Origin of the sequence: Streptomyces sp. NPDC002838, from assembly GCF_040295365.1 — a bacterium.
Classification (GTDB): Bacteria; Actinomycetota; Actinomycetes; order Streptomycetales; family Streptomycetaceae; genus Streptomyces.
The window spans coordinates 1-44,798 of sequence record NZ_JBEOVF010000022.1 but is presented as its reverse complement, the minus strand read 5'-3'; the positions used below and the strand labels follow the sequence as shown (position 1 = coordinate 44,798).

General features: G+C 70.3%; 43 protein-coding genes, 1 tRNA gene and 1 pseudogene. 19 read left to right on the top strand and 26 right to left on the bottom strand.

The window, feature by feature from the left end:
• Positions 1-261 precede the first annotated feature (261 nt).
• A complete protein-coding gene (locus ABT063_RS26265; RefSeq protein ID WP_351061003.1) occupies positions 262-1,284 on the top strand; it encodes an ATP-binding cassette domain-containing protein in 1,023 nt (340 codons plus the stop codon).
• Complete coding sequence (locus ABT063_RS26260) at positions 1,281-2,129, top strand: ABC transporter permease (RefSeq protein WP_351061000.1); 849 nt, start codon at positions 1,281-1,283, stop codon at positions 2,127-2,129. Before ABT063_RS26265 ends, ABT063_RS26260 begins: the two co-directional genes overlap by 4 nt.
• A 44-nt stretch (positions 2,130-2,173) precedes the next feature.
• Here ABT063_RS26260 and ABT063_RS26255 read toward each other — a convergent pair whose 3' ends face one another.
• The 6 genes from ABT063_RS26255 to pdhA all read right to left on the bottom strand — a co-directional run bounded on the left by ABT063_RS26255 (position 2,174) and on the right by pdhA (position 9,103).
• Complete coding sequence (locus ABT063_RS26255; protein WP_351060997.1) at positions 2,174-3,271, bottom strand: potassium channel family protein; 1,098 nt, start codon at positions 3,269-3,271, stop codon at positions 2,174-2,176.
• Positions 3,268-4,665, bottom strand: a complete 1,398-nt coding sequence (locus ABT063_RS26250; RefSeq protein WP_351060994.1) for a molybdopterin molybdotransferase MoeA — start codon at positions 4,663-4,665, stop codon at positions 3,268-3,270. The genes ABT063_RS26255 and ABT063_RS26250 overlap by 4 nt, the downstream gene beginning before the upstream one ends.
• On the bottom strand, positions 4,662-5,585 hold the full coding sequence (locus ABT063_RS26245) for an NTP transferase domain-containing protein (RefSeq protein WP_351060991.1): 924 nt from the start codon (positions 5,583-5,585) through the stop codon (positions 4,662-4,664). Before ABT063_RS26245 ends, ABT063_RS26250 begins: the two co-directional genes overlap by 4 nt.
• Before the next feature lie 64 nt (positions 5,586-5,649).
• Positions 5,650-6,969, bottom strand: a complete 1,320-nt coding sequence (locus ABT063_RS26240) for a dihydrolipoamide acetyltransferase family protein (RefSeq protein WP_351060988.1) — start codon at positions 6,967-6,969, stop codon at positions 5,650-5,652.
• Complete coding sequence (locus ABT063_RS26235; protein WP_351060985.1) at positions 6,969-7,973, bottom strand: alpha-ketoacid dehydrogenase subunit beta; 1,005 nt, start codon at positions 7,971-7,973, stop codon at positions 6,969-6,971. The genes ABT063_RS26240 and ABT063_RS26235 overlap by 1 nt, the downstream gene beginning before the upstream one ends.
• Entirely contained in the window at positions 7,970-9,103 is a 1,134-nt protein-coding gene (gene pdhA, locus ABT063_RS26230) for a pyruvate dehydrogenase (acetyl-transferring) E1 component subunit alpha (RefSeq protein ID WP_351060982.1), read from the bottom strand. The genes ABT063_RS26235 and pdhA overlap by 4 nt, the downstream gene beginning before the upstream one ends.
• Before the next feature lie 189 nt (positions 9,104-9,292).
• Here pdhA and ABT063_RS26225 point away from each other — a divergent pair, with 189 nt between their 5' ends.
• Positions 9,293-9,784, top strand: a complete 492-nt coding sequence (locus ABT063_RS26225) for an Lrp/AsnC family transcriptional regulator (protein WP_351061304.1) — start codon at positions 9,293-9,295, stop codon at positions 9,782-9,784.
• Between the two features lie 33 nt (positions 9,785-9,817).
• Here the strand turns inward: ABT063_RS26225 and ABT063_RS26220 are convergent, their stop codons facing one another.
• The gene (locus ABT063_RS26220) at positions 9,818-10,408 is read right to left on the bottom strand and encodes a TetR/AcrR family transcriptional regulator (protein ID WP_351060979.1); all 591 of its coding nucleotides are present in this window, start codon (positions 10,406-10,408) and stop codon (positions 9,818-9,820) included.
• Positions 10,405-11,922, bottom strand: coding sequence for a 3-hydroxyacyl-CoA dehydrogenase (locus ABT063_RS26215; protein WP_351060976.1), 1,518 nt, complete (start codon positions 11,920-11,922; stop codon positions 10,405-10,407). Before ABT063_RS26215 ends, ABT063_RS26220 begins: the two co-directional genes overlap by 4 nt.
• Positions 11,923-12,082: 160 nt before the next feature.
• On the opposite strand from ABT063_RS26215, the gene paaN reads away from it, so the two are divergent.
• Positions 12,083-13,774: a phenylacetic acid degradation protein PaaN gene (gene paaN / locus ABT063_RS26210; protein WP_351060973.1), complete on the top strand. Its 1,692-nt coding sequence runs from the start codon at positions 12,083-12,085 to the stop codon at positions 13,772-13,774.
• Between the two features lie 3 nt (positions 13,775-13,777).
• Here the strand turns inward: paaN and ABT063_RS26205 are convergent, their stop codons facing one another.
• From ABT063_RS26205 to ABT063_RS26195, 3 genes are read right to left on the bottom strand one after another with little or no spacing between them, the layout of a single operon-like run.
• Positions 13,778-14,533, bottom strand: a complete 756-nt coding sequence (locus ABT063_RS26205; RefSeq protein ID WP_351060970.1) for a TrmH family RNA methyltransferase — start codon at positions 14,531-14,533, stop codon at positions 13,778-13,780.
• The gene (locus ABT063_RS26200) at positions 14,530-15,744 is read right to left on the bottom strand and encodes an HTTM domain-containing protein (protein ID WP_351060967.1); all 1,215 of its coding nucleotides are present in this window, start codon (positions 15,742-15,744) and stop codon (positions 14,530-14,532) included. Before ABT063_RS26200 ends, ABT063_RS26205 begins: the two co-directional genes overlap by 4 nt.
• Positions 15,741-16,505, bottom strand: coding sequence for a DUF5819 family protein (locus tag ABT063_RS26195; protein WP_351060964.1), 765 nt, complete (start codon positions 16,503-16,505; stop codon positions 15,741-15,743). The genes ABT063_RS26200 and ABT063_RS26195 overlap by 4 nt, the downstream gene beginning before the upstream one ends.
• 336 nt (positions 16,506-16,841) lie before the next feature.
• On the opposite strand from ABT063_RS26195, the gene paaA reads away from it, so the two are divergent.
• From paaA to ABT063_RS26165, 6 genes are all read left to right on the top strand, one after another.
• Positions 16,842-17,873, top strand: coding sequence for a 1,2-phenylacetyl-CoA epoxidase subunit PaaA (gene paaA / locus ABT063_RS26190; protein ID WP_351060961.1), 1,032 nt, complete (start codon positions 16,842-16,844; stop codon positions 17,871-17,873).
• Positions 17,870-18,157, top strand: coding sequence for a 1,2-phenylacetyl-CoA epoxidase subunit PaaB (gene paaB / locus ABT063_RS26185; RefSeq protein WP_057606276.1), 288 nt, complete (start codon positions 17,870-17,872; stop codon positions 18,155-18,157). Before paaA ends, paaB begins: the two co-directional genes overlap by 4 nt.
• Positions 18,154-18,876: a 1,2-phenylacetyl-CoA epoxidase subunit PaaC gene (gene paaC, locus ABT063_RS26180; protein ID WP_351060957.1), complete on the top strand. Its 723-nt coding sequence runs from the start codon at positions 18,154-18,156 to the stop codon at positions 18,874-18,876. Before paaB ends, paaC begins: the two co-directional genes overlap by 4 nt.
• Positions 18,870-19,403 carry a 1,2-phenylacetyl-CoA epoxidase subunit PaaD gene (gene paaD, locus ABT063_RS26175; protein ID WP_351060954.1) on the top strand — a complete coding sequence of 178 codons (534 nt, stop codon included), beginning with the start codon at positions 18,870-18,872 and terminating at the stop codon, positions 19,401-19,403. Before paaC ends, paaD begins: the two co-directional genes overlap by 7 nt.
• Entirely contained in the window at positions 19,403-20,464 is a 1,062-nt protein-coding gene (locus ABT063_RS26170; RefSeq protein ID WP_351060951.1) for a 2Fe-2S iron-sulfur cluster-binding protein, read from the top strand. Before paaD ends, ABT063_RS26170 begins: the two co-directional genes overlap by 1 nt.
• 92 nt (positions 20,465-20,556) lie before the next feature.
• A complete protein-coding gene (locus ABT063_RS26165; protein WP_351060948.1) occupies positions 20,557-21,690 on the top strand; it encodes an acyl-CoA dehydrogenase family protein in 1,134 nt (377 codons plus the stop codon).
• Positions 21,691-21,737: 47 nt separating this feature from the next.
• Here ABT063_RS26165 and ABT063_RS26160 read toward each other — a convergent pair whose 3' ends face one another.
• The 6 genes from ABT063_RS26160 to ABT063_RS26135 form a co-directional block, all read right to left on the bottom strand.
• Positions 21,738-22,067, bottom strand: coding sequence for a rhodanese-like domain-containing protein (locus tag ABT063_RS26160; protein WP_351061302.1), 330 nt, complete (start codon positions 22,065-22,067; stop codon positions 21,738-21,740).
• A gap of 74 nt (positions 22,068-22,141) precedes the next feature.
• Positions 22,142-22,984: a J domain-containing protein gene (locus ABT063_RS26155; protein ID WP_502990890.1), complete on the bottom strand. Its 843-nt coding sequence runs from the start codon at positions 22,982-22,984 to the stop codon at positions 22,142-22,144.
• Positions 22,985-23,088: 104 nt separating this feature from the next.
• Entirely contained in the window at positions 23,089-24,528 is a 1,440-nt protein-coding gene (locus ABT063_RS26150; RefSeq protein WP_351060945.1) for a DUF2252 domain-containing protein, read from the bottom strand.
• A 158-nt stretch (positions 24,529-24,686) separates the two neighbouring features.
• A complete protein-coding gene (locus tag ABT063_RS26145; RefSeq protein ID WP_351060942.1) occupies positions 24,687-25,520 on the bottom strand; it encodes a TrmH family RNA methyltransferase in 834 nt (277 codons plus the stop codon).
• 78 nt (positions 25,521-25,598) lie between these two features.
• The gene (locus tag ABT063_RS26140) at positions 25,599-26,342 is read right to left on the bottom strand and encodes an rRNA methyltransferase (RefSeq protein ID WP_351060939.1); all 744 of its coding nucleotides are present in this window, start codon (positions 26,340-26,342) and stop codon (positions 25,599-25,601) included.
• A gap of 139 nt (positions 26,343-26,481) precedes the next feature.
• A tRNA-Leu gene (locus ABT063_RS26135) sits at positions 26,482-26,568 on the bottom strand.
• A gap of 522 nt (positions 26,569-27,090) precedes the next feature.
• On the opposite strand from ABT063_RS26135, the gene ABT063_RS26130 reads away from it, so the two are divergent.
• The 6 genes from ABT063_RS26130 to pknB all read left to right on the top strand — a co-directional run bounded on the left by ABT063_RS26130 (position 27,091) and on the right by pknB (position 35,268).
• Positions 27,091-27,975 carry an FHA domain-containing protein gene (locus ABT063_RS26130; protein ID WP_351060936.1) on the top strand — a complete coding sequence of 295 codons (885 nt, stop codon included), beginning with the start codon at positions 27,091-27,093 and terminating at the stop codon, positions 27,973-27,975.
• 10 nt (positions 27,976-27,985) lie between these two features.
• Positions 27,986-28,498: an FHA domain-containing protein FhaB/FipA gene (locus ABT063_RS26125; protein ID WP_351060933.1), complete on the top strand. Its 513-nt coding sequence runs from the start codon at positions 27,986-27,988 to the stop codon at positions 28,496-28,498.
• Positions 28,499-28,588: 90 nt separating this feature from the next.
• Positions 28,589-30,148 carry a Stp1/IreP family PP2C-type Ser/Thr phosphatase gene (locus ABT063_RS26120; protein ID WP_351061298.1) on the top strand — a complete coding sequence of 520 codons (1,560 nt, stop codon included), beginning with the start codon at positions 28,589-28,591 and terminating at the stop codon, positions 30,146-30,148.
• Positions 30,149-30,175: 27 nt separating this feature from the next.
• On the top strand, positions 30,176-31,612 hold the full coding sequence (locus ABT063_RS26115) for an FtsW/RodA/SpoVE family cell cycle protein (RefSeq protein ID WP_351060930.1): 1,437 nt from the start codon (positions 30,176-30,178) through the stop codon (positions 31,610-31,612).
• Positions 31,609-33,087 carry a peptidoglycan D,D-transpeptidase FtsI family protein gene (locus ABT063_RS26110; RefSeq protein ID WP_351060927.1) on the top strand — a complete coding sequence of 493 codons (1,479 nt, stop codon included), beginning with the start codon at positions 31,609-31,611 and terminating at the stop codon, positions 33,085-33,087. Before ABT063_RS26115 ends, ABT063_RS26110 begins: the two co-directional genes overlap by 4 nt.
• A 171-nt stretch (positions 33,088-33,258) precedes the next feature.
• Positions 33,259-35,268, top strand: a complete 2,010-nt coding sequence (gene pknB / locus ABT063_RS26105) for a Stk1 family PASTA domain-containing Ser/Thr kinase (protein ID WP_351060924.1) — start codon at positions 33,259-33,261, stop codon at positions 35,266-35,268.
• Between the two features lie 401 nt (positions 35,269-35,669).
• Here the strand turns inward: pknB and ABT063_RS26100 are convergent.
• A pseudogene (locus ABT063_RS26100) lies at positions 35,670-35,912 on the bottom strand (sortase domain-containing protein); the annotation flags it as partial.
• 241 nt (positions 35,913-36,153) lie between these two features.
• On the opposite strand from ABT063_RS26100, the gene ABT063_RS26095 reads away from it, so the two are divergent.
• Positions 36,154-36,393: a hypothetical protein gene (locus ABT063_RS26095; RefSeq protein ID WP_351060921.1), complete on the top strand. Its 240-nt coding sequence runs from the start codon at positions 36,154-36,156 to the stop codon at positions 36,391-36,393.
• 707 nt (positions 36,394-37,100) lie between these two features.
• Here ABT063_RS26095 and ABT063_RS26090 read toward each other — a convergent pair.
• Genes ABT063_RS26090 through ABT063_RS26065 form a run of 6 tightly spaced genes read right to left on the bottom strand, consistent with a single transcriptional unit; the run spans position 37,101 to position 41,352 of the window.
• Positions 37,101-37,847 (bottom strand): class E sortase, encoded by a 747-nt coding sequence (locus tag ABT063_RS26090; protein WP_351060918.1) that lies wholly within the window; start codon positions 37,845-37,847, stop codon positions 37,101-37,103.
• A 13-nt stretch (positions 37,848-37,860) separates the two neighbouring features.
• Positions 37,861-39,003: a class E sortase gene (locus ABT063_RS26085; RefSeq protein WP_351060915.1), complete on the bottom strand. Its 1,143-nt coding sequence runs from the start codon at positions 39,001-39,003 to the stop codon at positions 37,861-37,863.
• The gene (locus ABT063_RS26080) at positions 39,000-39,638 is read right to left on the bottom strand and encodes an aminodeoxychorismate/anthranilate synthase component II (RefSeq protein WP_351060912.1); all 639 of its coding nucleotides are present in this window, start codon (positions 39,636-39,638) and stop codon (positions 39,000-39,002) included. Before ABT063_RS26080 ends, ABT063_RS26085 begins: the two co-directional genes overlap by 4 nt.
• Positions 39,635-39,796: a hypothetical protein gene (locus ABT063_RS26075; RefSeq protein WP_172629235.1), complete on the bottom strand. Its 162-nt coding sequence runs from the start codon at positions 39,794-39,796 to the stop codon at positions 39,635-39,637. Before ABT063_RS26075 ends, ABT063_RS26080 begins: the two co-directional genes overlap by 4 nt.
• A gap of 52 nt (positions 39,797-39,848) precedes the next feature.
• Positions 39,849-40,553: a class E sortase gene (locus ABT063_RS26070; protein ID WP_351060908.1), complete on the bottom strand. Its 705-nt coding sequence runs from the start codon at positions 40,551-40,553 to the stop codon at positions 39,849-39,851.
• A 19-nt stretch (positions 40,554-40,572) separates the two neighbouring features.
• Positions 40,573-41,352 carry a DUF881 domain-containing protein gene (locus ABT063_RS26065; protein WP_351060905.1) on the bottom strand — a complete coding sequence of 260 codons (780 nt, stop codon included), beginning with the start codon at positions 41,350-41,352 and terminating at the stop codon, positions 40,573-40,575.
• Between the two features lie 142 nt (positions 41,353-41,494).
• Here ABT063_RS26065 and crgA point away from each other — a divergent pair, with 142 nt between their 5' ends.
• On the top strand, positions 41,495-41,749 hold the full coding sequence (gene crgA, locus ABT063_RS26060; protein ID WP_351060902.1) for a cell division protein CrgA: 255 nt from the start codon (positions 41,495-41,497) through the stop codon (positions 41,747-41,749).
• Between the two features lie 277 nt (positions 41,750-42,026).
• Here the strand turns inward: crgA and ABT063_RS26055 are convergent, their stop codons facing one another.
• Both ABT063_RS26055 and ABT063_RS26050 read right to left on the bottom strand, forming a co-directional pair.
• Complete coding sequence (locus tag ABT063_RS26055; RefSeq protein WP_351060899.1) at positions 42,027-42,914, bottom strand: rhomboid family intramembrane serine protease; 888 nt, start codon at positions 42,912-42,914, stop codon at positions 42,027-42,029.
• 129 nt (positions 42,915-43,043) lie between these two features.
• On the bottom strand, positions 43,044-43,577 hold the full coding sequence (locus ABT063_RS26050; RefSeq protein WP_351060896.1) for a peptidylprolyl isomerase: 534 nt from the start codon (positions 43,575-43,577) through the stop codon (positions 43,044-43,046).
• Between the two features lie 363 nt (positions 43,578-43,940).
• Here ABT063_RS26050 and ABT063_RS26045 point away from each other — a divergent pair, with 363 nt between their 5' ends.
• The gene (locus ABT063_RS26045) at positions 43,941-44,654 is read left to right on the top strand and encodes a DUF5324 family protein (RefSeq protein ID WP_351060893.1); all 714 of its coding nucleotides are present in this window, start codon (positions 43,941-43,943) and stop codon (positions 44,652-44,654) included.
• Positions 44,655-44,798: the final 144 nt, after the last annotated feature.

Here is a 44,798-nt window from a genome sequence, read left to right as displayed (position 1 = left end):
GCGTTCGGCTCCCGGCCACCAGACAACTCCCCGCTCGCGCCGGGCGGCCCCCGCCAAGACCGCAAGAGGGTGGTGGGACCTTCTCGGGCTCCGGTCGGGTCCTCCCTCGGTCCCCGGACCGGCTTCCCTCCGCCTCCGGTCCCCCCTCCCCCTCCGCCCTTCGACCGATTCGCCAAGAAATTCCTGTGCGCGACCGATGAGTTTGCGCGACGGTAAAGGTCTCCCCATGCGTAACCCAAGTACGCGGAAGGACAACCCACCATGAGCCAGCACACGTCCGGCCTGGCCATCGAGACCGCGGGGCTGGTGAAGACGTTCGGCGAGACACGGGCCGTCGACGGAGTCGACCTCGCGGTGCCGGCCGGCACGGTCTACGGCGTCCTCGGCCCGAACGGCGCCGGCAAGACGACCACCGTCAAGATGCTCGCCACCCTGCTGCGTCCCGACGGCGGTGAAGCCCACGTCTTCGGCCACGACGTCGTGCGCCAGGCCGACGAGGTCCGCAGCCGGGTCAGCCTCACCGGCCAGTACGCGTCCGTGGACGAGGACCTCACCGGCACCGAGAACCTCGTGCTGCTGGGCCGCCTCCTCGGTCACGGGAAGCACGCCGCGCGCGAGCGTGCCGCGCAGCTCCTGGAGGCCTTCGGGCTGACCGATGCCGCCGGGAAGCAGGTCAAGAACTACTCCGGCGGCATGCGGCGCCGCATCGACATCGCCGCCTCCATCCTCAACACCCCCGATCTGCTCTTCCTGGACGAGCCGACGACCGGGCTCGATCCGCGCAGCCGCAACCAGGTGTGGGACATCGTGCGCGCGGTGGTCGCCCAGGGCACCACCGTGCTGCTGACCACGCAGTACCTGGACGAGGCCGACCAGCTGGCGTCCCGGATCGCCGTCATCGACCAGGGCAAGGTGATCGCCGAAGGGACGAAGGGCGAGCTCAAGGCGTCCGTCGGCGCCGGATCCGTACACCTGCGCCTGCGCGATCCGGCGCAGCGACCGGAGGCCGAGGAGGTACTGCGGCTGGCCCTGGACGCGGACGTGCAGCGGGAGCCGGACCCGGTGGCGCTGACGGCCCGCGTCGGGGCGGGGGCGGCGAACGGGCAGGGCGCGGCCGAGCAAGCCGCCCGCGCGCTCGCCGAGCTGGCCCGCTCCGGCGTCGTCGTCGACAACTTCTCCCTGGGTCAGCCCAGCCTGGACGAGGTCTTCCTCGCCCTCACCGGACACGACACCAAGGCCTCCGAGACGAAGGCCGACGACACGACGAGCGAGGCAGCAGCATGAGCACCGCGACGACCACGGACACCAAGGACCTCGCCCCCGTCAGCGCCGAGTCACTCGCGGCGCTGCTCGTCTCCGGAGAGCGGCCGCCGCGCCCCAGCGCGTGGTCGGCGTCACTGACCTTCGGCTGGCGGGCCATACTCAAGATCAAACACGTGCCGGAGCAGCTCTTCGACGTCACGGCGTTCCCGATCATGATGGTGCTGATGTACACGTACCTGTTCGGGGGCGCCCTGGCCGGCTCCCCGAAGGAGTACATCCAGTTCCTGCTGCCGGGCATCATGGTGATGTCGGTCGTGATGATCACGATGTACACCGGCGTCTCGGTGAACATCGACATCGAGAAGGGCGTCTTCGACCGGTTCCGGACGCTGCCCATCTGGCGGCCCTCGACGATGGTCGGCTATCTGCTCGGCGACGCCCTGCGCTACTCGATCGCGTCGGTCGTGATGCTCACGGTCGGCCTGATCCTGGGCTACCGCCCGGACGGCGGGATCGGCGGCGTGCTCGCCGGGATCGTGCTGCTGGTCGTCTTCTCGTTCGCGTTCTCGTGGATCTGGACGATGTTCGGGCTGCTGCTGCGCACCGAGAAGTCGGTCATGGGCGTCAGCATGATGGTGCTGTTCCCGCTGACCTTCCTGTCGAACATCTTCGTCGACCCGAAGACCATGCCGGGCTGGCTGCAGGCGTTCGTGAACAACAGCCCGATCACCCACCTGGCGTCGGCCGTGCGCGAGCTGATGGCGGGCGACTGGCCGGCCGACGACATCGCCTGGTCGCTGGGCTGGGCGGGCCTTTTCGTGCTGATCTTCGGTCCGGTCACGATGCGGCTGTACAACCGCAAGTGATCAGCGAGTGCCGCCGCAAGTGATCAGCTGTACCACCGCAGTGATCAAGTGTGAGGGAGCGGGCGGATGTCGGGTGCGACCTGCGTACCCGGCGTCACCCGCACGATGGTGATCAGCCGGTCCGTCAACTCCAGCTTCCCGACGGCCGGATCGTCGTATCCCAGCACCCGGTGCCCGCGTACGACGCTCACCACCAGGTCCTCCGTCTCCCGCGGGCTCTTGCCCACCTCGGCCTTTATGACGGGCCGTTCGACTATGTCCAGCCCGCTGCCCTGCTGGATCAGGTCCTCCATCACCATGCCGGCCGCGGGGCTGAGCACCGAGAGGCCGAGCAGCCGGCCGGCCGCGCTGGCGCTGGTGATCACCGCGTCGGCGCCGGACTGTTTCAGCAGCGGCGCGTTCTCCTCCTCGCGCACCGCGGCCACGATCTTGGCGCCCTTGTTGAGCTGCCGGGCCGTCAGCGTCACCAGTACCGCCGTGTCGTCGCGCTGCGTCGCGATGATGATCTTGCGAGCCTTGTGCACCTCGGCCCGCTTCAGGACATCGCTGCGCGTCGCGTCCCCCATGACTCCGGCGTATCCTTCCGCGGTCGCCGCGTCGATCACCTTGGAACTCGGGTCGACCACGACGACCTGCTCCTTCTTCAAGCCCGTCGCACAGACTGTCTGGATCGCCGAGCGCCCCTTGGTACCGAAGCCGACGACGACGACGTGATCACGCAAGGTGGACCTCCAGCGGTTGAGTCGCCATTCCTCACGGGTGCGTTCGGTGAGGACCTCCAGCGTGGTGCCGACCAGGATGATCAGGAACAGCACACGCAGGGGCGTGATGACGAAGATGTTGGTGAGCCGGGCGACGTCAGTGACCGGGGTGATGTCGCCGTAGCCGGTGGTGGAGAGGGTGACGGTCGCGTAGTACCACGTGTCCAGGAAGTCGACGGAGTCGTCGGAGCTGTCGTTGTAGCCGTCGCGATCGGCGTAGACGATCATGGCGGTCGCCGCCAGGACCAGCAGGGCCACGGACAACCGTTTGGCCACCTGCCGGAACGGGTGCTCCACCACTTTCCGCGGGAGTTTCACCCGCTGCATCACGAGGTGTTCGTCCGCCTCGCGGGCGATCACGTCACGGCCCGGAAGTTTCACGTGAAACACACCCCGATTCCGCCTGCCGCCCAGGGCAGGTCGAGAAGTTCCGTCTCCTGACCCGGCCGCGCCCCGCCCGGCGGTACGACGGCCAGTGCGTCGGCCGCCGCGATGCCCCGCAGCATCGCCGGGCCGTTGTAGTGCAGCGGCACGGCACGGTCACCGCGCAGGACGACGGGGACGAGCCGGGTGTCGTACGGATGCCCGTGCGTCTCGTCCGTCAGGGGCAGCGTGTACGGCTCGGGGGCGGGGCGTGCCGCGAGCGTGCGCAGCAGGGGCTCGGCGAGCGTGAGCAGGCCGGAGACGGCCGCGAGGGGGTTGCCGGGCAGGCCGACGAGGTGCTGGTTCTCCTTGGTGCGGGCCAGCAGCATGGGGTGGCCGGGGCGCACCTTGACACCGTTCACCAGGAGTTCGGCGCCGAGGCGCTGGAGGGTGGGGTGGACGTGGTCGACCGGGCCCGCGGCGGTGCCGCCGGTGGTGACGATCAGGTCGGCGTCGGAGGTGGTGATCGCCTTGCGCAGGGCCTTGGCGTCGTCGCCGAGCCTGCGCACGGCGGTGACCTCGGCGCCGAGCGCGCGCAGCCACGGCGGCAGCATCGGGCCGAGCGCGTCGCGGATCAGGCCGTCGTGGGGTGTGCCCTCGGTCAGCAGCTCGTCGCCCAGGACCAGGACTTCGACGCGGGGGCGGGGTACGGCGGTCAGGGTGTCGTATCCGGCGGCCGCTGCGAGGCCGAGCACGGCCGGGGTCACGACGGTGCCGACCGGCAGGAGCTGGTCGCCGCTGCGGCACTCCTGGCCGCGCGGGCGGATGTCCTGACCGTGCACGATCTCGCGGGTCGCGTGCAGATGGCCCTTGTCATCGGTGCGGCCGTGCTCGCTGCGGAGGACGGCGGTGGTGTCCGGGGGGATACGGGCGCCGGTCGCGATCCGGACGGCCTCGCCGTCGGTCAGGGGCTCGGGCTCGGCCTGGCCCGCCAGGACGCCCTCCTCCCGTACGTCCCAGGGGCCGGGTCCGGCGACCGCCCAGCCGTCCATCGCGGAGGTGTCGAAGGAGGGCAGGTCGGTGAGGGCGGTGAGGGGGGCCGCCAGGGTGAGGCCGAGTGCGGCGTCGAGCGGCACGGAGACGGGGGCGCGGCGGGCGCCGGGGGAGGCGGAGCGGGGGGCTCGGGCGGCGATCTCCCGGGCCTGGAGCCAGGGGGTGGCCTGGTGGCGGGCGTCCTGCTTGTGTTCCGGCTTGTGCGGGGTGTCGTGATGGCCGCCTTGCGCCGCGTGTGCGGGCATGTGATCAGCGACCGCGTGGCCGTTGTCTTCCTTCACGAGAGCGAGCACTTCCTCGACGTCGAGGTCCTCGGCGTCCTCGGCATCCTGGCCGGTGCGGATGCCGGGGGCGGTCATCCGGCGTCCGGCCGGGTGTCGGGGGTGGCGTCGGGGGCCACATCGGGCTTGCCGTCGGCCGTGTCCTCGTCGGCCCAGCTCAGGGCCAGCGCCGCGGCCTTGCGGGAGGCCTCGGCCACGGCCTCGGGGCCGCCTCCGGCCTGCGCGGCCGCGTAGCCGACGAGGAAGGTGGTCAGCGGGGCCGCGGGCCGCGCCACGCCGTGGGCGGCGTCGCGGGCGAGGTCCAGCAGGGCGCCGGTGTCGACGTCGAGGTCGATGCCCAGCTCGTCCTTGACTGCGGAAATCCATTCATCCAACACGTGCTCATGCTCCCTGATACGTGCCCTGGCTGTGGCGATGTCGTCCCAGGTGTCGCAGTCGAAGGAGGCGACGGGGTCCAGGACGCGGGTGAGGTCGAGCGCGGCGGTCAGCCGGCGCAGGGGCAGTCCCGTGAGACCGCTGTGCTCTTCGCTGAGTGCGGCCAGCTCGCGGCGCAGTGCGGGTGCACGGTACGCGGCCACGAGCGGCTGGTCGCGGCCGTCGGCGTCGGTGAGCAGCACGCCGTCGGCGCCGCTCGCCCGCAGGGCGGTCAGCAGCCGCCGTACCGTCGCGCCGCCGAGGAACGGCAGGTCGGCGGAGAGTGCGACGACCTCCTCGGCCGTGGTGTGCCGCAGCCCGGCGTCGAGGGCGGCGAGCGGTCCGCCGCCGGGCGGGTCCTCGCGCGCCCAGGTCACGGGCCGCGTGGTGGGCCGGGGATCGGCGACGACCACGGTGGTGCGTGCGTCGGCGCAGGCGGCGAGCACCCGGTCGAGCAGTGCGCGTCCGCCCACGCGCACCCCGGGCTTGTCCGCGCCGCCGAGCCGCCGGGCGGCACCTCCTGCGAGTACGACGGCGTCGTGGACCTCGGGTCCGGGGTCGTCGGGAGCCTCGTACGCGGTCACCCTCCGAGTATGCGTGCCGCCGCGATCACAGGGAACGCAGGGATGCGGCGCAATCCCGGCGCGATCAGAGGGTGCGGAGCAGGACCGCCGGCTGTTCCACACAGTCCGCCACGTACCGCAGGAAGCCGCCCGCCGTGCCGCCGTCGCACACCCGGTGGTCGAAGGTGAGCGAGAGCTGGACGACCTGCCGCACCGCCAGTTCGCCCTCGTGCACCCAGGGCTTGGGGACGATACGGCCGACGCCGAGCATGGCCGCCTCGGGCTGATTGATGATCGGCGTGGAGCCGTCGACGCCGAACACGCCGTAGTTGTTCAGCGTGAAGGTGCCGCCGGTGAGTTCCGCGGGCGTCAGGGTGCCCGCGCGGGCCGCCTCGGTCAGCCGGGCGAACTCCGCGGTCAGCGACTCGGCGTCACGCGCGTGCGCGTCCCGTACGACAGGCACGACGAGCCCCCGCTCGGTCTGCGCGGCGAACCCCAGGTGCACGGCGTCGAGCCGGACGACCTCCCTGGCCTCCATATCGACCGTGGAGTTGAGCTCGGGGAAGCGGGCGAGGGCAGCCGTGCAGACGCGGGCCAGCAGGGCGAGGAGAGAGATCTTCGGTCCACCGGCGGCGTTCATCGCCGTCCGCGCCCGCATGAGCTCCGTCGCGTCCGCGTCCACCCAGCAAGTGGCGTCCGGTATCTCGCGGCGGCTGCGGGAGAGCTTGTCGGCCACGGCGCCGCGGATGCCCTTGAGAGGGATGCGGGTGCCGGTGGGGGTGGTCGCCGGGGCCGGGGCGGGTGCCGTCGTGGTCGGCGTCACGCGCGCGTGCGGCTCGGCAGGGGTCGTCCCGCGTCCCCGCGCTGCGGCCGCCCGCAGCGCGTACTCCACGTCCGCCCGCAGAATCAGTCCGTCGGGCCCGGAACCGGTCAGCTCCCGCAGGTCGAGACCGTTCTCGCGGGCGAGCCGGCGAACCAGCGGCGAGATCACGGGAACGGGACCGTCCACCACCTCCGGAGCCGCGGGCTGCCCGTTCGACTCGGCGCCGACGGGCGCCGACTGTCCCGGCCGTACCCTGCGCCTGCGTGCGGGTGCCTCCGAGGTGCCGTACCCGACCAGCACGTTGCCCGAGCCCTCGGTGTCACCGCCGGAGGCCGGCGCGCCGACGGCCACCGTGATCAGCGGCGCCCCGACGGGAAGCTCCGTGCCCTCCTCGCCGAAACGGGCGGTGACCACGCCGCCGTACGGACAGGGCACCTCGACCATCGCCTTGGCCGTCTCGACCTCCACGACGGGCTGGTCGACGGCGACGACGTCGCCGACCTGGACCAGCCAGCGCACGATCTCCGCCTCGGTGAGCCCCTCCCCGAGGTCCGGGAGCTTGAACTCCAACACCTGTGCCATCAGCTCTCGGCCTCCCACTGCAGACGCCCCACGGCGTCCAGGATCCGGTCCACGCCGGGCAGGTGGTGACGCTCCAGCATCGGCGGCGGGTAGGGGATGTCGAACCCGGCCACGCGCAGCACCGGCGCCTCCAGGTAGTGGAAGCAGCGCTCCGTGACACGGGCCGCGATCTCCCCGCCCGGGCCGCCGAACCCGCCCGACTCCTGTACGACGACCGCTCGCCCGGTCCGCCGTACCGAGGCGCAGACCGTCTCGTCGTCGAACGGCACCAGGGAGCGCAGGTCGACGACTTCGAGGTCCCAGCCCTCGTCCCGTGCCGCCTCGGCGGCTTCGAGGCAGACGGGCACGGACGGTCCGTACGTGATGAGCGTGGCGCTCCGGCCCGAGCGCCGCACCACCGCGCGGCCAATCGGTTCAACGGCCGTCGGCTCGTCCGGGTTCCAGGAGTCCTTCGACCAGTACAGCCGCTTGGGCTCCAGGAAGACGACCGGGTCGTCGGAGGCGATGGCGGCGCGCAGCAGGCCGTAGGCGTCGGCGACGGTCGCGGGCGTGACGACATGGAGCCCCGGAGTCGCCATGTAGTACGCCTCGGACGAGTCGCTGTGGTGCTCGACGCCGCCGATGCCGCCGCCGTAGGGCACGCGGATGGTGATCGGGAGCGGCATCGCGCCGCGCGTGCGGTTCCGCATCCGCGAGACGTGGCTGATCAGCTGTTCGAACGCGGGGTACGCGAAGGCGTCGAACTGCATCTCCACGACCGGCCTGAGGCCGTACATCGCCATGCCGACGGCCGTGCCGAGGATGCCCGCCTCGGCCAGCGGCGTGTCCGTGCAGCGGTCCTCGCCGAACTCCTTGGCGAGGCCGTCGGTGACCCGGAAGACCCCGCCGAGGGTGCCGACGTCCTCGCCCATGACGTGCACGGTCGGGTCGGCGGCCATGGCGTCCCGCAACGCGCGCGTGAGCGCCTGCGCCATGGTGGCCGGCTTGAGGGCGACGGTGGTCATCGGTGCCCCTCCCGCTCGGCCTCGATCTCGGCCCGCAACCGGTCCTGCTGCTCGCGCAGTTGCGGAGTGGGCTCGTCGTACACGTGCGCGAACAGGTCCATGGGGTCGAGCACCGGGTCCTGGTTCATGCGCTCGCGCAGGTCGGCGGCCATGGCCTCGGCGGCGTCCCGAGCAGCTTGTTGTGCGTCCTCGTCGAGCAGGCCGCGCTCGGTCAGCTCGTGCTCCAGGAGCGCGATCGGGTCGTGTTCCCGCCAGGTCTCGACTTCGGCGTCCTGGCGGTAGCGGGTCGCGTCGTCGGCGTTGGTGTGGGCGTCGACGCGGTACGTGATCGCCTCGATCAGGGTGGGGCCGCCGCCCGCGCGCGCGTGGCGTACGGCGTCGGTGAGGACCTCGTGGACGGCGGCGGCGTCGTTGCCGTCGACCAGGCGGCCGGGCATGCCGTAGCCGACGGCCTTGTGGGCCAGCGACGGGGCCGCGGTCTGCTTGGCGAGCGGGACGGAGATCGCGAAGCCGTTGTTCTGGACCAGGAAGACGACCGGGGCCTGCCAGACGGCGGCGAAGTTCAGCGCCTCGTGGAAGTCGCCCTCACTGGAGCCGCCGTCACCGACCATCGCCAGCGCGACCACGTCGTCGCCCTTGAGGCGGGCGGCGTGCGCGAGACCGACGGCGTGCGGGAGCTGGGTGGCGAGCGGGGTGCACAGGGGGGCCACGCGGTGCTCGCGCGGGTCGTAGCCGGTGTGCCAGTCGCCGCGCAGGAGGGTGAGGGCCTGCACGGGGTCCACGCCGCGGGCCACGGCGGCGAGGGTGTCGCGGTAGCTGGGGAAGAGCCAGTCGCGCTCCTCCAGAGCGAGCGCGGCGGCGACCTCGCAGGCCTCCTGGCCGGTGCTGGAGGGGTAGACGGCCAGTCGGCCCTGTTTGGTAAGCGCGGTGGCCTGCGTGTTGTACCGACGGCCGCGCACCAGCTCGGCATACAGGCGGCGCAGCAGGCCGGGGTCGGCCTCGGCGGCCGCCTCCGTGCCGCAGACGCGGTACGGCTCCGCGTCGGGCAGCAGCGGCGCGGGGTCGGTACGGGGCTGCCAGGCGGGCGGCGGCGACGGCCGATACGCGCCCCGCTGCTCCATGACCGTCATGACGGCACCTCCTCGTGGGAGCGGCTTCCGGCGCACCACGGGTGTGATGCGCCTCACCTACCGATTGTTCGGTCGCCGGCACATTTTGGCTACAGGCACCCTCAGGCTGTGGACAAACGGTTCTCCACAGCCTGAGATGGACGCATTACGTCCACGGCAGAGAGGCGGGGGGACATGGCACCTGAACAAATGGCCGAGAGCCCGGACGGCAGCGGCCCCGGCCCCCTGTCGCCCCCGCGTCCCCTCGACGCCATTGATCAGGACATCCTCCAGATGCTCCAGGCGGACGGCCGCGCCTCGATACGGTCGGTCGCCGAACGGGTCCACGTCTCCCGCGCCAACGCCTACGCGCGGATCAACCGCCTCATCGAGGACGGCGTCATCCGCGGCTTCGGCGCCCGCGTGAACCACGAACGCGCCGGCCACGGCACTTCGGCGTACATCACCCTGAAGATCGTCCAGAACTCCTGGCGCACGGTGCGCGAGCAGCTCAGGCAGCTGCCCGGCGCCTCGCACATCGCCCTGGTGGGCGGCGACTTCGACGTCCTGCTCCTGGTGCACACGCCCGACAACAGGGCGCTGCGCGAGCTGGTGCTGACCCGGCTCCAGGCGATTCCCGAAGTGCTCAGCACCCGCACGCTGCTGGTGTTCGAGGAGGAGGACCTGGAGCCGCAGGGCTGAGTTTCCGGCCCCTCGGCGCTCCTTGCGGGCCCGTCAGTCCTCCTTGCGCAGTCCGGAGAACACCAGCTGCACGACGGCATCGGCGACTTCCCGCTCGCTCATGCCCCGCCCGTCCGGCCGGTACCACTCCACGATGGAGTTGATCATCCCGAAGACCAGCCGTGTCGCGAGCCGCACCTCCACGTCGCCACGCACGTCCCCCTCGGCCGCCGCCGCCTTCAGCAGCTCGGCGACCCGGTGGTCGAAGTCGCGGCGCCGCTCCAGCGCCCATCTCTCGGTGCCCGTGTTGCCGCGCACGCGCAGCAGCAGCGTCACGTACGGCAGTTCGGCTATGAGCACCTCGACCATGCGCCGTACGACGTACTCCAGGCGCTCGGCGGCAGGCCCCACGCGCGCGTGCTCCTCGTCGAGGATCCCGAAGAGCCCGTCGATGGCCCGGCTCACCGCCCGGCGCAGCAACTCCTCCTTGCCGGACACATGGTGGTAGATCGAGGACTTGGAGATGCCGGCCGCCTTGGAGAGGTGCTCCATGGAGGTGCCGTCGTAGCCGCGCTCGTTGAAGACCCGGACGGCGACGGACAGCAGCGTCTGAGGGGTGTACGTGTCGCGCTTGGCGGTCGTCATGAGGTGCTGCCCTCCCGCTTGTCGGTGGCGTACGCGTGGCGGTACAGCGCGAGGGACGGCGCGTAGCGCCCCGAGGGGTCGCGCAGGTGCAGGTCGTCGAGGAGGGCGTAGGCCCAGTTGCGGCCGAGTCTGCGGCTCCATTCGAAGGGCCCGAGCGGGTAGTTGACACCCAGGCGCATCGCGGTGTCGACGTCCTCCTCGGTGGCCACGCCCTTGGCGACGGCGTCGTGCGCGAGGTCGACGATCCGCGCGACCGTGCGGGCGACGATCATGCCGGGGACGTCGCCGATGACGCTGACCTGCTTGCCGAGCGCCTGGAAGAGACCGGTGGCCTCGGCGAGGGTCTGCGGGGAGGTGTCCTGGGAGGCGGACAGGGCCACGCGGGTGGCCCGGCGGTAGTCGAGCGCGAGGTCGAAGTAGACGACGTCCCGGAACTCGACCGAGGTCTGGCCGTCGGCGAGCGCGAGCTGGCCGCCGCTGGGGAGCACCAGTCGGGTGCCGTGGTCCTCGTCCTCCTCGCGGACCTGGATGCCCGCCTCGCGCATCAGGGCGAGCAGTTCGGACGCGGGGCCCAGGTCGCCCTCGGTGACGACGTACGCGGGCGGCTGAGCCCGCTCCGCGGTGTGCGGCTCGGCCCGCTCGGAGCCCTCGGCGTAGTCGTACCAGCCGTGTCCGGTCTTGCGGCCGAGGCGGCCCGACTCCACGAGGCGCCGCTGGGCGAGCGAGGGTGTGAACCGCGCGTCCTGGAAGAAGGACTGCCACACGGAGTGGGTGACGGACTCGTTGACGTCCTGGCCGATGAGGTCGGTGAGTTCGAAGGCGCCCATCTTGAAGCCGCCGCACTCGCGCAGCACGGCGTCGATCGTGGCGGGGTCGGCGCCCTGGGCCTCGTAGACCGCGAAGGCCTCGGCGTAGAAGGGCCGCGCGATGCGGTTGACGATGAAGCCGGGGGTGTCGGCGCAGGCGACCGGCGTCTTGCCCCATGCACGCGCCGTCTCGTACGCGCGCGTGGCCGACGTGACGTCGCTGGCGAACCCGGAGACGACCTCGACCAGCGGCAGCAGCGGCGCGGGGTTGAAGAAGCGCAGGCCCACGAAGCGGCCGGGGTTGCGCAACGCGCCGCCGATCGCGGTGACCGACAGGGAGGAGGTGTTGGTGGCGAGCAGACAGTCCTCGCCCACAACGTCCTCCAGCTCCCGCAACAGCTCCTGTTTGACGTCCAGCCGCTCCAGGACGGCTTCGACGACCAGGGCGCAGTCCGCGAGGTCGGCGAGGCGCTCGGCGGGCAGCAGACGGGCGCGGGCGGCGTCCCGGGCGGCGGCGCCGAGCCGGTCCTTCTCGACGAGCCGGTCGAGCCGGGCGCCGATCGCCGCGGCGGCCTCCCGAGCGCGGCCGGGGACGGCGTCGTACAGCCGTACGGAATGGCCGGCGACCAGCGCGACCTGGGCGATGCCCTGGCCCATGGTGCCGGTGCCGACGACGGCCACGGGGCTGCTGAGGTCGAGTGCTGTCATGTGCGCGATCCTCCCGCACGGGGTTTTCCACAGATGCGGCAGGCCCCCTTGTCCCGACCGATCGTTCGGTTACTCTAACTCTGTCGGACTGTCCCTGCCCAGGTTTCTGCCCAGGTCATGAGCTCGACGAAGAGTTCTTGAGACGAGGAGTTGGTCCACCATGACCGCCGCACTCACGGCGCACGAGCTGATCGCCCGGCACCGGCCCACCCTCGACCAGGCGCTGGAAGCGATCCGCACGCGCGCGTACTGGTCCCCGCACCCCGAGCACCCCAAGGCCTACGGCGAGAACGGCAGCCTGGACGCGGCGGCGGGCAAGGCCGCCTTCGACGCCCTCCTGGGCAACCGCCTCGCCCTCGCCCAGCCCGGCACGGACGACTGGGTGGGCGGCGAGGTCTCCCCGTACGGCATCGAGCTGGGCGTCGAGTACCCGCACGCGGACATCGACGTGCTGCTGCCCGCCATGAAGGCCGGCCAGCGGCAGTGGCGGGACGCGGGCGCGGAAATGCGCGCGGTGGTCTGTCTGGAGATCCTCAAGCGGATCAGCGACCGCACGCACCAGTTCGCGCACGCGGTCATGCACACCTCCGGCCAGGCCTTCATGATGGCCTTCCAGGCGGGCGGCCCGCACGCGCAGGACCGCGGCCTGGAAGCGGTGGCGTACGCGTACGTGGAGCAGATCCGCACCCCCGAGACGGCGGAGTGGACCAAGCCCCAGGGCAAGCGCGACCCGCTGGCGCTGAACAAGCAGTTCACGCCGGTCCCGCGCGGGATCGCACTGGTCATCGGCTGCAACACCTTCCCGACGTGGAACGGCTATCCGGGCCTGTTCGCCTCCCTCGCCACCGGCAACGCGGTCCTGGTGAAGCCCCACCCGCGCGCGGTGCTGCCGCTGGCACTCACCGTGCTGGTCGCGCGCGAGGTGCTCGCCGAGGCCGGCTTCGACCCGAACCTGGTGGCGCTGGCCGCGGAGCGTCCCGGCGAGGGCATCGCGAAGACACTGGCCACGCGCCCGGAGATCCGGATCATCGACTACACCGGCTCGACGGCGTTCGGCGACTGGCTGGAGGCCAACGCCCGCCAGGCCCAGGTCTACACGGAGAAGGCCGGCGTCAACACGGTGATCGTGGAGTCGACCGGCGACTACAAGGGGATGCTCGCCAACCTGGCCTTCTCGCTGTCGCTGTACAGCGGCCAGATGTGCACGACCCCGCAGAACCTGCTCGTCCCCCGCGACGGCATCCGCACCGACCAGGGCCCGAAGTCCTTCGACGAGGTCGTCGCCGACCTCGCCCGCTCGGTCGACGGCCTCCTCGGCGACGACGCGCGCGCGAACGCCCTGCTGGGCGCCATCGTCAACCCGGACGTCAAGGCCCGGCTGGAGGCCGCGGCGGGCCTCGGCGAGGTCGCCCTCGCCTCGCGGGAGGTCGCCAACCCGGAGTTCCCGGGCGCGGTCGTCCGGACGCCCGTGATCGTGAAGCTGGACGGCGCCAAGCCGGACGACGAGGCCGCCTACATGAGCGAGTGCTTCGGGCCGGTCTCCTTCGCCGTGGCGGTCGACTCGGCGGCGCACGCGATGGAGCTGCTGCGGCGCACGATCCGCGAGAAGGGCGCGATGACGGTCGGCGCGTACACCACCGACGAGAAGGTCGAGCAGGCCGTGCGGGAGGTCTGCCTGGAGGAGCCCGCCCAGCTCTCGCTGAACCTCACGGGCGGGGTGTACGTCAACCAGACGGCCGCCTTCTCAGACCTGCACGGCTCGGGCGGCAACCCGGCGGCCAACGCTGCGCTCACCGACGGAGCGTTCGTGGCGAACCGCTTCCGGGTGGTCGAGGTCCGTCGCGAGGCCTAGGGCCTAGCTGATCGCGCCCCCGGTGGCGCTCCAGTGGTACAGCGTCATGGCCACGCTGGTCGCGAGGTTGTAGCTGGAGACCTGGGGGCGCATCGGCAGCGCCACCCAGTGGTCGGCACGCGCGCGTAGTTCGGCGGACAGCCCGCTGCGCTCGGAGCCGAAGGCGAGGACGGCGTCGTCCGGGACCTTGGTGCCTCGGATGTCGTCGCCCTCCGGGTCGAGCGCGAACACCGGCCCGGACGGCAGCTCGTCGACGGTGAGCCGTTCCACCGCGGTCGCGAAGTGCAGGCCGGCTCCCCCGCGTACGACTGTGGGGTGCCAGGGGTCGAGCGTGCCCGTGGTGACCACGCCGGTCGCCCCGAAGCCGGCGGCCAGCCGGATGACCGCCCCCGCGTTGCCCAGGTTGCGCGGGTTGTCGAGGACCACGACGGGCGCGGTGCGGGGGGTGTGCGCCAGCTTCTCCAGGTTGGCCTCGCGGGAGGGCCGTACGGCCAGGGCCGCCACCGCGGTGGGATGCGGGCGCGGGACCAGACTCCGGTACGTCGGCTCCGGCACCTCCGCCAGGAGGGCGTCCAGCGTGTCCCGTACGTCCGGCGCCAGTTCGTCGGCGAGGGCGAGCGTGGCTCGCCGGTCGACCGTGACCGCCGCCGGGATCTCGGCCCCGAAGCGCACGGCGTGCTTGAGGGCGTGGAAGCCGTCGAGCAGCACCGAGGAGTCGGCGAGCCGGTGCCAGGCACCGACGGGATCGGGGACGGTCATGCGGTGAAGCCTACGTGCGTGTGCTCGGGGTTCTCCGGGGCGCGCGGCTTCGGCAGCGCCGTACGGTCCCTGCCGGCCGGCAGCCGTCCACGCGCGCGTGCCGCCCAGCCGCCCAGGCGGCGCAGGAACGACGTCGGCAGGAAGACCGCGTCGGCGGCGATCATCGCCAGGGAGAAGAAGGGCAGCCCGAGGATCACGGCTATCGCGGCGTGCTCGGTGATCATGACCGCCAACAGGACGTTCTTGACCCGCCGGTTGAACAGCGTGAAGGGGAAGGCGACCTGCACGATGACGGTGCCGTACGTCATCAGCATCACCATCGTGCCGCTGGCCGACAGCAGGTCGGCGAGGGCGGGCCAGGGGGAGAAGTAGTCGAGGTGCAGGGGGTAGTAGACGGCGGTGCCGTCCTGCCAGCGCGAGCCCTGGATCTTGTACCAGCCGGCCGTCGCGTAGATCAGACAGGCCTCGGCCATGATCACCAGCAGGGCGCCGTTGTGGACGATGTTGGCGATGACGTCGAGCAGGATCCGGGGCTCGCCACTCATCGCGCGGCGGCATATCACCCACCACAGGGCCTGCCCTAGCCAGAAGGTCCACAGCAGCAGCGGCACGAACCATTCGGCGTCGAACAGCCGTCCCGACAGGGTCACCGCGACCAGCGCCAGCCCGAGCACGCCCCACAGGGCCGGACCGACCCGGTCCGCGACGTGCTCCCCACGCGCGCGTGCCTCTCGTCCACGCCGGGCACGCCGCGCGTCCAGCGACCACACCTGTCCGCAGCGCGTGAAGACCAGGTAGACGCACATCAGGTGCAGGACGTTGTCGCCACCGTCCCCCATGAAGATGCTGCGGTTCTGCAGGGAGAGCACGCCGACCATGAAGAGCACGGACATCGTGCGGGTGCGCCAGCCCAGCAGCAGCAGGAGGCCGGTCAGCACGGAGAGGGCGTACACGGTCTCGAACCAGAACCGGCCGTCGGACCACATCAGGGCCGTGAAGGCGCCGTTGGTCGAGACCAGCTGCTGGGCGAGGTCCCAGCTCCAGGGGCCGTCAGGGCCGTACATCTCCTGGCGGTGAGGGAACTCGCGCAGCAGGAACAGCAGCCAGGTGGCGGCGAAGCCGATACGGACCACGGCGGTCTGGTAGGGGCCGAGGGCCGCTTCGGTGACGCGGGCGATGGCGGTGGAGACACACAGGGCGAATCGGTTCACTTCACGCCCCCGTCGGTCTCGTCCGCCGGGAGCGACCACCAGGGCAGCACCCGGTAGACGGGCTGGTCCGAGACCCGCTCCTCGCTCCACTCCGGCGGCGGCACATTGGTGGTGCGGGAGCGGACCTGGACGAGCTCGACGGTGCCGCCCTTGCCGGCCACGTCCTCGCGGTCGAGGCGCAGCGCCACTATGCGGCGCAGATACGTCTCGGAGAGGGCTCCGCGCAGGTCCGCGGGGCGGTTGTCGGTGTCGTGGGTGGCGACGTAGTAGTCCCAGGCCCGGCGCAGCTCGTTCTGCTGCGTGTGGCTCGGCAGCAGATTGCCGTCGATGGCCCGGCCGTCCTGGGCGGACAGGTCGTACCAGCCGGTGGTCCGTATCGCGCCGTCCGCGGTGCTGATCTGCGCGCGCACCTGGACGGCGATGTTCTGCTGCAACGGGTTCGGCGCGAAAAGCTTCCAGTTCTGCTCGAACTCCGGGTAGATCCAGTCGTCGATCACCCTGCCGTGCTGCTTGGTCAGCGTGTTCGACGGCGCGACGTGCAGGAACAGCATGCCGACGTGCGTACAGACGGCGACCGCGACGACCGCCAGGGCCACGGCGACGCCGATCTGGTAGCGGAGGGAGAGGGCTGCGACACCGGTGCGGGGAGGCCGGTCGGCTGTCGGGGCCGTGTCGGGCGGGGAGCCCTGTGGGGCGGCGGGCGCAGCGCCCGGCTCGCCCGGCCCCTGTGGGGGGTTCGAGCCTCCGTCGTACGCGTCCATTCCGCCCCGTTCCCGATCCCGATGCCGGTCCCTCTTTCGGCCGCCCTGCCGCCCGGCCGCCCTGCCGCAGGGCGCCGTACCGCCCCGCGTGCCCATCGCCCCCCGCGACGCTCGCACGGAACGGTACTCAGGCCCGCGCGCCCGGCACAGCCCCATCGGACCCGCCTCGAGGCCGTCCCGGCCGAACCGCCCCGGTTTTCCACAGGGGACGTCCGCGGGCCCGCAGGTTATCCACAGTGGTTGACACCTTACGGCGCCCGACCGACCATGGAATCGCACGAACCGAACGATCGGTCGGGAGCAAGCTCCGGCAGAGCCCAGGTCGAAGGGGACCTCATGGCGACAGCAGCCGCGCACGACACGGCCCGCACACAGACGGACGACGCACGGGACGGCGCCGACAGCACCGTCGGCGACACCGCCGCCTACGAGCGCGCCTTCGACTCCGCCGTGGCCGCCGACGAGCGCATCGAGCCACGCGACTGGATGCCCGACGCCTACCGCGCGACCCTCGTCCGGCAGATCGCGCAGCACGCCCACTCCGAGATCATCGGCATGCAGCCGGAGGCGAACTGGATCACGCGCGCGCCCTCACTGCGCCGCAAGGCGATCCTGATGGCCAAGGTCCAGGACGAGGCCGGGCACGGCCTGTATCTCTACAGCGCCGCCGAGACCCTCGGCACCAGCCGCGACGAACTGCTCGACAAGCTCCACACCGGCCGCCAGAAGTATTCCTCGATCTTCAACTACCCCACGTTGACCTGGGCTGACGTCGGCGCGATCGGCTGGCTGGTGGACGGCGCCGCGATCACCAACCAGGTACCCCTGTGCCGCTGTTCGTACGGCCCGTACGCACGCGCGATGGTCCGCATCTGCAAGGAGGAGTCCTTCCACCAGCGCCAGGGGTACGAGCTGCTGCTGGCCCTCAGCCGCGGCACCCCGGAGCAGCACGCGATGGCGCAGGACGCGGTGGACCGCTGGTGGTGGCCGTCCTTGATGATGTTCGGCCCGCCCGACGACGAGTCGGCGCACTCCGCGCAGTCGATGGCGTGGAAGATCAAGCGGCATTCCAACGACGAGCTGCGCCAGCGCTTCGTCGACATCTGCGTCCCCCAGGCCGAGTCCCTCGGCCTCACCCTCCCGGACCCGGACCTGAAGTGGAACGAGGAGCGGGGGCACCACGACTTCGGCCCGATCGACTGGACGGAGTTCTGGAACGTCCTCAAGGGCAACGGCCCGTGCAACGAACAGCGGATGACGCAGCGCAGGCAGGCACACGACGAGGGCGCGTGGGTGCGGGAGTCGGCCGCGGCCTACGCGGCCAAGCACACGAGCGGGACCACCGAGACAGGAGCGCCGCGAGCATGACGAACACCGACTGGCCTCTGTGGGAGGTCTTCGTGCGCTCCCGCCGAGGCCTCTCCCACACCCACGCCGGCAGCCTGCACGCGCCGGACGCGGAGTTCGCCCTGCGCAACGCCCGCGACCTGTACACCCGGCGCGGCGAGGGCGTCTCGATCTGGGTCGTGCCCTCGTCCGCGATCACGGCGTCCTCGCCCGACGAGAAGGACCCGTTCTTCGAACCGGCCGCCGACAAGCCCTACCGCCACCCGACGTTCTACGAGATCCCGGAGGGGGTGAAGCACCTGTGACGACCACGACCGTTCCCACGGCGGCCGCCCTCGCCCTCGGCGACGACGCCCTGGTGCTCTCCCACCGCCTGGGCGAGTGGGCGGGCCACGCCCCCGTGCTCGAGGAGGAGGTCGCCCTCGCCAACATCGCGCTGGATCTGCTGGGCCAGGCCCGCGTGCTGCTGTCGATGGTCGGCGACGAGGACGAACTGGCGTACCTGCGCGAGGAACGCGCCTTCACCAACCTCCAGCTGGTGGAACAGCCGAACGGCGACTTCGCCCACACCATCGCCCGCCAGCTGTACTTCTCCACCTACCAGCACCTGCTGTACGCCGAGCTGGCGGCCGGCCACGGCCCCTTCGCCCCGCTCGCCGCGAAGGCCGTCAAGGAGGTCGCCTACCACCGCGACCACGCCGAGCAGTGGACCCTGCGGCTCGGTGACGGCACGGACATCGGCCATGAGCGGATGCAGCGGGCGTGCGAGGCGCTGTGGCGGTTCACCGCGCAGATGTTCCAGCCCGTGCGGGGGCTGGAGGCCGACTTGCCGGGGATGGAATCGGCGTGGCTCGAGTCGGTCGGGGACATCCTGCGCCGCGCCACCCTGACGGTCCCCGAGGGCCCGCGGTCCGGCGCGTGGACGGCCGGCGCGGGCCGCCAGGGCCTGCACACCGAATCCTTCGGGCGGATGCTCGCCGAGATGCAGCATCTCCACCGCAGCCACCCGGGTGCGTCATGGTGACGACCACTCCGCTGGAGGCGGAGCTCCTGGAGGTCGCCGGTTCGGTGCCCGACCCCGAGCTGCCCGTGCTCACCCTGCGAGAGCTGGGCGTGCTGCGCGCGGTGCACGTCAGCGGTGCCGACTCGGTCGAGGTCGAGCTGACCCCGACGTACACCGGCTGCCCGGCGATCGAGGCGATGTCCCTGGACATAGAGCGGGTGCTGCACGCCCACGGCATACGGCAGGTCACTGTGCGCACGGTGCTCGCGCCGGCCTGGTCGACGGACGACATCACGGACGAAGGGCGGCGCAAGCTACGGGAGTTCGGCATCGCCCCGCCGCGCGTGGGGCCGGCGGCCGGACCGGTCGCCCTGCGGCTGGGGCCGACCCGCACCCTCGCCGCGGAGCCGGACCGGGACCCCGTGCGCTGCCCGCACTGCGGGTCCGCCGACACCGAGCTGCTCAGCCGTTTCTCCTCCACCGCGTGCAAGGCGTTGCGGCGGTGTCTGTCGTGCCGTGAACCGTTCGACCACTTCAAGGAGTTGTGATGGCCCGCTTCCACACGCTCCCCGTGGCCGCGGTGGACCGGCTCACCGACGACTCCGTCGCCCTGACCCTCACCGTGGCCCCGGAGCTGCGCGAGGAGTACCGGCACGCCCCGGGCCAGCACCTCGCCCTGCGGCGCACGGTGGACGGCGTGGAGATACGGCGCACGTACTCGATCTGCTCCCCGGCACCGGCACCGGACGCCGAGGGGCCCCGCGCCCTGCGTGTCGGAGTGCGGCTGGTCGAGGGCGGGGCCTTCTCGGCGTACGCGCTCAAGGAGATCAACGTCGGCGACGAGCTGGAGGTGATGACGCCGGCGGGCCGCTTCACCCTCGACCCCGCGCCCGGCCTGTACGCCGCGATCGTCGGCGGCAGCGGCATCACCCCGGTGCTGTCGATCGTGGCGACGCTGCTGGCGCGCGAACCGCAGGCGCGGTTCTGTCTGGTGCGCAGCGACCGTACGTCCGCCTCGACGATGTTCCTTGAGGAGGTCGCCGACCTGAAGGACCGCTACCCGGAGCGGCTGCAGCTGGTGACGGTGCTGTCCCGCGAGGAACAGCAGGCGGGTCTGCCGTCCGGGCGGCTCGACCAGGAGCGGCTGACCGGGCTGCTGCCGGCACTGCTGCCGGTGGAGCAGGTGGCGGGGTGGTTCCTGTGCGGGCCGTTCGGGCTGGTGCAGGGAGCGGAGAGGGCACTGCGGAAGCTCGGGGTCGCCCGCACGCGCATCCACGAGGAGATCTTCCACGTGGACACCGTCGCTCCCACGGCCGGCGCCCCCGCGCCCGCGCACAGCACGGTGACCGCGCGGCTGGACGGCCGCGGCGGCAGCTGGCCGGTCCAGGACGGCGAGTCGCTGCTGGAGACGGTGCTGCGCAACCGGCCCGACGCGCCCTACGCCTGCAAGGGCGGGGTGTGCGGGACCTGCCGTGCCTTCCTGGTCTCCGGTGAGGTGCGGATGGACCGCAACTTCGCGCTGGAGCCGGAGGAGACGGAGGCGGGGTATGTGCTGGCGTGCCAGTCGCATCCGGTGACGGAGAAGGTGGAGCTGGACTTCGACAGGTGAACGTCGGCAGCCCGTTCCCGTTCCCTTCTTCTAGAACCTGTTCTATCTTGACGGACCGTCAGATCAGCTGACCCGCCGGGAGGGCAGGGACCGTGGACTTCACCTTCACCGAGGAGCAGCAGGCGGCGGCCGAGGCGGCACGGGGGGTGTTCGCCGGGGTCGCCCCGGACGCGGTGCCCAGTCCGGCCCTCACCGCGGGCGCCGTCGCCGACGACTTCGACCGTGCGCTGTGGGCCAGGCTCGCCGACGCGGACCTGCTGGGCCTGCTGTCGGCCCCGGAGTACGGCGGGGCGGGACTGGACGCCATCGCGCTGTGCCTGGTGCTGCGCGAGGCGGCGACGGTGCTGGCGCGGGTGCCGCTGCTGGAGAGCAGCGCGGCCCTGGCCGCCGTACAGGCCTTCGGTGGCGAGGAGTTGAAGTCGGCTCTGCTGGCCCGGGCGGGCCGTGGGGAGGTCGTGCTGACCGTCGCCGCGAGCGGCCGCACCGGTCACGACCCCGCCGAACTCGCCGTGACCGCACGGCAGGAGGGGGACGTATGGGTGCTGGACGGGGTGCAGACGGCCGTTCCCTGGGCGCACAACGCCGACTTCGTGGTCGTACCCGCGCACACGGCCGCCGACCGGACCCTGCTCGCCCCGGTCCCCCGGATCCACGAGGGCGTCGAGCTCGACGAACAGATCTCCACCACCGGCGAGCGGCTCGGCGAACTGCGCCTGGACGGCGTACGGATCGCGGACCGGGACGTCATCGACGCCGACGGCGCGTGGGAGTGGCTGCGTGATCTGCTGACCACCGGGACATGTGCGCTGGCGCTCGGTCTCGGTGAGCGGGTCCTGCGGATGACAAGCGACTACGCCAGCAAGCGGGAGCAGTTCGGGTTCCCGGTCGCCACCTTCCAGGCCGTCGCCGTCCAGGCCGCCGACCGCTACATCGACCTGCGGGCCATGGAGGCCACGCTCTGGCAGGCCGCGTGGCGGATCGGCTCGGGAGCCCAGGGCGCGCTGCCCGCCTCCGGTGATGTGGCGGTCGCCAAGGTCTGGGCCTCGGAAGGCGTACGGCGGGTCGTGCAGACCGCGCAGCATCTGCACGGCGGGTTCGGCGCCGACGTCGAGTACCCCCTGCACCGCTACCACGCCTGGGCCAAGCACCTGGAACTGTCCCTCGGCCCGGCGGCGGCCCACGAGGAGGCCCTGGGCGACCTGCTGGCAGCCCATCCACTCGGTTGACCGCCCGGCGGACGGCGAATCCTGCAGGACCTCCCCCGGCTGGGGTCCTAGAGGACGTGCCCCGGGTCTCCCGCGTCGGTCACGACGGGACGGCCCGCGGCCGCCCAGACCTGCATGCCGCCGTCGACGTTCACGGCGTCGACGCCCTGCTGGACGAGGTACATCGCGACCTGGGCCGAACGCCCGCCGGAGCGGCAGATCACATGGACCCGCCCGTCCTGCGGCGCCTCCTCGGTCAGCTCGCCGTACCGGGCCACGAACTCGCTGATGGGAATGTGCAGCGCCCCCGCGGCGTGACCCGCCTGCCACTCGTCGTCCTCGCGGACGTCCAGCAGGAAGTCGCCGTCCTTGAGGTCCGTGACCTCGACCGTGGGCACACCAGCTCCGAAATGCATGTACCCGACGCTACCCGACACACCGGCCGACCAGCCCGGTCGGCCCGGCCGGATCGCTACCCGAGCAGCTCCGACAGCTCCGCCTCGCGCTCGGTGAGCTGGGCCAGCAGTTGTTCGGCGACCTCGTCCAGGAGACGGTCGGGGTCGTCCGGGGCCATCCGGAGCATCGAGCCGATCGCGCTCTCCTCCAGTTCCCGGGCGACGACGCTGAGCAGCTCCTTGCGCCGGGCGAGCCATTCGAGGCGGGCGTAGAGCTCCTCGCTGGGGGTCGGCCCCTGCTCCGGGGGCTTCGGCCCGGCGGCCCACTCCTCGGCCAGCTCCCGCAGCAGCGCCTCGTCGCCCTGGGCGTAGGCGCCGTTGACCCGGGTGATGAACTCCTCGCGCCGCCCCCGTTCGGTCTCGTCCTGCGCCAGGTCAGGGTGGGCCTTGCGGGCCAGCTCGCGGTAGAGCTTGCGGGCCTCGTCGCTCGGGCGCACGCGTTGCGGGGGCCGTACCGGCTGATCGTTGAGCATCGCCGCGGCCTCCGGGAACAGCCCCTGGCCATCCATCCAGCCGTGGAACAGCTCCTCGACACCGGGCATCGGCATGACCCGGGCCCGCGCCTCGTCCGCCTTGCGCAGGTCCTCGGGATCACCGGTGCGGGCGGCCCGGGCCTCGGCGATCCGGGCGTCCAGCTCGTCGAGCCGTGCGTACATCGGGCCGAGCTTCTGGTGGTGCAGCCGCTCGAAGTTCTCGACCTCGATACGGAAGGTCTCCACCGCGATCTCGTACTCGATGAGTGCCTGCTCGGCGGCCCGCACGGCCCGCTCCAGCCGCTCCTCGGGCCGGGGCACACCGCCCTCCGGCGTCACCCGGCCCTCACCGGCGACACCACCCTGCTCAGCTTCCGGGGTCGTCACCCGACCAGCGTAGGCCACGACCGACGGGGACCTCCGCGCACACCGGCCTCGCCCTGATCACCCTGGGCGCCCGCCTGCCGTATCCCGGGCTCCCCGGCTCCCGCTCACACCCCCGTCTCCGCCGCGACCCGCCCCGCCCGCACCGCCGCCAGCAGCTCAGCGTGGTCCGCCTCGGTCCGGTCGGCGTAGGCGACGGCGAATGTGGCGATCGCCTCGTCCAGTTCCTCGTTCTTGCCGCAGTACCCGGCGATCAGGCGCGGGTCGGCGCTGTGGGCGTGGGCGCGGGCCAGGAGCGCGCCCGTCATCCGGCCGTAGTCGTCCATCTGGTCGGCGGCCAGGGCCGCGGGGTCGACGCTGCCCTTGCGGTTGCGGAACTGCCGCACCTGGAAGGGCCGCCCGTCGACCGACGTCCAGCCCAGCAGGATGTCGCTGACCACCTGCATGCGCTTCTGGCCCATGACCACCCGCCGGCCCTCGTGCGCCACCTCGGGCGCCTCGAACCCGGCGCTCACCAGATGCGGCACCAGCACCGAGGGGCGGGCCTCCTTGACCTGGAGGACGAGCGGTTCGCCCCGGTGGTCCAGGAGCAGCACGACGTACGACCGCGTACCGACGCTGCCCGTGCCGACGACGCGGAACGCCACGTCGTGCACCGCGTGGCGGGCCAGCAGCGGAAGGCGGTCCTCGGAGAGCGAGGTCAGGTACTCCTCCAGGGACGCGGCCACCGTCGCGGCCTCGGCGTCCGCGACGCGCCGCAGCACCGGCGGGGCGTCGACGAAGCGGCGCCCGCCGTCCTCGGTCGACTCGGTCGACTTCGCCGCGAAGCGCCCGCTGGTGTTGGCCCGCGCCTTCTCGGAGACCCGCTCCAGCGTGCCGAGCAGGTCGTGGGCGTCGGTGTGGGAGACGAGCTCCTCGTCCGCGATGGCGTTCCACGCGTCGAGGACCGGGAGCCTGGCGAGCAGCCGCATGGTGCGGCGGTAGGCGCCCACCGCGTCGTGCGCCGCCCTGCGGCAGGTGTCCTCGTCCGCGCCCGCCTCGCGCCCGGCGAGCACGAGCGAGGCGGCGAGCCGCTTGAGGTCCCACTCCCAGGGGCCGTGGACCGTCTCGTCGAAGTCGTTCAGATCGATGACCAGGCCGCCGCGCGCGTCGGCGTACAGGCCGAAGTTGGCGGCGTGGGCGTCGCCGCAGATCTGGGCGCGGATCCTGGTCATGGGGGTGCGCGCCAGGTCGTACGCCATGAGGCCCGCCGCACCGCGCAGGAAGGCGAACGGCGTGGCCGCCATCCTGCCCACCCGTATCGGTTTGAGCTCGGGAATCCGGCCGCGGCTGGACTCCTCGACCGCGCTCACGGCGTCGGGCCGGCCGCCGTCCAGGTCGAGGGTGGCGTGCGCGCCGCGCGGGACCTGGCGCCGCAGCGCCTTGCCCTCCTCCTTGGGCGTCCCCCGAGTCGGCCACTCGGCGAAACCCCGCACCCGAGGCATCCGGCGCGTGCCGCCTTCCGCCCCCGCCGTCTCCGCGGCCGTCTCAGCACCGGCCTGGGTCATTCCGACCGCCTCCCCCGCACACGCACGAACATCAACTCGTGCCGACCGTACAGCCGGTCACGGAAACGCGTCAGACCCTGTGGACAACTCCACACCTGTGGACAACGCGGCTGGACGTCAGCACACGAGACGGACCACCACCCTCGCCCTGCGCGCCGTCAGCGCCCGTCGGCACGCGCCCCGCCCCTGAACCCCCGCTGACGTGCCGCCTCATACAGCGCCACGGTCCCCGCGGCCGCCGCGTTCAGGGAACTGGCCGCGCCCCCGATCGGAATCCGCACCGTCTCGTCGCACAGCGCACGCCAGGACGCGCTCATCCCGGACGTCTCATTGCCGATCACGAGCAGCACCGGGCCGGTCAGGTCCACCTCGGTGACGTCCCGTTCACCGTGCTCGTCGGTGCCCAGGATCCGCACCGGCAGGCCGCCCTCGCGCAGCCCTTCGGCCCAGTCCGCGACCGTACGCGGAGCGGGCACCCTGACCGTCGGCACGGCGAAGACCGACCCCGTGCTGGCGCGCAGCGCCTTGGGGTCGTACACGTCCGCCGCGTGACCGCACACGATCAGCCCCGACGCCCCGAACGCGTCGGCGGAGCGGATGAGCGTCCCGATGTTGCCGGGTGTGGTCGGACGGTCGAAGACCACGCCCAGGAAGTCGGGCTCGGGGGCGAGGCGGTCCAGGTCGTCCGGGGGCAGCTCGGCGACGACGAGGAGCTCGGGCGTGGCCTCGTCCTTTCCGCCCAGCTCGCGCAGCAGACCGGAGTCCATCTTCACCCGCTGCACGTCCCGGCCGACCCGGCGCAGCGTCTCCCGCGCCCACTGCGACAGCTCGCGGTCGGCCGAGTACAGGACGGCACGCAGCGACCAGCCGTGGTCCAGGGCCAGGGTGATGGGACGCACGCCCTGGACGACGAACTCGCCGGCGCGCTGTCGCTTCGTACGGTTGCCGAGGAGCGCCTCCCACTGCTGGAAGCGGGCGTTGCGGGTACTCACCCGAAGCGTCGCGGGCGTGCTACCCACTGGGTGCCCCTCTCTGGAATGGACCGTCGTGTTCGGCAAGGTTAGGCAACGTCAGGCGTCCCGCACCGCCGAAGCCCTGACCAGCACCGCCGAGCGCGTTCCGATCTTCAGCCGTTCCAGCGGCCGTACCGGTGCGACGGGGATCTTGCGGGCGCGGTCGGTCACGGCGATGACGGCGTGCGGCGGCAGCACCGACGCGAGCGACCGCAGCATCCCCGTCACCGGCTCACCGGGCACCTCACCCGCCCACTGGGTCCGCTCCCCGTACGGCAGGTCCGTCACCACCAGGTCGGGCGGCGATCCGGAGACGACCCGGGCCAGCGCCTCGGCATCGAAGACGTCCGCAGTCCCCACAGTGCAGGGCAGCCCGCCGCCGTCCGCGGTCAGGCGCTCGCGCAGCCTCCGGGCCGCGTCGGCCGCCTCCAGGTACGAGGGCTTCGCGAACCGTTCGCTCTGCTCGCGCCGCTCCCGCTCGCGCGCGGCCAGCCCCTCCGGCGTGAGCAGGGCCAGGTTCTTGCGGGCCAGCCCGACCGGCTCCGGATCCACGTCGGAGGCGATCACCCGCCGCAGCGAACGGCGCTGGAGCAGCCCGAGCACCGTCACCAGGTAACCGCTGCCGCAGCAGGGGTCCCAGAGGGTCACCGGACCGTCGTCCGGTAGGTGGTCCAGGCCCCGCAGGAAGATCTCGACGGCCAGCCGCACGGGAAAGGCGGGGTACCCCGGGGCGGAGTGCAGGACCACTCCGCAGGCGAGGTCGGTACTGTCCACCCGCTCCGTGGCGTGACGGTAGGGCACCTGCTTCCTCTCCCCGGGCCTCTCGGACCGTACGACAGCCTGAGACGTTCCTCACAGAACGCAAGCGTCAGAATCAACCGTGAGAAAGATCCACACAGCAGAACGGGCGGCATCGTGATCACGATGCCGCCCGTCCCGTTGGTGCGCGAGGGGGGAGTTGAACCCCCACGCCCTTGCGGGCACTGGAACCTGAATCCAGCGCGTCTGCCTATTCCGCCACCCGCGCATTGGGTGTGTCTTCGGGCCCAAACCCCTTGGGGTTGCTGCCCTCCGACACCCAGAACATTAGCACGCTAGAAGGGGTGGATTCACATCCCTTCCGCCCGGGCAGCCGCCGACCAGCACACTCGGTATCTCCCCCCACCGTCCCCCCGCCGGCCCGCCCCGATCGTCTCCCACCAACCCGCCTGCCCCCCTGCTACGTATCAACGTGTGCCGGTTCACGTATCAACCTCGTACCGGTCCGGCCCGTCTCCCCAGGAGCCGGTCGGGGTCCACAGCCCGGTGCGGGACACTTGTCTGCGGCCGCCTCTACGATCCTTGGCAAGGACGAGTCCGCGAGAGGAGTTCGAAGGGGACATCCGGAGGGAACCTCGGAGGCGTCGACACCCGTCGACCGGGCCGACAGGGGGAACCAGCCGATTTACCGGCGCGTGGATACGATCAGTAAGCAGTACCAGCAGTACGAAGCAAGGCAGTGCCCGCTCAGCGGGACACAGGACGGAAGCAGCTACGGAGGAGGTGCCCCATGGGAGTCCTGAAGAAGTTCGAGCAGCGTCTCGAAGGTCTGGTCAACGGCACCTTCGCCAAGGTGTTCAAGTCCGAGGTCCAGCCCGTGGAGATCGCGGGAGCGCTCCAGCGCGAGTGCGACAACAACGCGACCATCTGGAACCGCGACCGGACGGTCGTACCCAATGACTTCATCGTGGAGCTGAGCACGCCGGACTTCGAGCGGCTCAGCCCCTACTCCGGCCAGCTCGGCGACGAGCTCGCCGGCATGGTGCGCGACTACGCCAAGCAGCAGCGCTACACCTTCATGGGCGCCATCAAGGTCCACCTGGAGAAGGCGGACGACCTCGACACCGGCCTGTACCGGGTGCGCAGCCGTACGCTCGCCTCCTCCACCAACCAGCAGGCCTCGCCCCCGGCCCCCTCGGCCCCGGCCGGACGTCCGGGTCCCGCCGCCCCCGGTGCCCCCGGCGGCTACGGCTACCCGCCGGCCGCCGCGCCCGCGGGCGCCCCGCCGATGCCGGCCGCGCCGCCGCCGGGCGGCCGTCCCGGCGGTTACGGCTACCCGCAGCCCGCGAGTGGACAGCGGCCCCCGGCCGCACCCGCGCCCGCCGCCGGCGGTCGCACCCGCTACTGGATCGAGATCAACGGCACCCGCCATCAGATCTCCCGCGCGACGCTCGTGCTGGGCCGCAGCACCGAAGCCGACGTGCGGATCGACGACCCCGGCGTCTCCCGCCGGCACTGCGAGATCCGGACCGGAACGCCCTCGACGATCCAGGATCTCGGTTCCACCAACGGCATCGTGGTGGACGGGCAGCACACCACCCGCGCTACGCTCCGCGACGGCTCGCGGATCGTCGTGGGCAGCAGCACCATCATTTACCGGCAAGCCGAAGGGTGAAGCGGGGGCAATGTCAGAGCTGACCCTCACGGTCATGCGGCTGGGTTTCCTGGCCGTACTGTGGCTGTTCGTGATCGTGGCCGTGCAGGTCATCCGCAGCGATCTGTTCGGTACCCGCGTCACGCAGCGCGGTTCGCGACGGGAGAGCGGACGGCAGCAGCAGGCCGCCCGCCAGGCCGCGCCCCCGCAGCAGCGCCAGCAGGCCGCGGGCGGCCGACAGCGGCGCAACGCCCCCACCAAGCTGGTGGTGACGGAGGGCACACTCACCGGCACCACCGTCGCGCTCCAGGGCCAGACCATCACGCTGGGCCGGGCGCACGACAGCACCATCGTGCTGGACGACGACTACGCCTCCAGCCGTCATGCCAGGATCTATCCGGACCGCGACGGCCAGTGGATCGTCGAGGACCTGGGCTCCACCAACGGCACGTACCTCGACCGAACGCGGCTGACGACCCCCACACCCATTGCGCTGGGCGCGCCGATCCGCATCGGCAAGACCGTCATCGAGCTGCGGAAGTAGTACGACAATGAGCGAGCGGAGCGAGCACGCAGCGGCGGCCCTCACCCCGGGCCCCGGCGCGCTCCCGACCGGAGGGTGGGCACCGTGCGGATGTACCCGGAGCCGACGGGCGAGGTGCGCATGAGTCTGTCACTGCGCTTCGCCGCCGGATCGCACAAAGGCATGATCCGGGAAGGCAACGAGGACTCCGGGTACGCCGGTCCGCGCCTGCTCGCCATCGCCGACGGCATGGGCGGCGCGGCGGCCGGCGAGGTCGCCTCCTCCGAGGCCATCTCCACCATCGTCGCGCTCGACGACGACGTCCCCGGCTCCGACATCCTCACCTCGCTCGGTACGGCCGTACAGCGCGCCAACGACCAGCTGCGCGCCATGGTCGAGGAGGACCCGCAGCTGGAGGGCATGGGCACCACGCTCACCGCCCTCCTGTGGACCGGCCAGCGCCTCGGCCTCGTGCACGTCGGCGACTCGCGCGCCTACCTGCTCCGCGACGGCGTCCTGACCCAGATCACACAGGACCACACCTGGGTCCAGCGCCTGGTCGACGAGGGACGCATCACCGAAGAGGAAGCCACCACCCACCCGCAGCGCTCCCTGCTGATGCGCGCGCTGGGCAGCGGCGACCACGTCGAGCCCGACCTCTCCATCCGCGAGGTCCGCGCCGGCGACCGCTACCTGATCTGCTCCGACGGGCTGTCCGGGGTCGTGTCCCACCAGACCCTCGAAGACACCCTCGCCAGCTACCAGGGCCCCCAGGAGACCGTGCAGGAGCTGATCCAGCTCGCGCTGCGCGGCGGCGGCCCCGACAACATCACGGTCATCATCGCCGACGTCCTCGACCTCGACACCGGGGACACCCTCGCCGGACAGCTGTCCGACACCCCGGTCGTGGTCGGCGCGGTCGCCGAGAACCAGCACCAGCTGCACGACAACGGCATCATGCAGACCCCGGCCGGCCGCGCCTCCGGACTCGGCCGCCAGGGCCACGGACAGGGCGGCGGCGAGTTCGGCCCGCCCGGCTCCGGCGACACCACCGGCTACATCCCCGCGGGCAGCTTCGGCGACTACGGCGACGACGACTTCGTCAAACCCCGCAAGGGCCGCAAGTGGCTGAAGAGATCCTTCTACACCGCCCTCGCCCTCGCCGTCGTGGGCGGCGGTCTGTACGGCGGCTGGCGCTGGACGCAGACGCAGTACTACGTCGGCGCCAACGGCGAGCACGTCGCCCTGTACCGGGGCATCAGCCAGGACCTCGCCTGGGTCTCGCTGTCGAAGGTGCAGAAGGACCACCCCGAGATCGAACTCAAGTACCTGCCGACGTACATGCAGAAGCAGGTCAAGGCGACGATCGCCGAGGGCGGGCTGAAGGACGCCCAGTCCAAGATCTCCGAGCTGTCGGTCCAGGCCTCCGCATGCAAGAAGGAGGTCGAACGGCAGTCGGCCGAGAGCGAGAAGAACGCCCGGACCGGCGAGGGCGAAGCCGGCGGCACCACGGGAACCACACCTGCCTCATTGACGTCCAAGGCCACACCGACGCCGAACCCATCGGCGCCGAACTCGCCCGACCCGTCCACGACCGCGCCCACTCCCAGCCCCGGCCCCAGCCTCTCCGACCAGGAGCAGAAGGTCGTCTCGCTGTGCGACAAGCAGTAGCCAAGCCGTGAGAGGCCCTGTCACACGATGAGCAGTACTACCAACCCACCGACGCACCACACGTCCACCATCGGCGCGATCGGCGCACCGAGCCGCCGCAACACCGAGCTCGCTCTGCTGGTGTTCGCTGTGGTGATTCCGGTGTTCGCCTATGCCAACGTGGGGCTGGCCATCCATGACGAGGTGCCGGCCGGCCTGCTGAGCTACGGCCTGGGCCTCGGCCTGCTGGCCGCCGTCGGCCATCTGGTCGTACGCAAGTTCGCCCCCTATGCCGACCCCCTGCTCCTGCCGATCGCCACGCTCCTCAACGGCCTCGGTCTGGTGCTCATCTGGCGCCTCGACCAGTCGCAGCGGCTCCAGCAGCTCGCCGAGCGGCTGTACGACTCCTTCACCCCCTCCGCCCCCAGGCAGCTGCTGTACTCCGCCATCGGCATCGCGCTCTTCGTCGCCGTCCTGGTGCTGCTCAAGGACCACCGCATCCTGCAGCGCTACACGTACATCTCGATGGTCGCCGCCATCGTCCTGCTCCTCCTGCCCCTCGTCCCCGGCATCGGCGCCAACGTGTTCGGCGCCAAGATCTGGATCAACATCGCCGGGTTCTCCATCCAGCCGGGCGAGTTCGCGAAGATCGTCATCGCCGTCTTCTTCTCCGGCTACCTCATGGTGAAACGGGACGCGCTCGCCCTCGCCAGCCGCCGCTTCCTGGGCCTGTACCTGCCGCGCGGCCGCGACCTCGGCCCGATCCTCACCCTCTGGGCCCTCAGCCTGCTGATCCTCATCTTCGAGAACGACCTCGGCTCATCCCTGCTGTTCTTCGGCATGTTCGTGATCATGCTGTACGTCGCCACCGAGCGGACCAGCTGGATCGTCATCGGCCTGCTGATGTCCGCCGGCGGCGCGGTCGTCGTCTCCACCTTCGCCAGCCAGGTCCAGGTCCGTGTCAACGCCTGGCTGGACCCCTTCGGCTGCTACGAAACCTCCGGCGCCTGCGAGCAGATCGGTCAGTCGATCATGTCCTTCGGCTCCGGTGGCGTCCTCGGTACCGGTCTCGGACAGGGCAACTCCGACCTCATCGGCTTCGCCGCCAACTCCGACTTCATCTTCGCCACCGTCGGCGAGGAGCTCGGCCTGGCCGGCGTCATGGCGTTCCTGCTGCTGTACGGCCTGATCATCGAGCGGGGCATCCGTACGGCCCTGGCCGCCCGCGATCCCTTCGGCAAACTGTTCGCGACCGGCCTCTCCGGCGCCTTCGCCCTGCAGATCTTCGTCGTCGCCGGCGGCGTCATGGGTCTCATCCCGCTCACCGGTATGACGATGCCGTTCCTGGCCTCCGGCGGCTCCTCCGTGATCGCCAACTGGGCCCTCATCGGCATCCTCATCCGCATCAGCGACACCGCCCGCCGCCCCGCGCCGGCCCCCGCCAGCAACCCCGACGCCGAGATGACCCAGGTGGTCCGCCCGTGAACAAGCCCCTGCGCCGGATCGCGCTCTTCTGCGGTCTCCTCGTCCTCGCCCTGCTCATCCGCGACAACTGGCTCCAGTACGTCCAGGCCGACGCCCTGCAGAAGAACGAGAACAACCGCCGCATCTCCATCGAGCGCTACGCACAGCCGCGCGGCGACATCATCGTCGACGGAAAGTCGATCACCGGGTCCAAGGAGACCTCGTCCAGCGACTTCAAGTACAAGCGCACCTACAAGGACGGCCCCATGTGGGCGCCCGTCACCGGGTACGCCTCGCAGGCCTTCGGCGCCAACCAGCTGGAGTCCATCGAAGACGGCGTCCTCACCGGCAACGACGACCGGCTCTTCTTCCGCAACACCCTCGACATGATCACCGGTAAGGAGAAGGAGGGCGGCAACGTCGTCACCACCCTCAACTCCGCCGCGCAGAAGGCCGCGTACGACGGCCTCAAGGAGCGCGGCAAGGGCGCCGTGGTGGCTCTCGAACCGAAGACCGGCAAGATCCTGGCCCTGGCCTCGTACCCGTCGTACGACCCCTCGTCGTTCGCCGGAAACTCCACCACCACCGACACCAAGGCCTGGCAGAAACTCCAGAAGGCGAACGACCCGAACGACCCGATGCTGAACCGGGCGCTGCGCGAGGTGTACCCGCCGGGATCGACCTTCAAGGTCGTCACCGCGGCCGCCGCCCTGGAGAACGGCCTGTACGACGGCGCGGACGTGAAGACCAACTCGCCGCTGCCGTGGACCATGCCGGGCACCACGACCGAGCTGAAGAACGAGGGGAACATCCCCTGCAAGAACGCCACGCTCCGGGTCGCCCTGCAGTACTCCTGCAACACCGTCTTCGGCAAGGTCGGCTCCGACCTCGGCAACGACAAGATGCTGGCGGAGGCCAAGAAGTTCGGCTTCACCGAGGAGCAGTTCACGCCGGTCCGCTCCAGCGCCTCGGTCTTCTCCGAGGGCATGAACCAGTCGCAGACCGCACTGTCCTCCATCGGCCAGTACAACACCGCCACGACCCCGCTGCAGATGGCCATGGTCGCCTCGGCCGTCGCCAACGACGGCACGCTGATGAAGCCGTACATGGTCGACAAGCTCCAGGCCCCGAGCCTCGACACCATCGAGCAGACCGAGCCGGAAGAGCTGAGCCAGCCGCTGTCCTCGAAGAACGCCCAGATCCTGCAGTCGATGATGGAGACGGTCGTCAAGGACGGAACCGGCAAGAACGCGCAGATCGGCGGCGATGTCACGGTGGGCGGCAAGACCGGTACCGCCCAGCACGGCGAGAACAACAGCAAGAACCCCTACGCCTGGTTCATCTCGTATGCCAAGCTCAGCGACGGCAGCGCGCCGGTCGCCGTGGCCGTGGTGGTCGAGGACGAGAACGCCGTCCGGGACGACATCTCCGGCGGTGGCCTCGCGGCGCCCATCGCGAAGAGCGTGATGGAGGCGGTCATCAACAGCAAGAAGTGAGAGCCCCGTCACGTCGCCTTCACATCGGTGCACGTTGCGATACCGGTCCTGTATCGGGTTGCGGGCTTGGCCAGGTCATACAAAGCGAGCCGGGTACGGTAGGCCCGGACGGCAGCCTCCGACCCGCACGAGCGTGCGGATCGGGACCGACGGAGAGGGCTGGTAGGAAGCATGGAAGAGCCGCGTCGCCTCGGCGGCCGGTACGAGCTGGGCCATGTGCTCGGTCGTGGTGGCATGGCCGAGGTCTACCTCGGCCATGACACTCGCCTCGGCCGCACCGTGGCGGTGAAGACGCTGCGCGCGGACCTCGCGCGCGACCCGTCCTTCCAGGCCCGGTTCCGCCGGGAGGCCCAGTCGGCCGCCTCGCTCAACCATCCCGCGATCGTCGCGGTCTACGACACGGGCGAGGACTACATCGACGGGGTCTCGATCCCGTACATCGTCATGGAGTACGTAGACGGCTCCACGCTGCGCGAACTCCTGCACTCCGGCCGCAAACTGCTGCCGGAGCGCGCCATGGAGATGACCATCGGCATCCTCCAGGGCCTGGAGTACGCCCACCGCAACGGCATCGTCCACCGCGACATCAAGCCGGCCAACGTCATGCTGACGCGCAACGGCCAGGTCAAGGTGATGGACTTCGGCATCGCCCGCGCCATGGGCGACTCCGGCATGACGATGACGCAGACGGCCGCGGTCATCGGAACCGCCCAGTACCTCTCCCCGGAGCAGGCGAAGGGCGAGCAGGTCGACGCGCGATCGGACCTCTACTCGACGGGCTGCCTGCTCTACGAGCTCCTGACGGTCCGCCCGCCGTTCGTCGGCGACTCCCCGGTCGCGGTCGCGTACCAGCACGTACGGGAAGAGGCGCAGGCTCCCTCCGTCTTCGACCCCGAGATCACGCCGGAAATGGACGCCATCGTCCTCAGGGCGCTGGTCAAGGACCCGAACTACCGCTACCAGTCCGCGGACGAGATGCGCGCCGACATCGAGGCCTGCCTCGACGGCCAGCCGGTCGCGGCCACGGCCGCGATGGGCTCCGTGGGCTACGGCGGCTACCCCGACGACCAGCCGACGACGGCCCTGCGCGCCGACGCGGGCGGCGCCGCGGCCACGACGATGCTGCCCCCGATGAACCCGGACGAGGGCGGCTTCGGCTACGACGACCGCCCCGACCGGCGCCGCCAGAACAAGTCGAACACCTCGACGATATTGCTGGTCGTGGCAGGCATCCTGGTACTGGTCGGTGCGGTGCTGATCGGTAGGTGGATCTTCGCGGGTAACGGGGTGACCGACAACACGGTTCCGGTGCCCAGCCTCGTCGGCCAGACTCAAACCGATGCCAAGGCGCTGTTGACCAACAGCGACCTCAAGCTGGGATCAGTCACGCAGAAGCCCTGCGAGGAGCAGCCCAAGGGCAGAATCTGCTCGACGGATCCGACCAAGGGCACCAAGGTCGACAAGAACTCCACCGTCAACCTCGTGGTCTCGACCGGCGCTCCGAAGGTGACCGTGCCGGACGTCCAGGGCCTGTCCTACGAGAAGGCGAAGTCCCAGCTCGAGGACAAGGGCTTCGAGGTCGACCAGAAGACGCAGGAGTCGGATCGGGAGCCGGGCGTTGTGATCGGTCAGGATCCCGAGGGCGACACGGAGCAGGAGAAGGGCTCCACGATCACCCTCACCGTGGCCAAGGCCCCGGAGAGGTCCACCGTGCCCGACGTGGCCGGCAAGACCTGCGACGAGGCCAAGGCACAGATGACGGCCAACGAACTGGTCGGCAACTGCGTCGATGTGGAAACCGACGACCAGTCCCTGGTGGGCAAGGTCATCGCGACCGACCCACAGGCGGGCACTCAGGTCGCCAAGAACCAGACGGTGACCATCCAGATCGGCAAGGCCGCGCAGAAGGCACAGGTCCCGAGCGTCATCGGGCAGACCGTGGGCCAGGCCAAGCAGACCCTCAACGCGCAGGGCTTCACCAACATCCAGTTCGCCGACGGCAGCGACCAGAGCGACAACGCGTTCGTGCAGCAGCAGGACCCGCAGCCGGGCACCGAGGTCGACGACCCGGCTGGCACACAGATCACGCTGACAACCATCGGCGTGGGCAACAACGGCGGGAACAACGGCGGGAACAACGGCGGCGGCTTCTTCGGCGGTGTCGCGGGCCAGGAGGACTGACCATCTCCAAACGCGGGATGGCAGTCACTGCGCCTCTGACGTAACGAGCCCCTGGCACCTTTTCAGAAGGTGCCAGGGGCTCGTCCTTTTGCGTGCCAAGGAACCTGTCCGCAAAGAAATTGCGGGACATCCTTTAGTTCTAGCCCGTCTATCGTCCTGCAAGAACCGGACCGGCCGCTGACTCATCGAGCGCCACGTGCAGAATTTCGCCGGCACGGTCGGCAGACGGTGAACCGTGCGAATTGGGGGCGTAAAGCGCCGAGCGCGCCTTAAAGCTCTGGCCGTGCCATAGAAGAGCACTAAAGCCGCTAGAGCTAGTTGCGGCTTCGGGCCTCCGTCATGCTAGGGCACTGAGTTGCTGGAAATGCGGAAATAACGCAGTCAGCGCAGTTCCTTCGGCGGCGTCCACTCCCCGTCCACACCGGCGTGCACGTCGTCAGCGTGATGTAGCGGCCCGCCTTCTTCTTGCCGGACTCCTTGGGGATCGCCGACAGCACCTTGACGTTGTACTTCGAGGTCTCCGGAAGCGTCGCGTAGACCTTGTAGACGTACCACTCGTCCTTCGTCTCGAAGACGATCGGGTCGCCCTTCTTCAGCTTGTCGATGTTGTGGAACGCCGCGCCGTGGCCGTCGCGGTGCTCCGCGCCTGCGCCCCCACACAAGCCCGGGAGCGCAGGCATGTGCGCACTATTCGGGCCGCAATCGGCGATTGCACGTTCTGCCCTCGGTGAACTTGAGCGGCATGGGCATGTCGGCCGGATTTCAACAGCTCCCGTGCCTGCGGTCGAAGACGCCAGCCTCATGCGCACCGGCCCAGACGACGCCAGCCGGCGAGCGGTTTGTATCGCTGATCGAGCCCCCCCATCAGCGCTGTCCGCCTGCTGAGTGACCTTTTCGACGCAGACCAATTCGTCCCAAGCCGTGTACCAATACCGGCTCGTATCGCAGTTGCGCGACAGCGTGCTGGACCGCACGGACGTACTCGACAGAGTCAAGGCGCTGTCGCTGCTGCCGGACGGGATGCATGTGACGACGGCGATGGTGGCGGCGTATTTCGAGGTGGGTCTCGAAGCCATCAAGTCCCTCGTCAAGGACCACCGAGCTGAGCTGGCGGCAAACGGCTAGCGTCTGCCAGCCGGAGACGAACTGAGGTCCTTCAAGAACCTCAGTGGGATCCGGGACAGCGAAGTCGCACGTCAGGTGCGTGTCTACCTCCTGGACATGGAGTACGTGGCGCGGACACAGCCTGTGGAAAACCCTGTCCCCACGGACGTCATCTCGCTGGACGACCGCATCGACCAGCGCATCACCCACATCCTCGGCAAGAGGGTCGTACCGATGTTCAACGCGCTGATCGAAACGTCGGGCGACCATCGCAGGGAGCTGATCGCTCTACGGGCAGGAGTCCAGCGAATCGAGCATCGGCTCCGCCAGCACCAGGCCCGGCTGCAGAGGCTGCAGACCCCTCAAGACGAGCAGCCCCGCGCCGGAGTCATGGCAGCCATGGACGCCATGAGCGGCCGCAAGTTCGAGGAACAATCGCCACACTGCTGCGCCGCGACGGCTGCACCGACGTCGTCGTGCGTGGTGGCCGCGGAGACCGAGGCGTCGACATCACCGCACTCACGGCCGACGGACGGCGCTGGTGGCCCAGTGCAAAAGGTTCGCGCCCTACCTCTCCATCACCAGCCCCGACGTCCAGAAGTTCATCGGGGCGGCCAAGGTTCTGCACTGCGCGGAAGTGGCCCTCTTCGTGGCAACGTGGGAAGGAAGTTGCGGCTTCGGGCCTTGGCCATGTTAGCGACTGAGCCCCCACAAGGAGCTCAGTCACCTCACAGCAGCTCCTTCGGCGGCGTCCGCTCCCCGTCCACATCGTCCACCCGCACCAGCTCCCCCCACACGATGTACCGATACTTGGACGTGTACACCGGCGTGCAGGTCGTCAGCGTGATGTAGTGGCCCGCCTTCTTCTTGCCGGACTCCTTGGGGATCGCCGACAGGACCTTGACGTTGTACTTCGAGGTCTCCGGAAGGGCCGCGTAGACCTTGTAGACGTACCACTTGTCCTTCGTCTCGAAGACGATCGGGTCGCCCTTCTTCAGCTTGTCGATGTTGTGGAACGCCGCGCCGTGGCCGTCGCGGTGCGCGGCGAGGGAGAAGTTGCCGGTCTTGCCGCTGGTCGGGAGCGTGGCCTTGACCGGGTCCGTGTAGTAGCCGGCCACGCCGTCGTTGAGGATCTTCGCCGAGGTGCCCTTCTCGACCAGGACCTCGCCGCTCTTCATCGCGGGGACATGCAGGAAGCCGATGCCGTCCTTGGTGTCCAGCGCGCCGGGACCGGTGTCCTCCTGGGCCCAGGTGTCGCGGACCTTGTCGCCCTGCTGGTCCGCCTTGCGGTCGGCGAGGACGTTCGTCCACCACAGCGAGTAGACGACGAACAGGCCGAGCACGAGGCCCGCCGTGATGAGGAGTTCACCGAAGACACTGACCGCCATGGCGATCCGGCCCATGCCACGGCGGCGCGGTGCGGGCGCCTGTCCGGGCGTGTCGGTGTGCTCTTGGTGCTCGGTGGTCGATGCCACTGGTCATCTGCCCTTAACTGACGAGCGCATCCGGCTTGCCCTTGCTGCGCGGCCGTTCCTCAACCATCTTGCCCCAGACGATCAACCGGTACTTGCTGGTGAACTCCGGCGTGCAGGTGGTGAGGGTGATGTAGCGGCCCGGTTCGGTGAAGCCCGATCCCGGCGGGACGGGGTCCAGCACACTCGTGTTGCTCGGGGACGTCACCGGCAGCATCGACGCCATCTTGTAGACGAAGTACTCGTTCTGCGTCTCTACGACGATCGCGTCGCCCGCCTTGAGCCTGTTGATGTACCGGAATGGTTCACCATGCGTGTTGCGGTGGCCCGCGAGCCCGAAGTTGCCGGTCTTGGCGTCGGGCATCGCCGTCTTCAGCGCGCCCTCGCCGTAGTGGCCGACCATGCCCCGGTCGAGCACCTTCTTGTTGCTGATGCCCTCCGCGATCGGCACCACCACGTCCAGCTTCGGAATGTGCAGAAGGGCGAAACCCTGCCCCGGCTGGAAGGTGCCCGGGTTCCGCTTGCCGTTCGCCCAGTCGTCCTGGAGGCTGCTGGCCGCCTTGTCCGCCTGCGCATGCGCCCGGACGTTCGTCCACCACAGCTGGTAGGTGACGAACAGCAGCATCAGCACACCGGTGGTGATGAACACCTCACCGATCGCCCGGCTGGCGACGACGGCCGCGCCGGGCTTGCGCGCCCGCGCCTGCCGACGGGCCTCCAGGCGGGACAGGGGCTTGCCGTCCTCCGCCGACTCGGCGGAGGACACCTGGGGCTCCGACGCACCCCCATGGCGCCCATGACGCCGCTTGGCGGCCTTTCTGCGGGCCGCACGGCCACCCGCGGTCCCTCCAGTGGCGGAGGTGACGGATGAGGCGTCAGAGGCGGACCCAGCCGATATCGACTCGCCGGCGGCTCCGCGCGTCGGCGGATCGGGGACCCGCAGGGCGACGGTCTCCTCGTCGGGCGGCGGTACGTACGGTTCGGCCGCGCCCATGTCGTACGACGCGGACGCGCTGACGTACCAGTCCCCGAGCACGCCGGAGGCCTCGTACGGCTGCTGCCCGTACGAGGTCCCCTGATCGCCGGTGTCGCCCGGCGAGTCCGTGAAGGACTCCCCGTAGGCGGCGCCGGACTCGCGCTCCGGGCGCAGGGCGGTCACGCCGTGGCCCTGCCCACCACCGGGGCGAGCCCCGCCGACCTCGCCACCGCGCCCTGGTCGCCGCACTCCACCAGCCAGTTGGCCAGCATCCGGTGGCCGTGCTCCGTCAGCACCGACTCGGGGTGGAACTGCACGCCCTCGACGGGCAGCTCACGGTGGCGCAGGCCCATGATGATGCCGTCGTGCGTCCGCGCGGTCACCTCGAGGTCGGCCGGGACCGTCGCCGGCTCGGCCGCCAGCGAGTGGTACCGGGTCGCCGTGAAGGGCGAGGGCAGCCCGGCGAAGACGCCTTTGCCCTCGTGCTCGACCAGCGAGGTCTTGCCGTGCAGCAGCTCGGGGGCACGGTCCACGACACCGCCGTACGCCACCTGCATGGACTGCATGCCGAGGCAGACACCGAAGACGGGGACGCCGGTGGCGGCGCAGTGGCGCACCATCTCGACGCAGACGCCCGCCTCCTCCGGGGTGCCGGGTCCCGGCGACAGCAGGACGCCGTCGAAGCCGTCCTGGGCGTGCCCCGTCGACACCTCGTCGTTGCGCAGCACCTCGCACTCGGCGCCCAGCTGGTACAGGTACTGGACCAGGTTGAAGACGAAGCTGTCGTAGTTGTCGACGACGAGAATCCGCGCACTCACTGGTTGTCCACCGTCACATCGTTGAAGGGAAGCAGCGGTTCTGCCCACGGAAAGACGTACTGGAAGAGGACGTAGACCACAGCTGCGACCAGCACGAGTGAGATGAGCGCCTTCACCCAGGCGTTCCCCGGCAGATGCCGCCAGATAAAGCCGTACATGCCGTCCCTTCCGTCGCACCACGGCACCAGACTCACGCCGTACCGCACCAGACTAACGGCGCAGGGCCGGTGGTTTCCCTGCCTCCACAGGCTGTGTGGAGTCCAGATGCGCCCAGACGATCAGCCGGTGGCTGTGCCCCCACTCCGGATCGCATGTGGTCAGCGTGAGGTAGCGGCCCGAACGGGTGTACCCGGACTTACGTGGCACAGGGTCGATCACCTCAATGTCCGAGGGCACGGTTTTGTAAGGACCTTTGTCGATCCGGTACGTGAACCAGGTCGTCCCGTCCGTCAGCACCACCGCGTCACCGCGGCGCAGCTCGGGGAAGTCCTTGAAGGGGTCGCCGTACGTGCGCCGATGGCCGGCGACCGCGAAATTGCCCTTCTGCCCGAGCTGCGCGGTGTGCGCGTAGTGGCCGAGGCCCTTCTTCAGGGTGCTGGTGGCGGTGTTCTCGAGGACCGGCTTGTTCCACGTGAAACCAAGACGCGGAATGTACATGATCGCGAAGGGCTTGCCGCTCTCGTACGGCGCCGGCTTCGGCGGCTCGGCGTGGGCGCCGGGCTGCCTGGCGGGGTCGGCCGAGGTCGTGGGCCGCACGGCCCCCTGCGACCACTGGTCCTGTAACTGGTCGATCTGGTCGTCCATGACGTGGTCGGCCTTCACGCCGGTCCAGAACAGCACATAGACGACGAACAGCACGATCAGGGCGCCGACGGTGATGCACAGTTCGCTGACGGACCTGATGACGACACGCACCGGCGGCTCCTGAGAGGCCTCACTCCACGGGCTTGGCGTACTGCAGATCCACTGTGCCCGAGTAGCCGGGAAGAGTCACCGTCCCGTCCTCCTCGACTTTCCAGCCGAGCCCGTAGACGTTGACGAACACCATGTAGGTCTGGATCGCCTCAGAGGCGGTGAGCGCCTTCCGCAGCTTCTCCGGGTCCCCGACCGCCGTGATCTTGTACGGCGGCGAGTACACGCGGCCCTGGAGGATCAGGGTGTTGCCCACGCAGCGCACCGCGCTGGTGGAGATCAGCCGCTGGTCCATGACCTTGATGCCCCGGGCGCCGCCCTGCCACAGGGCGTTCACCACCGCCTGGAGGTCCTGCTGGTGGATGACCAGGTAGTCGGGCTCCGGCTCGGGGTAGCCGGGCAGCTTGGCGGTGGCGCCCGGCGGGGCGTCGTCGAGCGTGACCGTGAGCGCCTCGCCGGTGAGCTTCTGCGTGCCGGCGTTCTTCTCCAGGGCGTCCAGCTTGTCGTCCTCGGCCTTGGTGCTGCCGTCGTCCCGCTCGGCGAGCGACTCGATGTCGTGGCGCAGCGAGGCGTTGGACTCGCCGAGCTCACCGTTGTTGCGGCTGCGCTCCTGGATGAGATCCGACAGCTTCAGCAAGGACGTGTCCGTGCGGATGTTGGTGCCCTTGGCCGTGTTGAAGCTGGTGAAGAAGATGAGCCCCGCGAGAGCGAAGACTGCTGCCGTGAGCACCCGCACGGGCCGGAAACGACGCGGGCGGGCGGGACTGGATCCAGTCCCGGGGGAGTCGGCAGAATTGCTCAACGTACCCTTATCTCCTTCGGCGCCACGGAAGCACTACGCTAACGGACGCCCGGGGGAGCGCTAAGTGTCCCCTTGTACGCCGCCCCGGAGCCCGCCCCAGTTCCCTGCGCGGTCACGCAGCGCATCGACAGGAGAGACCCTCGTGCCGAAGTCACGTATCCGCAAGAAGGCCGACTACACGCCGCCCCCGGCGAAGCAGGCGACCACCATCAAGCTGACCAGCCGGTCCTGGGTCGCACCGGTCATGCTGGCCATGTTCCTCATCGGCCTCGCCTGGATCGTGGTCTTTTACGTGACCGACGGTTCGCTGCCCATCGACAAGCTGGACAACTGGAACATCGTGGTGGGCTTCGGCTTCATCGCCGCCGGATTCGGTGTCTCCACCCAGTGGAAGTAAGGGCCACCGGCCGGTGAAAACAGCTCTGCCCAGGGCTATCCACTGAGTTATCCACAGCGGTTTTCCACATGGGGAAAAGAAAGACGATCTGTGGATAACTCATCGGGTGTTGACGCCGGTATGACTGACTGACCGGCAACCGAAAGCCTGTTCGCCCCCTGCCTGACCTGCGGAAACGCGAGTCAGCGACAGGGGGCACAGCTGTTCCCGCACGGTATGCACAGGATCCGACACCCGCTGTGGACAACGACCCTGCTCACCTGCGCAAAAGGAATGCTCAGGCGAGCTGAGCGGTCCTCAGCAATGTCATGCCCACGACCACCACCAGGACCAGCGCACAGGTCCCGTACTGGATCAGTGCCCGCCGCTCACGCGGGGCGTGGACCATCGCGTAGCCAGTGACGAGACCGGCGACGAGACCGCCGATGTGGGCCTGCCAGGAGATGTTGAAGCCGGGGTTGAAGGTAAAGATCAGGTTGATCACCAGCAGGGCGATGATCGGCCGCAGATCGTAGTTGAGGCGGCGCATGAGGACGCCTGTCGCGCCGAACAGGCCGAAGATGGCACCGGAGGCGCCGAGGGTGGCAGTGGTCGGGGACGTGAGCAGATACGCCAGGGCGCTGCCCGCGAGGCCCGAGACCAAGTAGAGCGCGAGATAACGCGCGCGGCCGAGGGCCGCTTCGAGAGGACCGCCGAGCCACCACAGGCTCAGCATGTTGAACGCGATGTGCCAGATTTCCTGATGTGTGAACATCGAGGTCAGCAGGCGGTACCACTCGCCGCCCGCGACGCCCTCGGTGGGCACGAAGGGCGCCGGCGGCCAGGCGCCGATGAGGACCAGGTCGTTCAGCAGCGACGAATTCGCCCGGACGGCGATGAACACCGCGAGGTTGATCCCGAGGAGGATCTTGGTGAGCAGACGCGGGTCTGCGGCGATGGTGCCGCCCGCGATGGTGCGGGGCTGGGACGCGGTGGGTGCGTGCCCGGTGCCGGAGCCACTGCGGACGCAGTCGGGGCACTGGAAGCCGACGGAAGCGCTGACCATGCACTCGGGACAGATCGGCCGCTCGCAGCGGGTGCAGCGAATGCCGGTCTCGCGGTCCGGGTGCCGATAGCAGCCCGGCAGGCTCTGCGCGTCCTGCGAACTGCCTGCCGCCTGGTCCATGACATCCCCTCATCCCTCGTACGCACATGCACCGCCCCGCCCATCCTTACGGATGAGCGGGGCGATTGGTTCCCTTCGCGCAGGCCTTCGCGCTGGCCGGGGCGGCCTTGGCCGCGGATCCCGGGGGTCTCAGCCCGCGCGGGTCTCGACGACGACCGACTCGATGACGATGTCGTTGACCGGTCGGTCGTTGGGGCGGGTGGTCTGGACAGCGGCGATGGCGTCCACGACCTTCTGGCTGGCCGGGTCGGTGACCTCGCCGAAGATGGTGTGCTTGCGGTTCAGCCAGGCCGTCGGGGCGACGGTGATGAAGAACTGCGAGCCGTTGGTACCCGGACCGGCGTTGGCCATGGCCAGCAGGTAGGGCTTGTTGAAGGACAGGTCCGGGTGGAACTCGTCCTCGAACTCGTAGCCCGGGCCGCCGATGCCGGTGCCCAGCGGGTCGCCGCCCTGGATCATGAAGCCGCTGATCACACGGTGGAAGATCGTGCCGTCGTAGAGCTTCTTGGTGGACTTCTCTCCGGTGGCCGGGTGGGTCCACTCCCGCTCGCCCTGTGCGAGCTCGACGAAGTTCCGGACCGTCTTCGGGGCGTGGTTCGGCAGGAGCCGGACGTCGATGTCGCCGTGGTTGGTCTTCAGGGTGGCGTAGAGCTGCTCGGCCACGATCTGCCTTCCGTTGTCATTCTGTGCCCCTCCGATCCTTGCATGGTTCGCTCCGCACGTCGCCCGGCACCCACCCGGGAGCCGGGGTTCAACGGTTTTGCGCGCAGAAATCCGGTCCAGTAGCCCCGGGCCGGGGGCGCGGAGCGTCGATCCGTGGCATTGTCGACGACAAGCTCCTGTTGCCCTGGATTCATCCGCTATTGCACGTGATTGGATCTTGAGCATTTCTTGATCGGAGATGGTCCGGAGTCAGCAGCCATGACCCGGATGCCCGCCCTCACATGCCCCCGGGCCCGTTGGCAGGCATGATCCGTAAAAGGGTGGAAAGTCGAAATACCGTACGCCACCGAGGAGGAGGAACCCGTGACCCGCATCGACAGCGTGCGCGCCGCGACCGGCTCGGCGAAGGACAGCGTGCTGCACGCCGCGGAAGTGGTGGCGCCCTACGCCGACACGGCCAAGGACAGGGCCACGCACTACACACACGAGGCACGCGTACGGCTCGCGCCGAAGGTGTCGCAGGCGGCCGAACAGGCCCGAGTCCAGTACGGCGCTCATCTCGCGCCGCGTCTGGAACAGGCCCGTTCGCAGGCTCGCTCGCATGTGCCGCCGAAGGTCGACCAGGCCGCCCACGAGGCTGCCACGCGTACCCGCAAGGCCGCTCGGCAAGCCGCCGATTACTCCCGGCCGAGGCTCGAGCAGGCGGTGGCCGCGGCCGGACCCGTCAAGGGCGAGGCCGCCGCACGCAGTGCCGCCGTACTGGCTGCCCTACGGGGCCAGGTCTCGCCCAAGGAGATCCAGAAGCTCGTCCGCCGACATGAGCGGCGGGCGCGGGCCGGCCGGCTAGCCAAGGCGCTGGCGGTCGCGGGCATCGTCGCGGGCGGCGCTTTCGCCGCCTGGAAGTGGTGGGACAAGCAGGCCAACCCTGACTGGTTGGTCGAGCCGCCCGCCGCGACGGAGGTGCCGGAATCGAGTCGGCTGACCTCCGTGGACGGCAGCGGCCAGTCCGTGCTCGACCCCGAGGTGCAGGCCAAGGAGGCCGAGGAGGAGGCCGCGAACCGCGACGAAGGCCACTGATGGGCTGACGACGAGTGCCGCTGATTCACGGCGGGATCGTGGTGGCCCGGCCGGCCGGTCGGCGTGCCGTGGGGCAGGAGATGACCAGTGCGGAGACCGAGGTGGCCAAGCGGATCCTGGACTTCAGCACGGGTGTCGTCTTCG

Coding starts and splice junctions, on each gene's coding strand:
- ABT063_RS26265 (WP_351061003.1), top strand. CDS start 262: ATGAGCCAGCACACGTCCGGCCTGGCCATCGAGACCGCGGGGCTGGTG.
- ABT063_RS26260 (WP_351061000.1), top strand. CDS start 1,281: ATGAGCACCGCGACGACCACGGACACCAAGGACCTCGCCCCCGTCAGC.
- ABT063_RS26250 (WP_351060994.1), bottom strand. CDS start 4,665: ATGACCGCCCCCGGCATCCGCACCGGCCAGGATGCCGAGGACGCCGAG.
- ABT063_RS26240 (WP_351060988.1), bottom strand. CDS start 6,969: ATGGCACAGGTGTTGGAGTTCAAGCTCCCGGACCTCGGGGAGGGGCTC.
- ABT063_RS26235 (WP_351060985.1), bottom strand. CDS start 7,973: ATGACCACCGTCGCCCTCAAGCCGGCCACCATGGCGCAGGCGCTCACG.
- pdhA (WP_351060982.1), bottom strand. CDS start 9,103: ATGACGGTCATGGAGCAGCGGGGCGCGTATCGGCCGTCGCCGCCGCCC.
- ABT063_RS26225 (WP_351061304.1), top strand. CDS start 9,293: ATGGCCGAGAGCCCGGACGGCAGCGGCCCCGGCCCCCTGTCGCCCCCG.
- ABT063_RS26220 (WP_351060979.1), bottom strand. CDS start 10,408: ATGACGACCGCCAAGCGCGACACGTACACCCCTCAGACGCTGCTGTCC.
- ABT063_RS26215 (WP_351060976.1), bottom strand. CDS start 11,922: ATGACAGCACTCGACCTCAGCAGCCCCGTGGCCGTCGTCGGCACCGGC.
- paaN (WP_351060973.1), top strand. CDS start 12,083: ATGACCGCCGCACTCACGGCGCACGAGCTGATCGCCCGGCACCGGCCC.
- ABT063_RS26205 (WP_351060970.1), bottom strand. CDS start 14,533: ATGACCGTCCCCGATCCCGTCGGTGCCTGGCACCGGCTCGCCGACTCC.
- ABT063_RS26195 (WP_351060964.1), bottom strand. CDS start 16,505: ATGGACGCGTACGACGGAGGCTCGAACCCCCCACAGGGGCCGGGCGAG.
- paaA (WP_351060961.1), top strand. CDS start 16,842: ATGGCGACAGCAGCCGCGCACGACACGGCCCGCACACAGACGGACGAC.
- paaB (WP_057606276.1), top strand. CDS start 17,870: ATGACGAACACCGACTGGCCTCTGTGGGAGGTCTTCGTGCGCTCCCGC.
- paaD (WP_351060954.1), top strand. CDS start 18,870: ATGGTGACGACCACTCCGCTGGAGGCGGAGCTCCTGGAGGTCGCCGGT.
- ABT063_RS26170 (WP_351060951.1), top strand. CDS start 19,403: ATGGCCCGCTTCCACACGCTCCCCGTGGCCGCGGTGGACCGGCTCACC.
- ABT063_RS26150 (WP_351060945.1), bottom strand. CDS start 24,528: ATGACCCAGGCCGGTGCTGAGACGGCCGCGGAGACGGCGGGGGCGGAA.
- ABT063_RS26130 (WP_351060936.1), top strand. CDS start 27,091: ATGGGAGTCCTGAAGAAGTTCGAGCAGCGTCTCGAAGGTCTGGTCAAC.
- ABT063_RS26125 (WP_351060933.1), top strand. CDS start 27,986: ATGTCAGAGCTGACCCTCACGGTCATGCGGCTGGGTTTCCTGGCCGTA.
- ABT063_RS26120 (WP_351061298.1), top strand. CDS start 28,589: ATGTACCCGGAGCCGACGGGCGAGGTGCGCATGAGTCTGTCACTGCGC.
- ABT063_RS26115 (WP_351060930.1), top strand. CDS start 30,176: ATGAGCAGTACTACCAACCCACCGACGCACCACACGTCCACCATCGGC.
- pknB (WP_351060924.1), top strand. CDS start 33,259: ATGGAAGAGCCGCGTCGCCTCGGCGGCCGGTACGAGCTGGGCCATGTG.
- ABT063_RS26075 (WP_172629235.1), bottom strand. CDS start 39,796: ATGTACGGCTTTATCTGGCGGCATCTGCCGGGGAACGCCTGGGTGAAG.
- ABT063_RS26055 (WP_351060899.1), bottom strand. CDS start 42,914: ATGGACCAGGCGGCAGGCAGTTCGCAGGACGCGCAGAGCCTGCCGGGC.